The 57671-nt window shown below is 57.9% G+C and carries 53 protein-coding genes and 1 riboswitch (1 of these 54 running past the window's edge); of the genes, 14 read left to right on the top strand and 39 right to left on the bottom strand.

The genetic code is table 11. From position 1 onward, the window contains the following. The 5 genes from efeB to AUC60_RS24220 all read right to left on the bottom strand — a co-directional run. On the bottom strand, nt 1–524 hold the 5' portion of the coding sequence (efeB, locus tag AUC60_RS24240) for an iron uptake transporter deferrochelatase/peroxidase subunit (RefSeq protein ID WP_087273656.1). Its footprint begins 793 nt before the window's first position; the window shows 524 of its 1317 coding nt (coding positions 1–524); the start codon lies at nt 522–524; the stop codon falls past the left edge of the window. Between the two features lie 178 nt (nt 525–702). Next, entirely contained in the window at nt 703–1911 is a 1209-nt protein-coding gene (efeO, locus tag AUC60_RS24235) for an iron uptake system protein EfeO (RefSeq protein WP_087273654.1), read from the bottom strand. A gap of 8 nt (nt 1912–1919) precedes the next feature. Beyond that, a complete protein-coding gene (gene efeU / locus AUC60_RS24230; RefSeq protein ID WP_087273652.1) occupies nt 1920–2783 on the bottom strand; it encodes an iron uptake transporter permease EfeU in 864 nt (287 codons plus the stop codon). Nucleotides 2784–3046: 263 nt separating this feature from the next. Next, the gene (gene ampC, locus AUC60_RS24225; protein ID WP_087273651.1) at nt 3047–4195 is read right to left on the bottom strand and encodes a class C beta-lactamase; all 1149 of its coding nucleotides are present in this window, start codon (nt 4193–4195) and stop codon (nt 3047–3049) included. Nucleotides 4196–4349: 154 nt separating this feature from the next. After that, on the bottom strand, nt 4350–5795 hold the full coding sequence (locus tag AUC60_RS24220; protein ID WP_087273649.1) for a SulP family inorganic anion transporter: 1446 nt from the start codon (nt 5793–5795) through the stop codon (nt 4350–4352). Nucleotides 5796–6069: 274 nt separating this feature from the next. Here AUC60_RS24220 and zapE point away from each other — a divergent pair, with 274 nt between their 5' ends. Next, a complete protein-coding gene (zapE, locus tag AUC60_RS24215) occupies nt 6070–7185 on the top strand; it encodes a cell division protein ZapE (RefSeq protein ID WP_087273647.1) in 1116 nt (371 codons plus the stop codon). Here zapE and rarD read toward each other — a convergent pair whose 3' ends face one another. Continuing rightward, a complete protein-coding gene (gene rarD, locus AUC60_RS24210; RefSeq protein WP_087273645.1) occupies nt 7186–8061 on the bottom strand; it encodes an EamA family transporter RarD in 876 nt (291 codons plus the stop codon). 288 nt (nt 8062–8349) lie between these two features. On the opposite strand from rarD, the gene AUC60_RS24205 reads away from it, so the two are divergent. After that, nucleotides 8350–9501, top strand: coding sequence for an MFS transporter (locus AUC60_RS24205; protein WP_087273643.1), 1152 nt, complete (start codon nt 8350–8352; stop codon nt 9499–9501). A 1-nt stretch (nt 9502) separates the two neighbouring features. Here AUC60_RS24205 and AUC60_RS24200 read toward each other — a convergent pair whose 3' ends face one another. The 9 genes from AUC60_RS24200 to AUC60_RS24160 form a co-directional block, all read right to left on the bottom strand. Continuing rightward, nucleotides 9503–10351 (bottom strand): PhzF family phenazine biosynthesis protein, encoded by an 849-nt coding sequence (locus tag AUC60_RS24200; protein ID WP_087273641.1) that lies wholly within the window; start codon nt 10349–10351, stop codon nt 9503–9505. Between the two features lie 275 nt (nt 10352–10626). Then, nucleotides 10627–11064: a carboxymuconolactone decarboxylase family protein gene (locus AUC60_RS24195; protein WP_087273639.1), complete on the bottom strand. Its 438-nt coding sequence runs from the start codon at nt 11062–11064 to the stop codon at nt 10627–10629. A 113-nt stretch (nt 11065–11177) separates the two neighbouring features. Beyond that, nucleotides 11178–12332, bottom strand: a complete 1155-nt coding sequence (locus AUC60_RS24190) for a M20 family metallopeptidase (protein ID WP_087273637.1) — start codon at nt 12330–12332, stop codon at nt 11178–11180. After that, nucleotides 12329–13753 carry a M20 family metallopeptidase gene (locus AUC60_RS24185; RefSeq protein ID WP_087273634.1) on the bottom strand — a complete coding sequence of 475 codons (1425 nt, stop codon included), beginning with the start codon at nt 13751–13753 and terminating at the stop codon, nt 12329–12331. Before AUC60_RS24185 ends, AUC60_RS24190 begins: the two co-directional genes overlap by 4 nt. After that, nucleotides 13750–14739, bottom strand: a complete 990-nt coding sequence (locus AUC60_RS24180; protein ID WP_087273633.1) for an ABC transporter ATP-binding protein — start codon at nt 14737–14739, stop codon at nt 13750–13752. Before AUC60_RS24180 ends, AUC60_RS24185 begins: the two co-directional genes overlap by 4 nt. Beyond that, entirely contained in the window at nt 14736–15767 is a 1032-nt protein-coding gene (locus AUC60_RS24175; protein ID WP_087273631.1) for an ABC transporter ATP-binding protein, read from the bottom strand. The genes AUC60_RS24180 and AUC60_RS24175 overlap by 4 nt, the downstream gene beginning before the upstream one ends. 16 nt (nt 15768–15783) lie before the next feature. After that, on the bottom strand, nt 15784–16689 hold the full coding sequence (locus AUC60_RS24170) for an ABC transporter permease (protein WP_087273629.1): 906 nt from the start codon (nt 16687–16689) through the stop codon (nt 15784–15786). 186 nt (nt 16690–16875) lie between these two features. Beyond that, a complete protein-coding gene (locus AUC60_RS24165; protein WP_087273627.1) occupies nt 16876–17793 on the bottom strand; it encodes an ABC transporter permease in 918 nt (305 codons plus the stop codon). 87 nt (nt 17794–17880) lie between these two features. Beyond that, complete coding sequence (locus tag AUC60_RS24160) at nt 17881–19401, bottom strand: ABC transporter substrate-binding protein (protein WP_087273626.1); 1521 nt, start codon at nt 19399–19401, stop codon at nt 17881–17883. A gap of 183 nt (nt 19402–19584) precedes the next feature. Here AUC60_RS24160 and AUC60_RS24155 point away from each other — a divergent pair, with 183 nt between their 5' ends. Then, a complete protein-coding gene (locus AUC60_RS24155; RefSeq protein WP_087273624.1) occupies nt 19585–20502 on the top strand; it encodes a LysR substrate-binding domain-containing protein in 918 nt (305 codons plus the stop codon). On the opposite strand, the gene AUC60_RS24150 is transcribed toward AUC60_RS24155, so the two are convergent. After that, entirely contained in the window at nt 20456–20926 is a 471-nt protein-coding gene (locus AUC60_RS24150; protein WP_238599635.1) for a multidrug/biocide efflux PACE transporter, read from the bottom strand. The two genes, AUC60_RS24155 and AUC60_RS24150, sit on opposite strands and share 47 nt — an antisense overlap. Before the next feature lie 207 nt (nt 20927–21133). Between AUC60_RS24150 and AUC60_RS24145 the strand changes: the two genes are divergently transcribed. Next, entirely contained in the window at nt 21134–22018 is an 885-nt protein-coding gene (locus tag AUC60_RS24145; RefSeq protein ID WP_087273620.1) for a LysR family transcriptional regulator, read from the top strand. 70 nt (nt 22019–22088) lie between these two features. On the opposite strand, the gene AUC60_RS24140 is transcribed toward AUC60_RS24145, so the two are convergent. Then, nucleotides 22089–23048, bottom strand: coding sequence for a LysR family transcriptional regulator (locus AUC60_RS24140; protein WP_087273618.1), 960 nt, complete (start codon nt 23046–23048; stop codon nt 22089–22091). A 335-nt stretch (nt 23049–23383) separates the two neighbouring features. On the opposite strand from AUC60_RS24140, the gene AUC60_RS24135 reads away from it, so the two are divergent. The 4 genes from AUC60_RS24135 to AUC60_RS24120 all read left to right on the top strand — a co-directional run bounded on the left by AUC60_RS24135 (nt 23384) and on the right by AUC60_RS24120 (nt 27250). Next, nucleotides 23384–24619 (top strand): OprD family porin, encoded by a 1236-nt coding sequence (locus AUC60_RS24135; protein WP_087273617.1) that lies wholly within the window; start codon nt 23384–23386, stop codon nt 24617–24619. A 264-nt stretch (nt 24620–24883) separates the two neighbouring features. After that, complete coding sequence (locus AUC60_RS24130; RefSeq protein ID WP_087273615.1) at nt 24884–25615, top strand: DUF969 domain-containing protein; 732 nt, start codon at nt 24884–24886, stop codon at nt 25613–25615. Beyond that, complete coding sequence (locus AUC60_RS24125) at nt 25615–26565, top strand: DUF979 domain-containing protein (protein WP_087273613.1); 951 nt, start codon at nt 25615–25617, stop codon at nt 26563–26565. Before AUC60_RS24130 ends, AUC60_RS24125 begins: the two co-directional genes overlap by 1 nt. 184 nt (nt 26566–26749) lie before the next feature. Continuing rightward, a complete protein-coding gene (locus AUC60_RS24120; RefSeq protein WP_087273611.1) occupies nt 26750–27250 on the top strand; it encodes a GNAT family N-acetyltransferase in 501 nt (166 codons plus the stop codon). Between the two features lie 20 nt (nt 27251–27270). On the opposite strand, the gene AUC60_RS24115 is transcribed toward AUC60_RS24120, so the two are convergent. From AUC60_RS24115 to AUC60_RS24105, 3 genes are read right to left on the bottom strand one after another with little or no spacing between them, the layout of a single operon-like run. Continuing rightward, a complete protein-coding gene (locus AUC60_RS24115) occupies nt 27271–28068 on the bottom strand; it encodes an ABC transporter ATP-binding protein (RefSeq protein ID WP_087273609.1) in 798 nt (265 codons plus the stop codon). Next, nucleotides 28065–29108: a FecCD family ABC transporter permease gene (locus AUC60_RS24110; protein WP_087273607.1), complete on the bottom strand. Its 1044-nt coding sequence runs from the start codon at nt 29106–29108 to the stop codon at nt 28065–28067. Before AUC60_RS24110 ends, AUC60_RS24115 begins: the two co-directional genes overlap by 4 nt. Further along, nucleotides 29105–30136: an ABC transporter substrate-binding protein gene (locus AUC60_RS24105; protein ID WP_087273606.1), complete on the bottom strand. Its 1032-nt coding sequence runs from the start codon at nt 30134–30136 to the stop codon at nt 29105–29107. The genes AUC60_RS24110 and AUC60_RS24105 overlap by 4 nt, the downstream gene beginning before the upstream one ends. Before the next feature lie 206 nt (nt 30137–30342). Then, nucleotides 30343–30537, bottom strand: a riboswitch (cobalamin riboswitch). Between AUC60_RS24105 and AUC60_RS28300 the strand changes: the two genes are divergently transcribed. The 4 genes from AUC60_RS28300 to AUC60_RS24090 all read left to right on the top strand — a co-directional run bounded on the left by AUC60_RS28300 (nt 30536) and on the right by AUC60_RS24090 (nt 32673). After that, entirely contained in the window at nt 30536–30667 is a 132-nt protein-coding gene (locus AUC60_RS28300; RefSeq protein ID WP_274521404.1) for a hypothetical protein, read from the top strand. It overlaps the preceding riboswitch by 2 nt. 81 nt (nt 30668–30748) lie before the next feature. Continuing rightward, complete coding sequence (pcsA, locus tag AUC60_RS24100) at nt 30749–31468, top strand: phosphatidylcholine synthase (RefSeq protein WP_087273604.1); 720 nt, start codon at nt 30749–30751, stop codon at nt 31466–31468. A gap of 187 nt (nt 31469–31655) precedes the next feature. After that, on the top strand, nt 31656–31931 hold the full coding sequence (locus AUC60_RS24095; protein WP_087273602.1) for a hypothetical protein: 276 nt from the start codon (nt 31656–31658) through the stop codon (nt 31929–31931). A 136-nt stretch (nt 31932–32067) separates the two neighbouring features. After that, nucleotides 32068–32673, top strand: coding sequence for a LysE family translocator (locus AUC60_RS24090; protein ID WP_087273601.1), 606 nt, complete (start codon nt 32068–32070; stop codon nt 32671–32673). A gap of 172 nt (nt 32674–32845) precedes the next feature. On the opposite strand, the gene ssuE is transcribed toward AUC60_RS24090, so the two are convergent. The 17 genes from ssuE to AUC60_RS24005 form a co-directional block, all read right to left on the bottom strand. Beyond that, the gene (gene ssuE, locus AUC60_RS24085) at nt 32846–33427 is read right to left on the bottom strand and encodes an NADPH-dependent FMN reductase (RefSeq protein ID WP_087273599.1); all 582 of its coding nucleotides are present in this window, start codon (nt 33425–33427) and stop codon (nt 32846–32848) included. Between the two features lie 241 nt (nt 33428–33668). Further along, the gene (locus tag AUC60_RS24080) at nt 33669–34757 is read right to left on the bottom strand and encodes a polysaccharide biosynthesis/export family protein (RefSeq protein WP_087273598.1); all 1089 of its coding nucleotides are present in this window, start codon (nt 34755–34757) and stop codon (nt 33669–33671) included. Nucleotides 34758–34919: 162 nt separating this feature from the next. Further along, entirely contained in the window at nt 34920–36332 is a 1413-nt protein-coding gene (locus tag AUC60_RS24075; RefSeq protein ID WP_087273596.1) for an undecaprenyl-phosphate glucose phosphotransferase, read from the bottom strand. 13 nt (nt 36333–36345) lie between these two features. Then, nucleotides 36346–37563, bottom strand: a complete 1218-nt coding sequence (locus AUC60_RS24070; RefSeq protein WP_087273594.1) for a glycosyltransferase family 4 protein — start codon at nt 37561–37563, stop codon at nt 36346–36348. A 32-nt stretch (nt 37564–37595) separates the two neighbouring features. Then, a complete protein-coding gene (locus AUC60_RS24065) occupies nt 37596–38636 on the bottom strand; it encodes an acyltransferase family protein (protein ID WP_158099153.1) in 1041 nt (346 codons plus the stop codon). Nucleotide 38637: 1 nt separating this feature from the next. Next, nucleotides 38638–39750, bottom strand: a complete 1113-nt coding sequence (locus AUC60_RS24060; RefSeq protein ID WP_087273589.1) for a glycosyltransferase family 4 protein — start codon at nt 39748–39750, stop codon at nt 38638–38640. A gap of 216 nt (nt 39751–39966) precedes the next feature. Beyond that, complete coding sequence (locus AUC60_RS24055) at nt 39967–41244, bottom strand: hypothetical protein (protein ID WP_238599634.1); 1278 nt, start codon at nt 41242–41244, stop codon at nt 39967–39969. Nucleotides 41245–41383: 139 nt separating this feature from the next. Then, nucleotides 41384–42628, bottom strand: coding sequence for a glycosyltransferase family 4 protein (locus AUC60_RS24050; RefSeq protein ID WP_087273585.1), 1245 nt, complete (start codon nt 42626–42628; stop codon nt 41384–41386). After that, nucleotides 42625–43626 carry a glycosyltransferase gene (locus tag AUC60_RS24045; RefSeq protein WP_087273583.1) on the bottom strand — a complete coding sequence of 334 codons (1002 nt, stop codon included), beginning with the start codon at nt 43624–43626 and terminating at the stop codon, nt 42625–42627. The genes AUC60_RS24050 and AUC60_RS24045 overlap by 4 nt, the downstream gene beginning before the upstream one ends. A gap of 41 nt (nt 43627–43667) precedes the next feature. Then, nucleotides 43668–44180 (bottom strand): transcription/translation regulatory transformer protein RfaH, encoded by a 513-nt coding sequence (gene rfaH / locus AUC60_RS24040; RefSeq protein ID WP_087273581.1) that lies wholly within the window; start codon nt 44178–44180, stop codon nt 43668–43670. A gap of 5 nt (nt 44181–44185) precedes the next feature. Then, complete coding sequence (locus AUC60_RS24035) at nt 44186–44986, bottom strand: WbqC family protein (protein ID WP_087273579.1); 801 nt, start codon at nt 44984–44986, stop codon at nt 44186–44188. Between the two features lie 38 nt (nt 44987–45024). Beyond that, the gene (locus AUC60_RS24030; protein ID WP_087273577.1) at nt 45025–47235 is read right to left on the bottom strand and encodes a polysaccharide biosynthesis tyrosine autokinase; all 2211 of its coding nucleotides are present in this window, start codon (nt 47233–47235) and stop codon (nt 45025–45027) included. Further along, nucleotides 47236–47685 (bottom strand): low molecular weight protein-tyrosine-phosphatase, encoded by a 450-nt coding sequence (locus AUC60_RS24025; RefSeq protein ID WP_087273575.1) that lies wholly within the window; start codon nt 47683–47685, stop codon nt 47236–47238. It abuts the gene before it with no gap. Further along, nucleotides 47675–48601 (bottom strand): glycosyltransferase family 2 protein, encoded by a 927-nt coding sequence (locus tag AUC60_RS24020; RefSeq protein ID WP_087273573.1) that lies wholly within the window; start codon nt 48599–48601, stop codon nt 47675–47677. The genes AUC60_RS24025 and AUC60_RS24020 overlap by 11 nt, the downstream gene beginning before the upstream one ends. A 3-nt stretch (nt 48602–48604) precedes the next feature. Continuing rightward, complete coding sequence (locus AUC60_RS24015) at nt 48605–50119, bottom strand: lipopolysaccharide biosynthesis protein (protein WP_087273571.1); 1515 nt, start codon at nt 50117–50119, stop codon at nt 48605–48607. Nucleotides 50120–50124: 5 nt separating this feature from the next. After that, nucleotides 50125–51246 carry a DegT/DnrJ/EryC1/StrS family aminotransferase gene (locus tag AUC60_RS24010; RefSeq protein WP_087273569.1) on the bottom strand — a complete coding sequence of 374 codons (1122 nt, stop codon included), beginning with the start codon at nt 51244–51246 and terminating at the stop codon, nt 50125–50127. A gap of 33 nt (nt 51247–51279) precedes the next feature. Next, complete coding sequence (locus AUC60_RS24005; protein WP_087273567.1) at nt 51280–52074, bottom strand: hypothetical protein; 795 nt, start codon at nt 52072–52074, stop codon at nt 51280–51282. A 979-nt stretch (nt 52075–53053) separates the two neighbouring features. Between AUC60_RS24005 and AUC60_RS24000 the strand changes: the two genes are divergently transcribed. Together AUC60_RS24000 and AUC60_RS23995 are read left to right on the top strand one after the other, a co-directional pair. Further along, nucleotides 53054–54232 carry a cysteine desulfurase family protein gene (locus tag AUC60_RS24000; RefSeq protein WP_087273565.1) on the top strand — a complete coding sequence of 393 codons (1179 nt, stop codon included), beginning with the start codon at nt 53054–53056 and terminating at the stop codon, nt 54230–54232. A 58-nt stretch (nt 54233–54290) separates the two neighbouring features. After that, nucleotides 54291–56099, top strand: a complete 1809-nt coding sequence (locus AUC60_RS23995) for an aminopeptidase P family protein (protein WP_087273563.1) — start codon at nt 54291–54293, stop codon at nt 56097–56099. 56 nt (nt 56100–56155) lie between these two features. Here the strand turns inward: AUC60_RS23995 and AUC60_RS23990 are convergent, their stop codons facing one another. Then, nucleotides 56156–56452, bottom strand: a complete 297-nt coding sequence (locus AUC60_RS23990) for a hypothetical protein (protein ID WP_087273560.1) — start codon at nt 56450–56452, stop codon at nt 56156–56158. A gap of 176 nt (nt 56453–56628) precedes the next feature. After that, nucleotides 56629–57516, bottom strand: a complete 888-nt coding sequence (rhtA, locus tag AUC60_RS23985) for a threonine/homoserine exporter RhtA (RefSeq protein ID WP_087273558.1) — start codon at nt 57514–57516, stop codon at nt 56629–56631. Nucleotides 57517–57671 lie beyond the last annotated feature (155 nt).

Below are 57671 nucleotides of genomic sequence, written 5' to 3'. Positions count from 1 at the left end.
TCCGCTTCCAGCGCGTCATTGGGGAAACCGACCATGCGGCTCAGACGCTTGGGTTTGACGCTTTCCAGACCGAAGCGCTCGTCGAACAGCGAGTCACCCACAGAAACGGTGATGGTCAGGTTATCCGGCGTGACGACCGGGCCGAGGATGCCGGAGTCTACAGGCGGCAACTTGGGATCGACCTGTGGCACGGTTCCGCCGGTCATCAGGAACGTGATGCGCTCGTTCAGTGTACGAAACAGACGTTCCAGATCATCCCGGTCGGCGGCCAGCACATCGAACGCGACCAGCATGCCCGACGCCGGACGCGGGTTGACGATCCCGGTCTGGTGGATGCCGTGGAATTCGTTGTGGTCAGCGGTCTTTTCGCTGTTCGGCGCTTCGGTGACCTGTGCCGGAGCGGCTGCCAATACGTTGCCGCTCAGGCTGCTGCCTGCCAAAGCCGCACCCGCCGCACCGAGGCCGAGCAGCACTCGACGGCGTTGAACTGATTGCGGGGCGTTGCTGTTGTCTGAGTCGTTCATGGCTAATCGTCTTTCTCGAAATCAGTTGTTTGACACCACGCTTTCGCGCGGTAAACACCAATCCTGTAGGAGCTCACGAGTATCGCGAGGTAGCGATAGCGATTCATCTGACACACCGCAATCGCTGCCTCGCGGTGCTCGTGAGCTCCTACAGGGGGATGCATTCCAGTTCAGGCAATCAAAGACCCGAAAGCCCCAGCGCCTGGTCTACCCCGTCCAGCGCGTCCGCCAACGCCTTGGCCTTGTCGGCAATCAACTTGCGTTGCGGGGCGTCCACCTGGTCGTAGGGGCGCATGCCGCTGTCAGTGCTCAGGCCGTTCAATTCGGTGTCCAGCGCAGCGGCGGCCGCATCGATCTGCTCCAGCAGCGGCTTGGCGCTTTTCGCCAGCATCGGGCGCAGCAGGTCGATGACTTTGCGAGTGCCTTCAAGGTTGGCAACGAAACCGTTCAGATCGCTGTGGCTGTAGCGTTCCTCTTCGCCGTTGCTGCGGATGTCGGCGAGGCTGCGCATATTGCGGGCGATGACGCTGGCCAGTTGCTCAGGAGCCATGTTCTGCGCCAACAACTGCTGCTTGAGCGTGGTGACGTCGGTTTGCAGGCGCTGAGCTACCGGGAGCAGGCCTTCAACGCTGTGCTGGTCGAAGAGTCCATATTCAAGGCGATGGAAGCCGCTGAAGCCTGAGTCCTGCTCACGTTTCTCGTAATAGTCGGCGCGGGCGTTGATCGCGTTATCCAGCTCAGCCAGACGCTGCGCGGCCGGTGCAATACGTTGATAAGCCGCGCGCGCTGGAAGGTAGGCCGCCTGGGCTGCGCTCAGATCACCCGCCGCAATGGCGTCCTGCAAGGCATTCACCGCCTTGATCAGCGCCGAACCCTGCATGCTCAGGTAAACCCGGTACTCCGACAGTGGGCCGATGAAGGCGACCATCGAAGGGCGCGCCTTGGCATTGGCTTCCGACTCGGCGGTCGGCGTCACGTGCAGGGTGCCACGCGGATTGCTCAACAGTCCGCAGGTAATCGCGTAGTCGCCCGGTTGCAGGTTGGCGTTGATCACCTGACTCAGGCCCGGGGCAATGTTTTCCCGTTCTTCAATCACCAGGACGCCATCGAGAATTTCCCATTCAACGGCCCGTTCGGAGCGGTTGACGATACGGAAGGCGTTCTTGCCTGCAGGCACGGTGAGTGCGTTCGGCTCGCACGCACGGGCATGAATAGTGACCACGGTCTCGGCGCTGTTGTTGGCGGCGCGCTTTTTGGTAGCGCTTTGCGAGGCGTAATAAAACAGGCCACCGGCGGCGATCATGAGCACCACTGAACCCGCGACAGCCAATTTCAAGGCGCGAGGCGGCTTGGCTTTCTCTGAAAGCCCTGTAGGACGATTCGACATGAGTTGCCTTATTCGTTTGTAGCGGAAGAGGGATGCGGGTGCGCCGGTCGGGTAGGCAGACTCACTACCCGAGCGTGCGGCATGAAGAACAACGCCAGAGCGAAGACCAGATAAATCAAGTAAGCGCTGAGGGTGCTGATGGTCGGCGCATCCTGATAACCGAACATGCCCGCCAGTACCGAGCCGGTTGGGCCATCCATCGGCAACGTTGCGCTGAGGTCGAAGACCACGGTTTGCAGATGGTTCCAGAGTCCGGCTTCATGCAGCGCCTGCACCGAATTGGCGAGAATCCCGGCGGCCACCACGAGGATGAACAGTCCGGTCCAGCGGAAGAACAGGCTCAGGTTCAAACGCATGCTGCCGCTGTAAATGGCGAACCCGACGGCGACGGCAAGGATCAGGCCGAGCAGGGCGCCCAGTGGTGCGCCGGCCCCCTCACTTTGTTGGAACACCGCGAGCAGAAAGAACACGGTTTCCAGCCCTTCGCGGGCCACGGCAAAGAACACCATGGCAATCAACGCGTAGGTCTGGTTTTTCGAACCGGCGAGGGCGGCGTCGAGAGATTCATGCAAAGCGTGTTTGATCGAACGCGCCACTTTGCGCATCCAGAACACCATCGAACTGAGGATCACCACAGCCACGAGACCGACGACGCCTTCGAACAATTCCTGCTGCTTTTGCGGGAATTCAGCGCTGACCAGTTCCAGACCGCCGCCAACGAACAGTGCAACAGCGACGGCCAGAAACACGCCGATCCACACGGCGGGCATCCACTCACCACGGCCGGTCTGCTTCAGGTAACTGGCGATGATGCCAACAATAAGCGCGGCTTCAATCCCTTCGCGCAGCATGATCAAAAAAGGAACGAGCATGTTTCACCAGGGTTAATGCGTTAGGCTGACCTGCTTCAGAGCGGTAAAAAACACACGCCTGAAACAATGCGTAACATAATGATACTCATTATTGAATGCGTATAGTTGTTTTTTTGTGCTGGTTCGTATTTGGATTTTTTGTTCAGGTGGGGTTCAGGCGGTGCAGACGGGGAGGGACGACCGTAGGAGCTGCCGAGGCTGCGAATCGGTGTGTCAGTTGAAATCAATCGCAGCCTTCGGCAGCTCCTACAGGCATCGAGTGGTTAATTCAGTCCCTGCAAAATCTCATACGCCAACTTCACCCGCGCTTCATTCGGGTAGTTTTTATTCGCCAGGATCACTACGCCAATCCTCTTCTCCGGAACGAACGCCACATAACCACCAAAACCATTGGTGGAGCCGGTCTTGTTGATCCAGACGCTTTGTTGCGACTGCAAGGGCGGGCTGATCGAGCTGGCAGGCTGAGTCTCGTAGGCCATTTTGTTCGAGTTACCTTCCTGCAGCGTTTCGAGACTGGCCGGGTAGGGGTACTGCTCCCAGATCAGGTCCTGAGTCATTTCTCCCACGTTGAAATAACCCACATGGGTATCAGTAATTGCCTTGGCTAGCGTACTTTCTGCTTTGCCAGCGTTGATGTTCAGCTCAACGAAACGCAGTAAATCCTTGCTGCTGGATTTCATCCCATAGGCTTCATTACCAAGAACACCGCCCTGCAAACGGACCGGCGCGTCCTGCTTGTTATAGCCTTGCGCGTAAGACTTCATCTTGTCGGCAGGCACATTCAAATAGCTGTTGGTCAGCCCGAGTTTTGGAAACAGTTGCTGCTCCATTGCCCGCTCGAACGGGGTGTTCATCGCCTTGGCAGTGATCATCCCCAGCATGCCGATGCTCGGGTTGGCGTAGGTGCGTTTGCTGCCCGCCGGGTATTGCGGCTGCCAAGCCTGCAAATACGCCATCAGTTGCTCGTTGTTCTGCACCTCGTCGGGCACCTGCAGGGGAAAGCCGCCCGCTGTATGAGTGGCCAGATTGATCAGGCTCACGTTGTCAAAAGCACTGCCTTTGAGTTGCGGCAGGTATTTGCCCGGATGATCGCCAAGGGATAACTGGCCGTTGGCCTGGGCGTACGTCGCCAGAGTCGCCGTGAACGTTTTACTGATCGAGCCGAGCTCGAACAGCGTGTCACTGCTGACAGCTTGGGCTGTTTCTCTTGAAGCAACGCCGTAGTTGTAGAAATGCTGTTGCCCATTGAACGTTACGGCGATGCTCAGGCCGGGAATGTTGTATTGCTGCATGACCTGCCTGGCAGCGTCGCGCACTTTGGCATCAAATTCCGGCTCAGCCTGGGCAGCCCCGGCCAGGTGAGTGAACGAGAGGCTGAGGGCGAGCGCCAGCGAAGTGGAGAATACACGCATTAGAGTTTCCTTGGATTCCATTCAGAAGCGGGCAATGAACAGTTGGAGAATCGGCCTCCAATAAACGCTCTGTCGCAAGGTATTTCCCAATAGCTCGACTATGCGCCCCGGTTGCTCTTATAGATGCATCGTCAGGCTCTGGTCCGGTGTAGCCTCACCCATGCTGCACATCAGTCCGCTTGAGCAACTGCTTACACCGATTCGACAGATGCACCACCCGCAGGTGCTTGCCCGCCTTGGTGTAGCGCTCGCGCAACGTCTGCAACGCCGAAACCGCCGAGTAGTCGACAAAGCTCAGGTGGCGGCAATCCAGGGTCACTTGAGCAGGGTCTTCAGCCGGATTGAACTGGTTGAGAAAGCGCGTCGTGGAGGCAAAAAACAGCGTGCCGTGCAGGGTGTAGACCTTGCTGCCGTCAGCCTCCAGATGCGTATCCGCGTACAACTCCCGCGCCTGCTGCCAGGCGAAGTTCAGCGCCGCGATGACGATGCCGAACATCACCGCCGTGGCCAGATCGGTCAATACCGTCACCACGGTCACGGCGATGATCGCCAGCACGTCGTTGACCGGAACCTTGTGCAGCACGCGCAACGACGCCCAGGCAAAAGTTTGTTGAGCCACCACGAACATCACACCCACCAGCGCGGCCAGCGGGATTTCTTCGATCAGCGGCGACAGAAACAGCACGAACATCAGGATCATCAGCCCCGCGACCACGCCGGACAGACGACCACGACCACCGGAGCTGAGGTTGATCACAGTCTGGCCGATCATCGCGCAACCGCCCATGCCTCCGCACACGCCCGAGGCCATGTTGGCCACGCCCAGCGCCACGCATTCACGGTCAGGAAAACCTCGGCTTTCGGTGATTTCATCGGTCAGGTTGAGGGTCAGCAGGGTTTCCAGCAGACCCACCAGCGCCATTAGAATCGCGTAAGGCGCGATGATGCGCAGGGTTTCCAGATCCCACGGCACTTCCGGCAAGGCCAGGCTCGGCAAACCACCGGCAATGTGCGCCATATCGCCCAGGGTATGGGTCGGAAGATCAAGCAGGTAGACCAGCAGACCAACGGCCAGAATCGCGATCAGCGCAGGCGGTATCGCTTTGGTCAGGCGTGGCAGCAGGTAGACAATCGCCATGGTCAGCGCCACCAGGCCAATCATCAGGTACAACGGTTTTCCAGTCAGCCAGGCGTCACCGACCTTGAAGTGTTCGAGCTGAGCCATGGCGATCACAATCGCCAGGCCGTTGACGAAGCCGAGCATCACCGAATACGGCACCATCCGTACCAGCTTGCCCAGCCGCAGCACGCCAAACAGGATCATGATCAATCCGCCCAGCAGCACCGTCGCCAGCAAATACTGCACGCCGTGCTGCACCACCAGCGCGACAATCACAACCGCCATCGAACCTGCCGCGCCGGAAATCATCCCCGGCCGACCGCCGAACAGTGCGGTCAGCGTACAGATGATGAATGCGCCATAAAGACCCATCAGCGGATTGAGGTGAGCGACCAAGGCAAAGGCGATGCACTCGGGCACCAGAGCGAAGGATGTGGTGAGTCCGGCCAGGACATCGGCGCGTATACGGGCTGGTTTCATGAGTTACCTGAAGGGGAAATGCCGGGAAAGCAAAAAGGGGGGATGTTACTGAATGTGGCTGGTGGGTGCTACACGTAGGACCGGCTTTGCATAGATTCTGTGGGAGCAGAGCTTGCTCGCGATAAGGCTGTATGCGATCTAAAGTGAACCGCGTCCAGCCTTATCGCGAGCAAGCTCTGCTCCCACAAGATTTCATGTCAGCCAACAGATCGCAATCAGTTCACTTGCTCATATATGCTTGCACCCCCTCACTCAACCGAGCGATGCACTGCCCATGAATGTCGTGTCCCCTTTGCAGGCCTATGAACGGGCCGTCGAGCAGTTGGGTTTCCAGCCGGACGCTGCGCAATTGCACGCAGTTCAGCAGTTGCAGGCCTGTTTTCAGGCACTGAACGACAATCCGAAATCGGCTCAGGGCGTGTACCTCTGGGGGCCGGTGGGGCGGGGCAAAACCTGGTTGATGGATCGGTTTTTCGAGAGTCTTGACGTTCCGGCACGGCGTCAGCATTTCCATCACTTCATGCGTTGGATCCACAAGCGCATGTTCGAGCTGATCGGCACCTCCAACCCGCTCAAGGTCGTAGCCCAGGAGCTGGGGCGCGATGTGCGGGTGATGTGTTTCGATGAATTGTTTGTCACTGACATCGGCGACGCGGTAATCCTCGGCGGTTTGCTGCAAGCGATGTTCGAAGCAGGCGTGGTGCTGGTCTGCACTTCCAACCAGCCACCCGAACAGTTGTACAGCCATGGTCACAACCGCGAGCGATTCCTGCCCGCTATCGCAGCGATTCAGCGTTACATGCAAGTCGTCACGGTCGATGGCGGCGAAGATCACCGCTTGCATCCGGGCCTGCTGCATCAGCGGTATTTCGTTACCACGCCGGGGCAGAGCTGTGCGCTGGCACTTGTATTCGAGACGCTCAAGGGTAATGAAACCGTGTCCGGTGGCGCAGTGCCCGTGGGCCATCGCAGTATCACCAGCGTCAAACACAGCGAGTCCGTGTTGTGGTGCCGCTACGTCGATTTGTGCGAACAGCCGCTGGCGGCCATGGACTTCATCGAGCTTTGCGACCGTTTCTCGACGATATTGCTCAGCGAAGTTCCGGCCCTCAGTGCGCCACAGCGCGAAGCGAAAATTGCCCGTGGCACTGAGGACGCAGTCGAGCAAGTGGTGGCCGGGGATCGGGAACTGCCGCAGCTGTCGCCCCACGATGACGGGGTTCGACGTTTCATCGCGTTGGTGGACGAATGCTACGACCGTCGCGTGCCTTTATATGTCGAGGCGGCGGTGCCCATGCACGAGCTCTACACCCAGGGCTATCTGTCGTTCGCGTTCCGTCGCACCCTGAGCCGTTTGCAGGAAATGCAACTGGAGCGCTTCATCCAGTAATCAGGTCTGACGCTGCGCGATTACGTGTTTGCAGCCTTCGAAAATCAGCACCAACACCGCCAGCCAGATCGGAATGTAGGTCATCCATTCGTCGCGGCCGATGCTCTCGCCCAACAGTAATGCAACGCCGACCAGCAGTACCGGCTCGACATAACTGAGCAGCCCGAACAGGCTGAATGGCAACAGGCGGCTGGCGACAATATAGCTGACCAGTGCCGAGGCGCTGATCAGACCGAGCACTGGGATGAGCAGATACAGCAACGGGAATTGCTCAACCACCGAGGCATCGCCGTTGACGATGAACCAGACGCTGATGGGCAGCATGAAGGCCATGTCGAACCACAAACCGCCGAGGTTATCGGTGGCCAGTTTGCGGCGCAGCACGAAGTACAGTGGATAGCCGACTGCTACCAGCAAGGTTTCCCAGGCGAAACTGCCATGATTGAGCAACTCGTTGGCGACACCGACCATGGCGCAGAAGGCGGCGATTTTCTGTAGCCGGGACAGGCGCTCGCCATAGACGATGCGCCCGGTGACGACCATTGTCAGCGGCAGCAGGAAATAACCCATGGACACCTGCAGGCTGCGGCCATGCAGCGGCGCCCACATGAACACCAGCAGCTGCGCGCCCAACAACAGTGAGCACAAAGCGATGCCGACCAGCAGTGCCGGTTGCTGGCGGATACGTCCGGCAATCTTTTTGACCAGATGCCAGTCGCCGCTGAACAGCAGAAAGACCGTCACACACGGCACCGTCAGCAGCATCCGCCAGCCGAAGATCTCTTCCCCGCCAAGCGGTTTGAGCAGCGACGTGTAGAAATACATCACCCCAAACAGCACCGAAGCCAGGACCGACAGCACCACACCTTTATACACAGCAGCCTCTTCACGTCGTGGGCAGTTGCAGGGCGGCCCGGTTCAAAATGGTGCGTAGTTTAGCTGCTTTGCGAATTTATGAGTTGCCCCAAATTCTGTAGGCGCTCACCGAGGTCACGAGGCCAGCAATAGCGATCTGTCTGAAACACCGCTATCGCGGCCTCGCGGTGCTCGTGCGCTCCTACAGGTCCCATGTTCGCTGTGCGATCTCCTGCAAAAAACCTGACAGCATCTGCTAGGCTGCGCCGGTTACCGGACCTTTTGGTCCGCCGTTTTCAAGGAGCCTGCATGACTTCCATCAGCACCCCGGCGCCAGTTGTGCCGGGTCGACTGGAGCAATTTTCCACCCGTGTGGCCTTTTTCATTGCCGGTTTTGCCATTGCTGCCTGGGCACCGTTGGTGCCGTACGCCAAGGCCCGGGTCGGGCTGGATGAGGGCACATTAGGCTTGTTACTGCTGTGTCTGGGTGTTGGTTCGATAGTTGCGATGCCCCTGGCTGGTGCGCTGGCTGCGCGAATTGGTTGCCGACGGGTGTTACTGATTTCTTCGGCGATCATTTGCCTTTGCTTGCCGCTGTTGGCCACCGTTTCGCATCTGCCCTCATTGGTTGCCGTGCTGTTTATCTTCGGCGCCGCCATGGGGGCGCTGGATTGTGCGGTGAATATCCAGGCGATCATCGTCGAGCGTGCCAGTGGCAAAACCATGATGTCCGGTTTTCACGGCCTGTTCAGTCTGGGTGGTATCGCCGGGGCAGCGGGAGTCGCCGGTTTGTTGAGCGTGGGCGCGTCGCCTCTGGTATCGATGTTTGCCGTTGTCGCCGTTTTACTGATCGCGTTGCTCAAGGCCGCACCACATTTTCTGCCTTACGGCAGCGAAACCGATGGCCCGCCATTCGCTATCCCACGGGGCGTGGTGCTGTTTCTCGGTCTGCTGTGTTTCACGGTGTTCCTGTCCGAAGGCGCGATGCTGGACTGGAGCGCGGTGTTCCTCAGCGAGTTGCGCGGTGTTGAAACGTCCTATGCCGGGCTTGGGTACGCGGTATTTGCTTTCACCATGACCCTGGGCCGATTGTTCGGCGATGCTGTGGTGCGGCGTGTCGGACCACGACATATCGTCATTCTGGGTGGCCTGTGTGCGGCGGCGGGGCTGGCGTTGGCGACCCTCGTACCGTCATGGCAAGCCGCACTGCTCGGTTACGCGTTGGTGGGCGCTGGCTGTTCGAACATCGTGCCGGTTTGCTACAGCGCGCTGGGCCGACAAAAGAGCATGCCCGAGAATGTCGCAGTCCCGGCGTTGACTACCCTGGGTTATGCCGGGATTCTCATCGGCCCGGCCGCCATTGGCTTCATCGCCCACGCCAGCAGCCTGGAAGTGGCGTTCATGGTCGTTGCCGTGATGCTGGTGGGCGTGGCCATTGGCGGTTCACGGCTCAAGGTCTGACTTACAGCTTGCGAGCCATGCCGGACACCCGGATCGAACTGCCTTTCTGGTCAGGGCTGCTTTGTTCCGGGATCTGCGCGCGAATTCGCGAGCGACTGCCCATGTCCTCGCCCTGCACGATGTCGATATGCCCGCCGTGAGGCCATTCAAGATCGCGCAAATAACCGCCGAACGCTGCCGTTGCAGCGCCAGTGGCGGGGTCTTCATAAACGCCGCCCCAGGCAAACGCATTGCGGGTGTGGAACAGCTGCAGGTTCTCTGCATAGGCCAATAACACCGTGACCCATCCGGCACGAGTCATCAGCTCGTGACCGGCTTGCTGGTCATAGGTCATGGCCCGTAGTTTTTCCCGACTGTTCAACACCAGTACCAAATGTTGCGCGCCGCCGTTGATCACTGCCGGAGGGATGCGCGCATCGAGATCGTGTTGCGCATAGCCGAACAACGCCAGTGCTTCTTGCAGCAAGGCATCATCAACAGGGCCGCTGTGAGTCGGTGGTGATTGCAGAGCGGCTGAAATCAAATCGCCCTGGGCGTGACCTTCGACGCTGATCTGCGCCTGATTCAGCGTCAGGTTAAACACCCCATCGCCATGCTGCCCGGCCAGCGCCGCACCGAGGGCAATCGTCGCGTGACCGCAAAAAGGCACCTCGGCTTCAGGTGAGAAATACCGTACCCGGAAACCCTCGGCGATGGGCGCAGCAAACGCGGTCTCGGAAAACCCCACCTCGGCAGCAATGCGCTGCATCGTCGCCTCATCCGGCAAAAAATCCCCAAGCCACACACCGGCGGGATTGCCGCCTTGGTCGCCGTCGCTGAAGGCAGCCAGTTTTAGAACGTTGTTGGTCATGTTGGTAAGAGCCTGTAATTAGAGTGCCGGCGAGTTTCCTCATAGCCGGGGCTGTACTCCAACCAATAGTACTTATGTGAGGCATCTGCAAATTTGATCGATAGATGAACAGCGCACAATTCCTGCAGAAGCCGAAGGCAATCTCGGTTTGCTGTGGGAGCCGGGCTTGCCCGTGATAAGGGCGATTCGATTTCACTGATACTGCGAGGTGTCTGCATCGCGGGCAAGCCCGGCTCCCACAGAGAAGCAGCATTCCACTTGAAGATTTTTGAGCGTTACGCTGGCACCATCGCAAACCCGACGCCAAAGCGGTTCCAGGCGTTGATCGTCGCAATCGCGAGGGTGAGGTTGACCACTTCGCTGTCGCTGAAGTGTTCCTGCAATGCCAGGTACTGTTCTTGCGAGGCTTGCTGATTGGGCAACAGGGTCATGGCTTCGACCCACGCCAGCGCCGCTTTTTCCCGAGGCGTGAAGAACGCGGTTTCGCGCCAGACGCTGACGGTTTGCAGGCGGGATTCTTTTTCACCGGCGCGGCGGGCGTCGTTGGCGTGCTTGTTGATGCAGAAGGCACAGCCGTTGATTTGCGAGGCGCGCAATCGGACCAGTTCCAGCAGCGAGCTTTCCAGTCCGGATTTGACGACGGCCCCTTCAAGGGCCGCCATGGCGCGGTAGGCTTCGGGGGCGACGGTGGCCCATTGGATGCGTTCGTTCATGTTGGCGTTCTCTCGTAGGTTGAAATGCCCAATCGGGCGATGGCGCCAACCTTAACGTCGGGGGTGGACGGTGTGGATAGCCAATCCCCGGCGTTTCGAAGAGACCAATTACCTCAGTAGGCTTCACCCACCGCCAGAATGGTCGCCACCAATGCCTGGGCGCGAGGCACGAGGGTGTCCAGTTCCAGGTATTCGCGGTCGGTGTGCACCTTGCCGCCCACCGGACCAAGGCCGCAGAGAGTCGGAATGCCGAGGCTGGCGGTGAAGCCGGAATCAGCACAACCGCCGGTGAATTCGCCTTCGACACTGAAGCCCAATGTCTGCGCCTGCTGCTGGTACAGCGCTAGCAAGCGAGTGCTGTGTTGCGCCTCCATGGGCAGGAAGGTCGTGGCTTCTTTGAGCACAGCGCTGGTGCCGGGCAATTCTTCTTCGGCGACGATCCTCTGAATCGCTTCGAATATTTGATCCCAGTGCTTGAGCTCGATGAAGCGCACGTCCAGCTTGGCCGTGGCGCTGGGCGCGACAGTGTTGCTGGAGGTACCGCCGGACATCAGCCCGACGTTGGTGGTGATGCCCGCCGGGTAATCGGTCAGGGCATGCAGTTTGACGATCTTGCGCGCCAGGGCTTCGATGGCGCTGGCGCCATCGGCATGGTTGACCCCTGAATGCGCGGCGCGGCCGGTGACTTCGATGATCAAGGTCGCACCGCCTTTGCGGGCGCTGACCACGTTGCCGCTGGCTCTGCCGGGTTCAGTGTTGAGCACGGCGCGGGCCGCACGTGCCGCGGTTTCGATATGGCTGCGAGCACTGCCGGAGCCGATTTCTTCATCGCCGGTGTACAGCACCTGAACCGGGTAGGGCAGTTGACCGGCGCGCTTCAGCGCTTTGAGGGCAAAGCAGTTGAGGACCAGACCGCCTTTCATGTCCGCCACGCCCGGGCCGTAAGCGAGGGTGGCGTCTCGGCTGTAGCCCCGAGTCGTGGTGGTGCCTTTGGGGAAAACCGTGTCGCGATGGCCCAGCAGCAATACCGGCTTGCCCGCAGCGCCGGAAACTTCCGCGAGCATGACATCGCCAAAGCCTTCGACGGGCATGCGTTCGAGCAGGATGCCGTCGGCTTGCAGTTCCGCCGCCAGCAGCGCACCCACCGCATCGACGCCGGCTTTGTCGTAGCTGTTGGAATCGGTGTCGACGATACGTTGCAGCAGGGACTCCATCGCCTCGCCCTGGCTCGCGAGCCAGTCCAGCGCCTGTTGTCGAGGGTCGCTCATTTGGCTAGCTCCCGCTGTTGATGTTCTTGCGTCAATCGAGCTGCATCGTCACCCAGGTCCCAGAACAACCCGGCCATGATTTGCAGGCTTTCCTTCACCACGGGGGCGAGCAAATGTTCATTGGGCGCATGTTGTGAGCAGGCCGGGTACGAATGTGGCACCCAAAGCGTTGGCAAGCCGAGCACATCAGCGAAGACGTCGTTAGGCAGCGAGCCGCCGAGATTGGGCAGCAGGGCCGGTTTTTTGCCGGTAGTTTCGGCGAGGGAGTTCAACGCCCAGCCGACCCACGGGCTTGTCGGGTCAAGACGGGTGGCGTTCATCATGTCGATGCGCCCCTGTTTGACTTCTACCTGAGTGAAACCGTGGGCATCCAGGTGGGCGCGCACCGCCGGGATGAAAGTGTTGTAGTCGCTGTCCACTACAAAGCGGATGTGGCAGTGGGCGTTGGCCTTGCCGGGGATCGCATGCACTGGCGCGTCGGGGTTGCCGGTCTTGAAGGCGATGACATCGAGGGTGTTCCAGCCGAAGACTTTCTCGCTCAGGGTCAGCTCGGGATTGCCCCAGTTCGGGTCGATTTCCGGGTCGCCGGGGCCGCCACCGACTTCAATATCCGCCAGCGCCAGCCGCACGGCTTCGGGGACTTCCTTGGGCATCAACGCGGGGATTTTTACCCGGCCCTGTTGATCGACCATGCTGGCAATGGCGTTGGCCAGAATGATCCCCGGGTTGGACAGCAGCCCGCCCCAGTTGCCGGAATGGTGCGCGCCTTCACGCAGGTTGACGCTGAGTTCAAAGTTGAACACGCCTCGCGAACCGAGAAAGATCGTCGGGCGCGAAGCGGCCAGGCGCGGGCCGTCGGAAGCGATGAACACGTCAGCCTTGAGTTCTTCAGGATGCGCTTCGCAGAACGCACGCAAACCCGGCGAGCCATCTTCTTCGCCCATTTCCAGCAACAGTTTGACGTTGAAACCCAGCTTGCCATCGCGAGCCTTGAGGGTTTGTTCAAGTGCCGTCAGGTTGATCAGGTGCTGGCCCTTGTTGTCCGCGGTACCGCGACCGTACCAGCGCTCGCCATCGACTTTCACTTCCCAGGGTGACAAACCCTCACGCCATTGCGCGTCGTAGCCGTTGACCACATCGCCATGGCCGTAACTGAGCACCGTTGGCAATGCCGGGTCTTCAATACGTGTGGCGATCAACAGCGGGCCGCGCTTGGGCAGCGGGTTGTCGTAGACCTGCACGCTAAAGCCCAGCGCTTCGACGTGGGGCGTTATGAATTCCTTGAGGTAGCGGTAGAGCTCCGGCAGTTGGTCCGGAATCTGGCTTTCGGTGTGCAGGGCGACGCTGCGTTCGAGCAGGGACAGAAAGGCGCCGTTGTCGAACTGCTCGGTAGTGTTGTGGATGGCCTGTGAGCGACTCATGAGTGGACGAGCTCCAAAGTTTGGGCAGGACTGTCGTGGAGGTGGCAACGCACGTTGCCGCCGATAATCGGGTCATTGGCCGGGTAGGCCGTCTTGCAGGGCGCGAAACAGCTGGGGCAGCGCGGGTGAAACGCGCAACCGGATGGCGGCGACATCGGGTTTGGAAACGTGCCATGCAGGCCGATATCGGGAATGCCCAGGCGCGGATCGGGGGTAAGCACCGAATCCAGCAGGGCGCGGGTATACGGGTGGCCGGGCGCGGCGAACAAGGATTCGCGGGTGCGCTCTTCAACGATCCGCCCCAGATACATCACCGCCACCCGGTCAGCCAGATGTTCGATGACTGCCAGGTTGTGGCTGATCAGCAGGTAAGTCAGGCCGAATTCACGTTTGAGGTCCTGGAGCAGGTTGAGGATCTGTGCCTGCACCGAAACGTCCAGCGCCGACGTCGGCTCGTCGCAGATCAGCACGTCCGGGCGCATGATCAAGGCGCGGGCAATGGCCACGCGCTGGCGTTGGCCTCCGGACAATTGGCTCGGATAGCTGTCGATCACTCGCTTGGGCAGACCGACCACATCGAGCATTTCTTCGGTCTTCTTGCGGCGCTCGGCAGTGGTGCCGATGTCGTGGACGATCAGCGGCAGGGTGACGATTTCCCGCAGCGTCTTGCGCGGGTTCAGCGACGAATACGGGTCCTGAAAAATCGGCTGGATGCGCCGGGACATTTCCTTGCGATCGGTGGCCGCCAGGTGTTTGCCATTGACCAGCACATCGCCGCTGGTGGGCGGTAGCAGGCCGAGCAGCATTTTCGCCAGTGTGCTTTTGCCGCAACCGGATTCGCCCACCAGCCCGAGGGTTTCGCCGCGCATCAGGCGCAGCGACACGCCGTCCACAGCCTTGAGGGTGGCGGGGGCTTTGAAGAAGCCTTTGTTCATGCGGAACTCGCGACGGATGTCGCACAGTTCCAGAGCAATGTCCTTTTTCATGCGCGGGCACTCCCTTGCTGGAGCTGAGCCTGTTGGCGGGTCGGTTCCGGACCCGGTGCGGCAAACAGGCAGCGAGCCATGTGGCCGTCTCGCATTATTTCGGGAATGTTCTGCGCGCAGGCATCAACGGCCTGACCGCAACGGTTGCGGAATGCGCAGCCTTGTTGCTCACCGACCAAGCTGGGCACCAAACCAGGGATCGAACCCAGCGCTTCGCCGGGTTTAGTTTTGCCAGGAATCGGGATACTTGCCAGCAAGCCCTTGGTGTAAGGGTGCTGCGGGTTTTCGAAGAGTTGCAGGGCGGGGGCGGTTTCGACGATTTCCCCCGCGTACATCACCGCGACACGGTCGGCGATACGCGCCACCAGACCCAGGTCATGGGTGATGAAAATCACCGCCAGACCGAATTCTTTCTGAATGTCGCGAATGAGCCGCAGGATCTGCGCCTGAATCGTCACGTCCAGAGCCGTCGTGGGTTCGTCGGCGATGATCAGGTCCGGCTCGCACATCAAGGCCATGGCGATGATCACCCGCTGGCGCAAACCACCGGACAGCTGATGCGGGTACTGGCCAAGCCGTTCAGTAGCGTTGCTGATCCCGACTTTCTCCAGCATCTGCGCGGCGCGGGCCATGGCGTCTTTTCGAGAGACCTTGCGATGCTGGGTCAGCACTTCGCTCAACTGATCACCGATGCTGTAAGCCGGGTTCAGCGAAGTCATGGGCTCCTGAAAGATCATTGCCAGACGGTTGCCGCGCAGGTCGCACATGCGTCGTTCACTCTGAGTGAGCATGTCGATGCCGTCCAGTGTGAGACGGGTTGCGGTGCGTTTGGCCTTGCGTGGCAACAGGTCCATCAGCGCCAGCGAGGTTAGGGATTTGCCGCAGCCGGACTCGCCGACAATGCACAGCATTTCGCCGCGCTCGACTTCAAAGTCCAGGCCGCGTACGGCGTGCAGCATGTCATCCGGCGTCGGGCTGTTACCCATGGGGATGTCGACGCGCAGGTTTTCAACGTGGAGTAGTGCCATGTTCGTGGCTCCTCTATCAGTTGCGGCCGTCGGGCAGGATCAGGTCGCGCAGACCGTCGCCGACCAGGTTGATGCCCAGCACCAGAATCATCAGGGCAACGCCGGGAATGGCGATGACCCACGGGGAAAAGAACATGTAGGGTTTGCCTTCGGCGATCATCAGGCCCCAGGACGGAGTTGGCGGCTGTACGCCCACGCCGAGGAATGACAGCGCTGACTCCAGCAAAATCGCGTGGGCCATTTCCAGGGTGGCGACGACGATCAGCGCGCCGACCAGATTGGGCAGGATTTCACTGGCGAGAATGCGCAGGGTCGAGCAGCCCAGGGCTTGGGCCGAGGCGACGTATTCGGCATCGCGAATCTGCTGCACCGACGCCCGAACCACCACCGCAAAGCGATCCCACAACAGGCAGCCGAGCAGCACGATCACGACTTTCAGCGAACCGCCCATCAACGAGGCCGAAGCCAGCGCAACCATTACCACCGGCATCGCCAGGCGAGTCGTAATCAGGTAACTGATGAAGGCATCGACCTTGCCGCCGAAGTAACCGGCGAGCAGGCCCATGACTGTGCCGATAAAGCCGGAGATCAGCGCGGCGGCGACACCGATGAACAGCGAGATACGTGCGCCGTAGAGCAACCGCGACAGGTAATCACGGCCCAGTTTGTCGGTGCCCAGCGGGTATTCCCAAGTGCCGTTGGCCATCCACACCGGCGGTTTCATGCGCAGCATCACGTCTTGGGCGTAAGGGTCGTAAGGCGCGAGCCACGGCGCGAACAGCGCACCGATGAAGATGATCATCAGCAGCACCATGCCAATGGCAAAACCGCGATGGCGAAAGCTTTTGCCCAACACCCGGCTGAGGCTGCTGGGCGGTGGCAGGTAATCGTTGATGGCGAGAGGGGCGGCGGGTGTGCTCATGGGAGCCTCCGGTCAGCGCGGAAAAGCATTTGAATTCGAGATTTTCTGTAGGAGTGAGCTTGCTCGCGATGCGATGTGTCAGTTGAACAGTCATTGGCTGACCTGACGCTATCGCGAGCAAGCTCACTCCTACAGATCCAGTTGCGCTTGATGGAGCTGCGAGAATTCATCGACACGGCGGACTCCTCAGCGCACACGAATGCGCGGGTCGAGCAGTGCGTTGAGCACGTCTGCCAGCAAGGTGAGGATGATGTAGATCACGGCGATCAGCAGGACTACGGCTTGCACCACGGGGAAGTCGTCGCGGGCGATGGCGTCCCAGGCGAGCTGCCCGACGCCTTGCAGGGAGAACACGGTTTCAATCACCACCGAACCGCCGAGCATGAAGCCGAACTCCACCGCGGCCAGCGCCACTACCGGGATCAACGCATTGCGCAATGCGTGTTTGAACAGCACCCGCGCCGGACGTAAACCCTTGGCCCGCGCGGTGCGGATGTAATCGGAATTGAGCACATCAAGCATGCCTGCGCGGGTCAGGCGCATGATCGCCGGGGTCGCGTAATAACCCAACGCGATTGCGGGCATCACGAAGTGCAGGAACGTCGAGTTACCCGATACCGGCAGCCATTTCAGAGTGACGGCGAACACCACGATCAGCATCAGCGCAAACCAGAAACTCGGCATGGCCTGACCCAGTACGGCGATGCTCAATGCCAGGCGGTCGATCCAGGTGTCACGTTTCACGGCGGCCAATACACCCAGCGGGATGGCCACCATGAGTGCGATGCCCAGCGCCATTGCGCCCAGACTCAAAGTGATCGGCAGGCGGCTGGCGATCAGGTTATAGACCGATTCCTGAAAGAAAAAAGAGTCGCCCAGATCGAGTCGCAGCAAGTCGCCCAGCCAATTGAAGTATTGAGTTGGCAAAGGTTTGTCCAGACCGTACTGCACACGGATCTGTTCGATTTGTTCGCTGCTGGCTTCCGGCCCGCCAATGGCTGTGGCCAGGTCTCCGGACAGGTGTAAAAGAGAAAAGCTGATGATCGACACGGTAATCGCAACGCACACAGCGATACCCAGACGACGCAGAAGGAACCCAAGCATGGCAAGTTTCCTCGTATCCATTGGCTGAAAAAAGTGGGGGTATGCCGTGGCGCGATTACGCAGCACCACGGCAGCGGTGGTTGTGGCTTATTTCCAGCTGGAAAGTACGAAGCGCGGCAACTCATCCGGGTAAGGCGTGAACTCAAGTTCCGAGGTGTAGGCGTAGTTCATCGAGTAGTTGAACAGCGGCGCCCAGTAGGCCTGCTCGCTGATGCGCTGCAAGGCCTTGCGGTAGTTGTCCTTGCGCACTTGCGGGTCGAGGGCGTTGTCGGCGGTTTGCAGCCAGCCCTGGACTTGCGGGTCCTTGATGTTGTCGTCCGGGTTGCCCTTGAACCAGGTGCCCGCCGAAGCCGAGGTGTCGAGGATCGAGAACGAGCCCCAGGCCTGGAACGACATCGGTACTTTGCCGCCACGTTGCTGATCGCGCAGGGCAGCGTATTTCAGGTAGCGCAGTTTGGCGTTGATGCCCACTGCGCGCAGGTTGCCGATGATCGCTTCAACGTAATCACGATCGCGGTAGGCGAAGATTTCCGTCTCGAAACCGTTCGGGTAACCGGCTTCAGCGAGCAGCGCTTTGGCCTTGGCCGGGTCATAGTTGTAGACCGTGGCGGCGGTGGTGTCGCAACCGAATTGCCCCGGATAGCAAGCGACCTGCAATGGCTTGGCTTCACCGCCCACCAGTTGCGAGGCCAAGCCGTCACGGTTGATGGCGTGGTTGATCGCCTGACGCACCTTGAGGTTTTTCATCGGCGAGTTTTCAGTAGAGGTGCCGCGAGCATCGAGAATCAGGAAGCCGATACGCATGGTCTCGCCGCTGGTCACGGTCAGGTTCGGCATGCCTTTGAGGTTCTCCGACTGATCCGGTGCAACGCGCCATACCCAGTCGACACCGCCGGTCATCAATTCGGCGAGGCGGGTCTCGGCGTCGGGGATGACGCGGAATTTGATGTGGCCAATGTGTGGCAGACCTTGCGGGCTGTCTTTGAAGTAGTCCTTGTTAATGTCCATGGTCACACCTTCACCCGCCACCACCGACACGGCCTTGTAAGGGCCGGTGCCAATCGGTTTGCGACTGAATTCAGCCATGCCGACTTTCTCGAAATAGTTTTTCGGGAACATCGGCACGGCGTTGGACAGGTATTCGAGGGCGGGCGGGAAAGGTTTTTTCAGGTGGAGGCGGACACTGTAATCGCCGGTTTTTTCGGCGCTTTTGATCCAGTCGACGTTTTGCACAGTAACGACTTTGGCTTCGGGCGACACGACGTAGTTGAGGGTGAACACCACGTCGTCCGCGGTGAACGCGTCACCGTTGTGAAATTTGACGCCTTTGCGCAGTTCGAAATCGATAGTGGTGTCGTCGACCTGTTTCCAGCTGGTGGCCAGCATGGGTTTGTATTCGCCGCTTTTGGGATCGCGGTACACCAGGTTGTCCCAGATCAGCCGGCCGAGAATCACGCCTTCGCGCAGGTCATTGTGATAAGGGCTGATGTTTTCGGGTTCGCTGTCGGAAGCGTAAACCAGTGTGTCGTTGGCTTTACCGGCGTAGGCCGGGAAGCTGCTGATGGAGCCCAGCAGCGCAATACTGAAAGCGAAACCTTTGATGCCCATGCCGTCGTCTCCGTTGGCGAGAGTGTTTGAATCAAAGGGCAGCTGTTCGCAAATGCGAGAGAGGGAAGTACTGGTCAGGTGTTTTTTTTGGTCTGGACAAGAATGTAGGCGATGGTTTACCAATGCCACAAGCACAATCTTTCGATACTAGCTTTGCCGAAAAGGCAATCCTCAGAGGTTCAGATGCAGTTATACGGCGTGCAGTCCACGGCCCTTCGCTATTTCCTTGAAGTGGCGCGTTGCGGTTCCATCAGCGAGGCGTCCATGCGCCTGAATGTCGCAGCCTCTGCGGTGAGTCGGCAAATCACCAAACTGGAACTGGCACTGGACGCCACGCTGTTCGAACGCCGTGCACGAGGCATGGTGCTTAGTGAAGCCGGCACGCGGCTGGCAGCCTATGCCCGCAAGTCACAGCTGGAAGCCGAGCAGGTAGTGCTGGAGATTACCGAGTTGCACGGCCTGCAACGCGGCCATGTACACATCGCCTGCTCGGAAGGCTTTGCGCTGGATTACATGCCTCATAGCATCGCCGCATTCCGTCGGGAGTATCAGGGGATTCACTTCACGCTGGAGGTGTGCGCGCCCGCCGAAGCCACGGAGAAAGTCCGCTCCGGCGAGGCCGATCTGGCGCTGACCTTCAGCCTGACGCCGCAAAAGGAAATCTGCGTCGAGCACGTCATGAGCGGGGCGATCTTTGCTGTGGTTGCCAATTCCCATCCGTTGGCCGGACGCGACGCGGTCAGCCTTGCCGAATTGCAGCCGTACCCGATCGCACTGCCAAAGCCTGAAACGACGTTGCGCCAACTGTTCGATATCTGCTGCGGTGTGCAGGGCCTGATGTTCGAGCCGGTGCTGACCAGTAATTACATCGGTGCGCTGTACAGCTTTGTGCGTGAGGAGGGCGGCATCAGCCTCTCGAGTGAAATGACCCTGCACAAACAGGTCGTCGGCAAAGAACTGCGCTGTCTGCCGATTCTCGACGAAGGCATGCAGGCTCGACGCATCGAGATGCAAAGCATGGCCGGTCGAAATCTACCGGCCGCCGTGTCTGCATTCAGGGATTTTCTGATCGCGGAGCTGGCGAAAACCCGTGGCGATTAGCCAGGCGGCGCTGGATTACCCGTTCCCGGACAGCGTCGTATGCCCAGTTGAAGACCAGGGTATATGGCAGGAACAGCAACAGCAGGCCGATATCCAGCAGAAACGCTTCCAGCAGGCTGATCGACAGCCACCACGCTGCCAATGGCACGATCACCAGAATCAGTCCGCTCTCGAAACCCAATGCATGCAGTACCCGTGTACCCAGTGATAGCCGGAAGTCCCATTTGCGCCGCAGGCCATCGAACATTGCGTTGAACAACATGTTCCAGAGCATGGCTACAGTGGAAATCATGACGGTCATCGCGCCCATTTTGGCTAGCGAATGACCCATGGCCCAGGCGAGCAACGGTGCAAACAGCAGTACGCCGATGATTTCGAAAAGAAACGCGTGGAAGGCACGTTCCTTGATGGATTTGGTTGGCATGAGTTGACCTTTGGAATGCATTCCTGTGGGAGCAGAGCTTGCTCGCGATAAGGCTGGACGCGGTAGGCCCGATACCTGCGGCAGCCTTATCGCGAGCAAGCTCTGCTCCCACAGGGGATAGGCGTTTGCTTCGATGACGTGCATTGTCATCGGCCCCTGCGTTAAAGTGAAAATCGTTTCCATCGGTAAAACCGATACGAGGTTCACATGAGTTATTCCCCGGAAGCCCTCGAAGCGTTTGCCCAGACCGTTGCGCTTGGATCGTTCAGCGCGGCGGCGCGGCGTTTGGGAAAGAGTCAGTCGACCATCAGCGAAGCGATTGCTCGTCTGGAAATCGATCTGGGTCTTGAGCTGTTTGATCGTTCCTCAAAGCACCCGGTCCTGACCGAAGCGGGCAGGGCCATGCTCGGGCGTATCGAGGACGTGTTGGCCGCCTCGGACAAGCTGCGCCGTGCAGCCGGGCGGCTGGCTGAAGGGGTGGAGCCACGTCTGACTCTGGTGCTGTCTGACGCCAACCAGTTCGCTGATTTTGAAATCCGCATGGCTGAACTCGACCAGCGTTTCCCCGAGCTGGAACTGGAATGCGTGTTTGCCGAGCATGGCGACGCCATCAACCTGATTCAATCCGGTCGTGCGTCACTTGGGCTGCTTTCAGCGCAGGCCAGTTATCCACCCGAAGTTGGTTATTCCACCATTGCCGAACGTGCCGATTTCGGCCTGTTCGTGGCGCACAAACATCCGCTGGCTCAGCAGGAAAAGGTCGATTACCAGCATCTCGCGCAGCACCGTGCGCTGCGTTTGAACACCCTGGTGGACCAAAGCGTACCCACTGATGATTTGCCCATCAGTGGTCATCGCCCGTGGTCGGCTCCCAACTATTTGTTGCTGATGGACATGGCTGCGTTTGGTTTTGGCTGGGCTGCGTTACCGCGCTGGCTGGTGTCGGGCTATGCCAGTGGCAAGCTCAAGGAACTCGACGTACCGGGCTGGCCGCGCAGCTCGGCGGTGGACGTGATCTGGTCACGGCAGCGCAGCCTCGGTCCGGCAGGTGCGTGGCTACTGGAAACCTTCACTCGGCATCGCGGTGAATAATCGGATCGTGAAGGTGCCGACCATTTTGTTGTGAGCCTTAACGGGGCGCTTCTATATAGAAGTGCGCGGTTCAGGGGCGGTTTTCACGGCTGGATGAATCTGCCTGTGTCGTCGGTACCTGGGCCATAAAGCTCTTGGGTAACTCCGCATCAAATTCCGCCACCACGTCCCGGGTCAGGCTGACGATGTCTTCCACCAGCTCCATACCCGCGCCGGTGCGCCAACTGGCGACGATGTCCATTATCGACGGCAGCGGTATGCCGTTGACCAGTGTGAGTACGCCTTGGGCCAGCTCGCCGCGTACTAGCGCTGCGGGCATGGCACCAATGCCGAAACCGTCGCGCACCAGACGGGTGATGGCTGACGCAGAGTTCACGCAGTTGATTCTTGGCGAGACGATATTGGCGCTGTGCAGCATGTTGAGGATGTCCTGATGCGGTCGTGAGTTGCGCGAAAACGTCACGATTCGCTCCTGGGATAAATCCTCCAGGCAAGCATATGGCCGGTCATAAACCGAGCCGACCGGCACCACCCAATGCATCGGATAGCGGGTCAGAATGGCATTGCGCACGCTGTCGAAGCGCAACTCGTCGGTCTGGAAAATGATGTCCTGATAACCCTTTTCCAGTTGCGCGCAGAGGTTGCTCGCGGTGTCGGCAGTCAGCTCGATTTCCAGGTTCGGGTAACACTTCATCAGCCGTGTTACCAATGGGCTGAGCCAGGTGTGTATGACCGTATCCATTGCGCCGATGCGAATCCGGCCGCGCACCTGCCGTGGGTCCTTGATCGCAGCCTTCATGCTTTGCATGGTGTCCATGATGTGTTCGGCGTATTCGAGCACACGCAAACCTTCGGATGTCAGTGACACTCCTTTGGAGTCTCGAACGAACAGGCGAACCCCCATTTCGTCCTCCAGCGCCGCGATACGGCTGGAGATAGAGGCCTGGGTGCTGAACAGCTTTTCGGCGGTGAGCCGGAAGCTTTTCAGGCGAGCTACCCAGACGAAGGTTTCCAGAAATTTGAGGTTCACCGGGTTGATTCCTTGAAGCGCGTAAGGACTGACAGGTGCTGCACGGTTGCTGAAAGCGATGTGCAGGGCGTCACGAAAGTCCCCTGAAAGTGCAGGTTATATGCCAGCGACGATAAAGAAATTCTTATGGGGCATAGCGGTTTTTTCCCGTTGGACGTGGGCGGTCGGGCTACCGAAAGATTGCCGCGGAACGAGAAAGGTCACCAGCGTGGTTCTCATCACCAGGCTGTGTCAAACCTTCATTGCAGTGGACTCCGGCCACTGCAACCCACCAATAACTGCGCTCTGCCAACAGTCGGTCAAATACCACTGCGCGCTCATGGAGATTGTTTTCAATGAGCTACAACAACCAAAAATATGTATGCGCACTCTTGTTAGGCAGCACGACCCTGGGTTTCGGGGCCGGGGCTAACGCTGATTTTTTTGCTGACAGCAAAGGGGAGCTGGAGGCACGTAACTTCTACTTCAATCGCGATTTCCGTCAGGCAAACGCCAGGGACAAGGCAGAAGAGTGGGCGCAGGGTTTCATTGTGCGTTTGCAGTCGGGCTACACCGCGGGCACCGTGGGCTTCGGCCTGGATGCGCTGGGCATGGTCGGCTACAAACTGGATTCCGGTGACGGCACGGCGGGCAGTGGTTTGCTGCCTGCGGATCAGTCATCAGGTGGTTCTCAGGATGAATATGCCAAGCTGGGCCTGACCGCCAAGGCGAAAATCTCCAGGACTGAACTGAAGGCTGGCACGCTGTTTTTCCGCAGCCCCATGGTGTCCTCCAACGACAGCCGTTTGCTGCCGCAGACCTTCCGGGGCGCGATGGTGACGTCGCAGGACTTGGATAACTTCAAGTTCACCGGCGGCCACCTCGACCGCATCAAGGCCAACAACTCTACAGACTTCACTGAAATGACTGCCAACCGTATCGGCGGGGTCAGCAATGATTTCAACTTTGGTGGCGGCGAGTATCAAGTCACGCCGCAATTAGCGATCAGTGCGCACTACGGTCAGCTTGAAAACATCTACAAGCAGTATTACGGCGGCCTGGTGCATGTCTTGCCGTTAGGCGAGGGGCAGAGCTTCAAGACTGACCTGCGCTACTCAAAAAGCAGCGAAGACGGTAGCTTTCGCGACATCGACAACCGCGCGCTGGGCTCGATGTTCACCTACAAACTCAAAGCTCACGCGTTCGGTATCGGCTACCAGCGCATGAGTGGCGACGATCCGTTTCCCTACATCTCTGGCAGCGACCCGTTTCTGGTCAACTTCATTCAGGTCGGCGATTTTGCCAACATCGATGAACGTTCGTGGCAGGCCCGCTATGACTTCGACTTCGCAAGCGTCGGCTTCCCTGGCCTGACGTTCATGACGCGTTACGTGTCGGGTGACAACGTCGAGCGTGCGGCAGGTGGCGAGGGAAAGGAGTGGGAGCGCAACACCGACGTGGGTTACGTGTTCCAGAGTGGTACCTTGAAAAATCTGGGCGTCAAATGGCGTAACGCAACCGTTCGTTCCAACTTCGGTAATGACCTGGATGAGAACCGTCTGATCGTCAGCTATACCCTGCCGCTTTGGTAGGGCTGAAGTTGGCTTGATTGCTGCGTTGAGAAGCAGCCTGAACAAATGGATGAACCCATTTCTGAAGGAGCTCGCGAGGTTACGAGGCCAGCGATGGCAGTTTGTCTGACACTTCGCTATCGCTGGCCTCGTAACCTCGGTGAGCTCCTACAGGTCCAATGTTGCCGCGAGACAGCGCGGTGCCATGGACGCCGGGCAGTTCAGAGTTGCCGCGTTCAACGTAACAAGTCCTTTTTACATCATCACAATAACGAGACTTCAATCATGCAAACCGCTATCAATCTCTGGCCGCTATTGGGCGTGCTGGTCATCATCATTGGCTTTGTGCTGCGCTTCAATCCGATGCTGGTTGTCGCCCTGGCGGCTATCGCTACCGGTTTTGCCGCCAGCATGTCGCTGGAAACCATTCTGGCAACCATCGGTACCGGGTTCATCAAGACCCGTACTTTGCCGCTGATCATTCTGCTGCCATTGGCGGTGATTGGTCTGCTGGAGCGTCATGGCTTGCGTCTGCACTCGCAGAACTTCATCGCGCGCTTCAAGAGCGCCACGGTGGGTCGGCTGTTGATTGGCTATCTGTTCATTCGTGAAACCGCTGCGGCGGTTGGCTTGACCAGCCTTGGCGGGCACCCGCAAATGGTCCGTCCGCTGCTGGCCCCGATGGCTGAAGGCGCCGCAGAGGTACGCTTCGGCAAGCTGCCTGAGCCGTTGCGGACCAAGCTGCTGGCGCTGTGCGCGGCGACCGACAACGTCGGTTTGTTTTTCGGTGAGGATATCTTTGTGGCCTTCGGTGCCATCGCCCTCATGCACACGTTCCTGCTCGGTTCCGGGGTCGATGTGGAACCCATCCATATCGCGTTGTGGGGCATTCCCACGGCGATTTGTGCGTTCATCATTCACTCGATCCACTTGAGCCGTTTTGATCGTCGTCTGAATCGTGAGTTGCAACCTGTGGCGCAGTCCACCCCGGCTGCTACGGCCCAGGAGAGCGTGTAATGATCATTTCCATTCAATACCTGTATTGGCTGGCCGGGATCATCCTGGCGGTGACCTCGGTACTGACCCTGACCGATCGCACCAACCCCAAGCGCTGGAGCACGGGGCTGTTCTGGGGGCTGTTCGCCATCGCATTTCTGGTGGGTGAGCGCCTGCCGCCGGTGCTGGTCGGTATCGGCGTGCTGGTCATGGCGGCTATCGCCGGTTTTGGCGGTGTGGGTTTCGGCAAGCACGGCGAATTGCCGGACAAGGAGCGTCGTGCCAGTGCCGGGCGTCTGGGCAGCAAGCTGTTTATTCCTGCGCTGGCGATTCCGCTGGTGACGGTGATTGGCGCGCTATTCCTCAAAAATATCAAGATTGGCGGCGTGCCTCTGCTTGATCCGGCCAACAGCACCTTCGTGTCCCTCGGGCTAGGCTGCCTGATCGCTCTGGCACTGGCGTGCTGGCTGACGCGTGACACGCCGGTGCAGGCCATGCGCGAATCCCGACGGCTGACCGAGGCTCTCGGCTGGGCACTGGTGCTGCCGCAAATGCTGGCCATGCTGGGGCTGCTGTTCAACGACGCGGGCGTCGGCAAGGCGGTGGCGCATCTGGCAACCAACTACATCAACCTCGACTTCAAGCTGGTCGCCGTCTCGGTTTACGTATTGGGCATGGCCTTGTTCACCATCGTCATGGGCAACGGTTTCGCGGCGTTCCCGGTGATGACTGGTGGCATCGGTGTTCCGGTGTTGATCGGCATGTACGGCGGTAACCCGGCTGTCATCGCCGCCATCGGCATGTTTTCTGGTTATTGCGGGACCTTAATGACGCCCATGGCGGCAAACTTCAATATCGTTCCGGCAGCATTGCTTGAGTTGCCGGACAAGTACGCAGTGATCAAAGCGCAGATTCCAACGGCCTTGCCGTTGCTGGTGGTCAACATCCTGTTGCTGTACTTCTTGATGTGATCAGAGCATTGAGGTAATTCGAGATTGGCTTGCAGGAGCTGCCGAAGGCTGCGATAGCGTCCCGTCAGGGTAAATGCTTCGCAGCCTTCGGCCGCTCCCACAGGATTTGGGTCAACTCAGAAAGCTGCATTGTGTTTGCGGGCTGCATTAGGATGGTTGTCTATTCGGTGACCGAGCGCTGTAAATGCCTGCTGTAGACATTGTTTCTGTACAACCTGAAGACGTTCCCTTTGTAATCGATTTCGTTCTGCGTGCCCGGGCGGAAATTTTCCCGATGCTTGACCCTACCGTAATGCCCGCGGACCTTGCGCAGTTTGCCAGGGTGTACAGCGAGGAGGGCGGCGGCCGTTTTCTGATCGCTCGTCGCGACGGGGAAATCGTTGCCGCGATCGGCTACTTACCTTACGACGGACGATTTGCTCAGCTGGACTACGGGCAAAGCAAGGTCGTGGAAATCGTGCGTCTGTTCGTCCTTTCCGAATTTCGTCGGTCGGGGTTGGCGAGCCAGATTTATCTGGCTCTTGAGGCGTGTGCCCGGGAGCAGGGCATCGACGTGCTTTACCTGCACACCCATCCGTTTCTACCGGGAGCGATTGGCTTCTGGGAGCGGCAGGGTTTCCGGATTGTCGACGTGGAAAGCGATCCCGTGTGGCAGACCACGCATATGGAGCGCAGGGTTCAGTAGGACACGGGTGATCTGTGTGCTCAGGATCTGAAACGCAAAATCCGTGTCCCGTCGTACGGGTCCGTCAGGTAGTGCGCTTCGACGCCAAAGGTTTCGCGCAACAGTTCGCAGGTCAGCACGTCGGACGGTTCACCAATGGCGATCAACGCGCCTTTATCCATCACTGCCAGCCGGTCGCAAGCCAGTGCTTGATTAAGATCGTGCAAGGCGATCAGGGTGGTTACCGATAACGATCTCACCAGCCCCAGAATACTTAGCTGATGCTGAATATCCAGGTGGTTGGTGGGCTCATCCAGCAACAGGATCTGCGGGCGCTGAGCCAGCGCACGGGCGATGTGCACGCGTTGGCGTTCGCCCCCCGACAAACTGTGCCAGGCGCGTTTGGGTTTATCTGCCATGTCCACGTCGGACAATGCTTGCTGAACGATCCTGTCGTCTGCGGCTGACCAAGGCTCCAAGGCGGAAAGCCACGGTGTGCGTCCCAGCTCTACGGCATCCAGGACGGTGATTGCATCAGAAGTTTCAGCCTGCTGCTCGACGACCGCAATCATCTGCGCCACATCACGGCGTTTCATGTCGGCGAGGGCAGCCCCATTCAGGTGAATCTCGCCACTGGCCGGAGTTCGAATGCCTGAAAGCAGCTTCAGCAGGCTGGACTTGCCCGAACCGTTGGGGCCGATCAAACCCAGGGTTTCACCGCGTCGTAGCTGCAGCGCGACATCCCGGACAATGGGTACGCCTTTGATCGACCAGTTCAGGCCAGAGCACGACAACACATCGCGGTCGATATCGGTCGCTGGCTGTTTCAGAGTGCTCATCGACCCCCCTTGGCTTTGATCAGGATCACGGCGAATACCGGTGCGCCGATCAGTGCGGTAATCACCCCCACTGGCAAGACCTGGCCCTTGATCGCGGTGCGAGACAGTACGTCAGCGGCAATCAGGAATACGGCTCCGGCCAATGCGCTGACGGGAATCAATCGACCGTGACGCACGCCGACCAGCAAGCGCGCCGCGTGGGGTACAACCAGACCGACAAAACCGATAGAGCCCACCAGCGAGACCATCACTGCCGTGACCAGCGCCACGGTGGCGATCAATACCACCTGAACCCGACGCACCGGAATACCCAGGGCAGCGGCAGAATCACTGCCAAACATAAACGCATCCAGCGAGCGCCGATGCCACAGGCACACCGCCAGACCGATCACAACCACCGGCACCGCCAGCGTGACTGATTGCCAGCGCACGCCGCTGAGGTTGCCGAGCAGCCAGAACATAATGCCGCGCGCTTGTTCGGAATTTGCCGACTTGGTAATCAGAAAGGAGGTCAGGGCGTTGAACAGTTGTGAACCGGCGATGCCCGCGAGAATGATCTGCCCGCTGCCACTGACTGCGCCGGTACTGCGAGCGAGCAGAGCGACCAACACAAAAGCGGCCATGGCCCCGGCAAAGGCTCCGGCTGACAACGAGATGGCACCCGCGCCAACGCCGATGATCGCCACCAGCACCGCGCCGGTCGAGGCCCCGGCGGAAATGCCCAGCAGGTAAGGATCGGCCAGCGGGTTGCGCAACAGCGATTGCAGGACCACGCCTGAAATGGCCAGACCCGCACCGCAGGCAGCCGCGACCAGGGCGCGAGTCAGGCGGTAATTCCAGACGATGCCTTCATCAATAGGGTCCAGTACGAAACCGGCGCCCCAGAGCTTGTTGGCCAGCACCTGAAACACCAGTGACAGGCTTATGGGCGTTTCACCAATCGCAATGCCCGCGACAATCGCCACCAGCAACACGGCCAGCACCCAGGCCCCGTGCAGGCAAATCTTGCGCAACAAGCGACCGGCGAACTGCGCTGTCATGGGTGCAAGTCGAACTTGTCGATGGCGCCAGCCAGTTCGTCAATGCCATCGAAGGTGCGAATCGTCGCCTCCATGGCCTGAGCATCAAGGATCACGATGCGGTTGTGTTTCACTGCATCCATGTTTTTGGTCACCGGGTCGGTCTTGAGGAATTCCAGTTTTTTCTGGAAGTCATCGGCCGGAAAGCGGCGACGGTCCATCCGTGCGAGTACCAGAATCGTCGGGTTGGCCTTGGCGATGGTTTCCCAGCCCACGGTGGGCCACTCTTCATCGGACTCTACGATATTGCGGATGCCCAGGGTGTCCATCATGAACGCCGGGATGCCTTTGCGTCCGGCTACATAAGGGTCGACATTGAGGTCTGCGCTGGAAAACCAGAACACTGCCGAAGCGTCCTTCAAGTGTTTGTCTTTGACGCTGGCCTGAGCCTTGGCAAGGCGCGCTTGCAGGTCTGCGTTCAACTCATTGCCACGGGCCTGGACGTCGAAGATCTGCGCCAGTTGATCGACGGTTTTGTACAGGCTGTCGATGGAGAAGGGCCGCAGGCGCGTACCGTCTGCCCCCACCAGATTGTCTTTGCCTTCGCAGTCAGATGGCATGAGGTAGGTGGGGATTTTCATTTCGCTGAACTGCTGACGGGTGCCGACCACGCCTTGCGGGCCAACCATCCATTCGAATTGCACCGCCACCAGTTCAGGGCGCTTGTTGATCACCGCTTCGAAGCTCGGATCGTTATCGGCCAGACGCGGGATTTTGTCGTTGAGGTCCTTGAACTGCGGCAACACGTTGTTGAACCACAGTGAAGTCCCGGCCACTTTGTCGGCCAGCCCAAGGGAATAGAGGATTTCAGTCGCTGACTGGCCAATGGTCACGGCTTTGCCGGGGGCCTTGGCGAAGGTCAGCGGTACCCCGCAGTTATCGAGGGTCAGCGGGTACTTTGTTGCAAGGGCAGGGGTCGGACTGGCAGCCAGCGTCAGTGCGCAGAAACCCAGGCCAGCGAGCAATACAGCAAAACGAGGCAAAGACATGAAAAACGATCTCCATTCGAACGGTTATCCGTACGATGGTGTTCTGGCTGGATACACATCACGACTGCTGCTGGCGAAGGCTCGGCAGGGTCAATCAATCACGGCTGCGCCGCCGTGCTGACGGATGTACTCCCCGGACACCCCGCCGGTGGGTCAATTGCCAGAAAGCATGCGACCGCTTCACGGGGTTGCGCCCGCAGCGATGGTGTAGCTTCCTGATGTCGGCAGGTCTCCTGACTGACGCATCATCGCCATGCTCGGGCCTTCCCGGTTTTATCCAGTGGCATCTATGGAGCAGGGCTCAGCGCCTACAGTTGCGGGGGCAGTTCCGGTTGACGACCCTTGGGCCATCACGGATTCCCTATTAATCCCGTTTGGAAACCGACGGGCGGCATGGTAATGGATAAGCTCAAAAGAGTGGTGATTTTTCCTGTTTTAGCCGGCACCCGTTATTTTTTTATCGTGCGTTTCGCTCGCTCGGCGCATGATGCAAGCCGTAACTGGACGGGTGTTAACCGCTCCCGGTGGTGAACCTTCTCGACCGATGGCCGGTCGATAGTGCATCCAACCAGGCTTACACTGGTCCGCTTCACCTTTTGGAGACATTTTCCTGTGATATCGACTCAACGAGTGGCCTGGCTGAAAGCCTGGGGTGCCCACGGTTTTACCGCCACCGGCGTGGTCATTGCATTCCTGGCGACCATTGCCCTGTTCGATGACCAGGCCAAGGCGTGCCTGCTGTGGCTGGGCCTGGCGCTGGCGGTGGATGGCGTTGATGGATCGCTGGCGCGCAAATTCAATGTGCAGTCGGTATTGCCGGGCTTTGACGGTTCGGTTCTGGATCTGGTGATTGATTACCTGACCTATGTGTTTATTCCGGCGTTGTTCATTTATAGCTACATCCCTCTGCCGCCTTATACGTTGTTGCTGAGCACGGCGATCATTCTGGTGTCGTCGCTGTTTTGTTTCTGCAATCTGGAAATGAAGAGCAAGGATAATTATTTCCAGGGCTTCCCCGCAGCCTGGAACGTGGTGGCACTGTGTCTGTACATCATTCAGCCGTCGCCTTGGGTGACGTTCCTGACGATTATTGGCCTGGCATTGCTGACGTTGACCCGGATGAAGTTTCTCCATCCGTTCCGGGTACGCCGTTTCATGCCGCTCAATATTGTGGTGACGACCATCTGGTTGATCAGCAGCGCCTTGCTGATCATTAACCATCCGCATAACGGTTCAGTAGTCATGGGCGTGTGGTTCACCATGTCGGCGTACTTTATCGGTATCTGCCTGTGGCGTACTTCGCTGGAGTATTGGGGTAAGTGGCGGGCTTGAGTACTGCTTGAAGGATCTGTAGGTGCTCGTGCGCTCCTACAGGTCCAATGTTTGCCGCACGACAGCGATTGCATTCTGACAATTTCCCTCCCAGCAATACCGACTATCAAGAGCAGTGATTTCTGCGTAAACGGCCCCGGGCGTAACCTTTGTTCATTCCCGAAATGAACCCGATCCGGAGGCTCTCATGAACCGCATTTACGCTTTTGCCCTGTTGTTGACCGTTGCTGTTGTCTCTGGTTGCTCCACCCACCACGCCGTTGAACTGCGCCCTTACACTGCTCAGGAAACTCACCAGTTGGCGATGGAAGATCTGAATCGCCGTGGGCTGTCTTTTGATGAGTATCAAATCGCCAAGGCCAAACTGCTGGCTGAGCCGCAGATGCAAGCGGTTCGCGAATTCGACAGCCGTGGCGAGATCAGCGCTGATAACGCTGAGGTCGGCCAGGATCTTCAGGGTTAATCCGCTAGATACAGTTCTGAATAAAACGGTATCTACCCGGAACTGTACCGGCTGAATCTTCACCTGACTGTTCGTGTGTTTTTGGTTGTCGGTTCGATAGAGTGAAGGCCTGCCCTTTTGAAGTCTGGACCGCTCCATGTCGCTTTCCCTCGATCTACTGCTTGCCTTCGCCCTGTTTGCATTCGTCACGTCGGTGACGCCCGGACCCAACAATATGATGCTGCTGGCCTCGGGTGTGAACTTCGGGTTCAACCGGACGGTGCCGCACATGCTGGGTATTTGTTGCGGGTTTTTCAGTCTGGTGCTGGCAGTGGGACTGGGCTTGGGTGCCGCCTTTCAGGCGTATCCTCTGCTGTACACCGTCCTGCGCTATGTCGGCGCGGCCTATTTGCTGTATCTGGCGTGGAAAATCGCCACGTCTGGTCCGGCGTCTGACGCCACGGGCCAGGAGGGCAAGCCGCAGACATTTATCCAGGCCGCACTGTTTCAGTGGGTCAACCCCAAGGCTTGGGTAATGGCCGTCGGTGCGATCAGCACTTACACGCCGCTGCAGGGGTACTTCACCAATGTGGTGATCATCTCGGCGGTGTTTGCGTTGATCAACCTGCCAACGGTCAGTATCTGGACGGCTTTCGGTAGTCTGCTGCGCAACGCACTGCGCGATCCGTTCTGGCTGCGGGTGTTTAACTGGGGGATGGCGGTGCTGTTGGTGGTTTCGCTGTATCCGATGTTGAAGGGGTGATGGCCTGAAGTCTGCTATTCGATTGTGGGAGCCGAGCTTGCTCGCGATACAGGCGCTGCAATTTCGGCGTTGAACCGCAGCGCTCTTATCGCGAGCAAGCTCGGCTCCCACAAGACACCTTGATGAAGTGGGATTGGCAGGCAAGCATGGAATCTCCCACAGGTTTACCCGTTCACAACGCCAATCGCAAATGCCCTCCGGCCTGTTTCTGCCGCGCTTGAACGCGATGCTGCAGACCCAGGTAGAAATGCTCCAGGCCTTCCTGCAAACGCTCCTGAAGAATGTCGTCCAGATCGCCGCCTTGTTCGTTATCGGCGTAGCTGATCTGGCTGTCGATCGCGAAAATTCCGTGCAGGACTTCCTGGCATTTAAGCGCCGATAACACTGGCTTCAGCGCGTAATCCACCGCCAACATATGTGCGATGCTGCCACCGGTGGCCAATGGCAAAACCACCTTGCCGTGCAGAGACCGCTCAGGAAGCAGGTCCAGCAGGGTTTTCAGTGCACCTGAAAAAGAGGCCTTGTACACCGGCGTACCAATCAGCAACCCGTCGGCCTGTTTGACGGCTTCGATGAAGTCCAGCACTTGCGGGCTGTCGAAGTGGGCGAAGATCAGATCTTCAGCGTTGAAATCGCGGATTCGCAGGGTAGTGACGTCTACACCTTTGGCGCGCAGCCAACGGCCCGCGTGTTCCAGTACCACGCCTGAGCGGGATTTAAGGGCGGGGCTACCTGACAGTGAAACTACTAACATGCTGAATTCCTTGAAAAAGCGTAGGCAAGTCAAAGCAGCATGCATGCCAGCGCGGATTAATTATTCAAGTTATTGAAATTAAACATAAATATCTGTGCATCCCGGTCATGACAACATCGCGGGATGCTCAATGCCACCCTCAACTGTTGATTCGCTGTTGCTGTGGCAACACTTGCTGCCAAATCGCAGGCAAAAAAAATCCCCGCAATCGGCAGATGCGGGGACGTTTTTGTGACGGATGTCAGTTTCTGAAAGCAGCGCCTGTCTGGATGACGTTGGCTGAGCCGAGCAGTTGGCTGACGAAGCGGCTCCAGCGGGTGATGTCCGCCGGGCCGACAAATATGACGTCCTGGGCCTGGAGTTCAAACTCCTTGGCCAGCAGGTAGGCAGTCGGTTTTTTTGCCAGGAGGTGATAGACCGTTGAACGGGCGTTGGTCTGGTTTTCGGCACCGCGGATCACATACACCGCGTCACCGTCAGCGCTGTCCGGGCTCAGGCCGCCGGAGTTACCCAGTGCTTCGAGCAGTGTCACGCTGGTGGTCCCGAAGGAGATGACCTGCGGCCGCTGGACTTCGCCCAGCACGTAGATCTTGTTCTTGGAGTTACTGTTCAAGTGCAGATAGTCGCCATTTTTCAGGAAGACCTTACTCAGTTGCGAATCCTTGCGGTTCAGCGAGTCGACGTCGATCACGTAATCCTTGCCATCGCGGCGCAGGGTCAGCCCTGCGAGGTTGGCGTCAGTCAGATCGAGGCCTGCGGTGCTGATTGCCTGCACCAGACTCAATGGAATATTGGTGATCGGCTGCGGACCGGGACTTTTGAACGAACCCGAAAGCAGGATGCGCTGGCTGTTGTAGCGCAGTACTTTGACGTCAACCTTGACCTCAGTGTATTGCGGCGACAAGCCCATGCGCAGTTGTTCGCGGATTTGCCCGACGGTCTTGCCACCGGCCTGGATTCTGCCCACATAAGGGAAATAGAGCGTGCCGTCGCTCAATACTTCCCTGCTGTTGGCGTCGAGTTGGTCCTGTGAGCCAGGCGCGGTCAACTCAGGGTGCTCGAAGACAATCACCAGCAAGGTGTCACCGGGACCGACGACATATTCAGGGGTTTTGTAATTGAGCAGTTCGGCTGGCAGCGGTTTAGCGCTGGCGGCCGCTTGTTGCTTTTGCTGTTTAAGGGTTTGTGGGGTGATCTGTATCAGCTGAACATCCGGACCGTCCGGATCTTTTGCTTGAATGTCTCCTGGGGTCATGTGCTGCCCGGGTGCAAATGCACAGCCTTGCAAAATCAGACTGGAGAGCAGCACAACAGCTAGGGTTAGCTTCATATATTGTTCCTTCCTAAAGGTGCGTTGGCACCACAGTGATTTCATTGCTTCCCTTACCAACACCGAGTCTTTCGTGGTCTTTTTTGATGCCTGCACGCACCTCCTCCAGTGCCGGTCGGCCTGGGGTTTCATGGTTGAAGAGGGGTTTCTGAAGGGGATGGCTTAAAAGGCGTTCTTGTGCAGAAAGCCTTTGAACAGGGTCAGGAGAATGATTTTCAGGTCCAGCCACAGTGACCAGTGTTCGATGTATTCCAGGTCGTATTCGACGCGCTTTTGCATTTTGTCCAGGGTGTCCGTTTCGCCACGCCAGCCATTGATCTGCGCCCAGCCGGTAATGCCCGGCTTGACCTTGTGACGCAACATGTAGCCGCTGACCTGTTTGCGGTATTGCTCGTTGTGCGCCACGGCATGAGGGCGCGGGCCGACGATGGACATATCGCCACGCAGGACATTGAAGAACTGCGGCAGTTCGTCGAGCGAAGTGCGCCGCAGGAATGCACCTAACGGAGTGACGCGAGCGTCGTTGCGGGTGGCCTGGTTCACCACCTCACCGTTTTCCTGAACGCTCATGCTGCGAAATTTCCAGACCATGATCGGTCGACCGTCCAGGCCATAACGACGCTGGCGGAACAGGACCGGCCCAGGAGAGGTGAGCTTGATCGCGACCGCAATCAGTAGCAGGGGCAGGGCGATCATGCTCAGGATCACGCTGGACAACACAATGTCCTCGACACGTTTCACCAGGCTCCAGGCGCCATCCATGGGGGAGTCGAAAATACTGATGCTGGCCAGCCCATTGATGCTCTCGCTACGCGCATGCAGCAGCTCGAACATGAATACATCCGGGATCAGGTACACCGAGGCGGTGGTGTCGCTGAGTCCTTTGACCAGCTCCTGAACATGGGGCTGAGCGGTAAGCGCCAGGGTGATGTAAACCTTATCGATGCGGCCTTCCCTGGCGTCGTCGATCAACTGTTCAAGATCACCAAGTATTGCGATACCGGAAGCCGGGTGAGGGTTTTCCATCAGCGGTTTTGGCAGGTCGTAAAAGCCCAGTACCCGCAGGCCCATCCAGGGTGCACTAGAGATGGACTGGGCAAGTCGCACGCCGACCTGTCCGGTACCGACAATGGCGACCCGTCGAGTATTGAAGCCTCGCCGACGCAGGCCGTGCAGCGCGCTGCGGATCAACAGACGATAGCCGCAGAGCACCGCCAATACCGATGCAAACCAGGTCATCTGGGCGTTGTCCGGCATGTTGGCGTGGTTGAGCAGCAGGTAATCAACGGACAACAGCACGACGAAGGTCAGCGCCCAGTAATTGAATACCTTGACCAGTTCACGCAGGATTCGCTCGCCGCGCCATGAGCCGTACATCTGGTGGTATTCGCTGAGCCAGTGAAACACCAGCACTGCCAACAGGATCTGAATCCAGGCTTCGGCGCTGGATACACCTGGGGCCAACTGGATCTGCCAGTAGCCGCCCAGCACGATGACCATCAGGTCGAGCAGGCGGTGGGCAACTGACAGCAAGGATTGATGCGCATGAAGAATGCCGCGAACGGGAGTACGCATGGACGATGCTCGCTCAGACGGATTTGATCGGAATGACCCGGGCGGTCTGTTCGTTGCTGACCAGAATGGGCAGTGCCTGAGGCATTTTGTATTGAGCTGGCTGACGCGCCAGGCGTGCTGCCGCGAGGCGACTCTCGACGAAGTTTCTCATCTCGTCCTCGAAGCGTTGTGCGCCAAACCGTTCAGCGTTGGCACGACAGGCCTGGGCGGTAAACCGGGCTTGAGCGGCCTCGAACTCGCCAACGGCAGCCACCAGTGCTGACACTGTCTGGTGCTCATAGAACACCCCGGTCGGTTGTGGATGATCCAGGCCGCAGACGGTCTCCAGCACGCCACCCTTGCCGAAGGCAATAACCGGCGTTCCGCAGGCCTGGGCCTCCACAGGGCTGATACCGAAATCTTCCTCGGCAGCAAATACAAAGGCTTTGGCATTGCGCATGTGTTCGAGTAAAACCGCGAACGGTTGAAAACCCAGCAAGGTGACATTGGGCGCATGGATCAATTTCGCCTTGGCCATTTCCGGGCCGTCGCCGATCACGATCAGGCGTTTGTCAGGCATCGCGGCAAAGGCTTCGATAATCATCGGCATGCGTTTGTAAGGCACCATGCGTGATGCGGTGAAGTAGTAATCCTGTTTGCTGTCTTGCGGGGTGAAGTTGACCGTGTCCACCGGGGGATAGATAACGGTGGATTCGCGACGGTAAGCTTTTGCGATGCGCCCACCAATGAAGTGCGAGTTGGCAATGAAGTCGTCGACGCCGGACGAGGTGCGCTGATCCCACATGCGGATGTAATGCAGAATCATCCGCGCGACTTTGCTCTTGAGTCCGGTGCTCATGCCTGACTCGTGCAAATACTGGTGTTGCAGGTCCCAGGCGTAACGAATCGGCGAGTGCACATAACTGACGTGCAACTGGTCCGGGCCGCTGAGCACACCTTTGGCCACCGCGTGGCTGCTGCTGATAATCAGGTCGTAACCCGACAGGTCAAGCTGCTCGATGGCCAGGGGCATCAGCGGCAGATAGCGCTGGTAGTGGGTTTTGGCTTTGGGTAAACGCTGGATGAAAGTCGTCTTGGCCACTTTACCCTGCAAGTGGGCGCGATCCTGCTCGCTGAGAAAGTCGATCACCGAAAACAGATCGGCCTGTGGCCAGATGTTGATCAGTGACGCCAATACTCGTTCAGCACCGGCGTACGTCACCAGCCAGTCGTGGACTATTGCAATTCTCATTGAGGTTCCCTTCTGTATGCACAGGCTCTACATCAGGCGCGGGCTGTCTGCGTCTTGGCGTGGCGATTATTGAGGCGTTTGCCCCACTGGATGAATGGCGTTTCGATGTAGCGGAAGGACAAGTCAGCGATGCCCAGAGTCAGTGCGGTCGCCAATACGGCGGCGTAGAGGGCAGGCAATTGCAGGCCACGCAACAGGTACTCGGCCAATAGCAGCATTGAGGGGTGCAGCAGGTACAACGAGTAACTGACGCTTCCGAGCCAGACCAGCATCGGGTGATCAAGACGGACACTACGGGTCAGTAACAGGAAGCTGACAATCGCCGCGGCGTAGGTAAACAGGTAACGCCCGCCAGCTTCCCCTTCGATCAGGTTTTCGCCATAAGCCAGCAGCAAGATGGGAGGCAACAACAGTGCATAGGCGCCCAGCACCAGCACCAGACTGCGGGTCAATTGACGGCTGCGCTCGGCCAGCAGCCATTGGCGCCAGATTGAGCCAAAGAACATCAATGACAGGCCCAGAGGCAAAGCCACCGGCACTTTGCGTTCGGTCAGTTCCCGGATGACCGCCAGCAGTAATCCCAGCGCAAGCATGCCAAGGGCGCAGCGGGTCCGCACCGCAAGGTCATACAGCTTGCCGCGGATAAACAGCAACAGGCACAGGCCGTAGAACACCAGTTCGATGAATAACGTCCAGTACAGACCAACCACGTCATCGAAGCCCAGTAGCGCCTGGATCATGCTGACGTTGGCGATGATTTGCGGCCAGGGCGGAAACAGTCCGCCAGACAACTGCAACATCGTCAGGTAAACCAGCAAAGACAGCCAGTAAGCAGGGTACAGCCGCATGAACCGTGAAATCACAAAGCGTCGAGCGCCATCGGGGCCGGGACGCAGACTGAACGGGATGACCACGCCGCTGATCATGAAGAACCAGAGCACGCCGAGCTTGCCGACATCCAGCAGTTCGCGAAGCACCCAGACATCGCCGAGCAGCGGGGCATAGAGGTGAGTGAATACCACCAGCAAAGCCGCTATACCGCGTAGGGCGTCAATGTAGGCCAGGCGCTTCATATCAGAGTTTGCCCGAGGTCGATTCTGCAGTTTGCGTTTGCGGGTCCGTGGGTGCATTGCTTTGAACCAGTGCGTCGATGCGCTGGGAAACGCGACGAGCAGAGTCTTCCCAGGAGAACCGCGCGACATTGCTCAGGCCCCGGCGACGTAGCGCCTGACGCAGGGGCAGGTCGGTCAGAATCCGTTCCATGGCCGAGGCCATATGCGACACGTCCAGCGGGTCGAAATACAGTGCACTGGCCTGCAACACTTCCGGAATGGAGGCCGCGTTGGCGGCCAGCACCGGGCAACCGCAGGCTTGTGCTTCCAGTGGCGGTATTCCGAAGCCTTCATAGAGCGATGGAAAGACAAACGCCGTCGCGCCCTGATATTGCTTGATCAACTCGGCATCGCTGAGCCGTCCGAGAAAACGGATGCGTGGGTCACGGCACGCCAGACGTTGCAGTTCCGGTGCGGCGAAAATTTCGCTGGCGGCACCCACGATGTGCAATTGCAGATCGTCATGGCCGCGCAGCGTCATGAACGCCTGAATCATGCGGTTGAAGTTTTTGTGCGCACTGGGTGAGGACACGGCCAGTAGATAGCGCGCGTTGTCTGTTAGCGCAACGCCTGGCCGGAACGCATCGCTGGTCGCGTTGGGAACGATGAAGATGCGTTTTTCGGGGTAGCCATAAAACCGGGCAATCTCACCTCGCGAAAAATTGCTGACGGTGATCAGGGATTTAAGGCGCCATAACAATATCGGTGTCACCGTGCGGTAAACCGTGCGGAACATCCGCGAGTAACTTTGCGGGTAGCGCACGTAATTGATGTCGTGGTGCGTGGCGATCTGATTGCGATAAAACATGGGTGCCGTGCTGGACAGCGACACCAGCAACGGCTGCCCGTTGCGCATCAGGTACAGCGGTAAGTCCAGTTGCTCCCAGAGGTGGCCGCTGTTATAGCCAATGCACTGCACATCCAGAGCTTTGGCGCTCTCGCTCATCTTGATCCCGTGAGGTGCGACGAAAATCAGGTCGTTACGCAGTTGTTTGAGCGCCAGACAGGTCTGCTCGGCAAACCGCTGGACCCCACGCAGTTCCTGGGTAAGAAAACGGGCATTGATCACAATCATGGGCGAAGGTCCCTGCGCAGGATGGGAGAGGAAGTTAGGTTCGCGGCACGCACTTGACACGTAGGACTGGCTTTAGCCGGGAGGGCGGTTTTTCTGGCGAAGGACATTTAGCGAATGTCCCGACGCCCTCCCGGCTAAAACCGGTCCTGCAAGGTCAAGGGCAGCTTGCAGGCCGACAGAGATTTCCCACGGGTATTGCACTTCAATTCAGATCTATCACTGAGCAAACAACGGCGGTTTGCTGCCCAGGCGGAAGATTTTCGGGAACTCGTAGATGGGCACCTGTGCTGAGCAACGACTGTCGTTGCAGTTCCAGGGAATGCCGGTATCCAGCTGGCCTTGTTCGGGCTGGCCACTGTCGATGATCAGGACATTGCCGGCCTGGACGCTGCTGGCGTCGACAGTTATCGCGCGTGACTGTCCGGTGGTCCACGCCACCAGAATCTGCTCCGAGCCCTTGGCGAAGCGCAGCAGGTAAGCGTTATCCAGTTCTCGACTTTTTTCTGCGTCGTAGCGGTAATCATGCAGAAACGGGCTGATGGCTTTCAGCGTCAGGTACGCCGGTTTGACTGTCAGGTCCGGATTGAGCAAGCCGAAATTCTGTTCCGGGTCGCTGGCATCCTGGCCATCGTCAAGCAAGTCGTACCACCACAGGCCCTTGATATCTGGCAGGGTCTGAGCCAGGAAGAAACTGCGCGCCAGATAGGCTGCCTGGGTCTGTTCGCTTACCCCGCATTTTCCGGTGTTGCTGGGCCAGCCCATCTCTGTCAGGTAAAGCGGCACGGGGCGGGCGACCAATGCCCTGAGATCAGCATCAAGCCAGCGCAGCCAGGCAATCCAGCGTTCAGGGGTATGCCGTTCTTCATGGCGGCAATGCACATAAGGATGTAATGACAGGCCATCCACATGATTGAGCAACCCGGCTGAGACCAGGCGGTCGGCGAACCCCAGATCCATGCCTTGACTGGTCACCGCGCCTGCCAGGATCGTCACTGGGTTTTTCTGGCGCCGCAGTTTGCTGGCGGTGTCTTCGATCAGGTTGCTGTAGTCCCGGGCGAACGCCTCATCAACCGGGTTTTCCTTGTCCCACTCGTTCCAGATTTCATAAAAATCTACGCTGTCCGCCAGTTCGCGGCCGACAAAGTTCACATAGTTGCCGAAGCCTTCCTTGATCGGTGGGTAGCGAGGCTTGGCATAGTTGCCGTAGTTCGGGTTGCCATAGCCCAGTACCAGCAAGGGCCTGAGTTTGTGTTCCCGTGCCTTGCTCAGATAGGCCTGCCAGGCAGGATCAATATGCAGCTGTCCGCGATGGGGTTCGGCTATAGACCAGTAAGCATCATCGCGGACCGAGTCGACTCCGGCGGCTTCAAGCATCTGTAGCGCCTTGGCCGAAGGGCCGTTCTTGTTCATTAAATGAGTCGCGACACCGATGATGAATCGTTCGTCTGCGGTTGCTGTGCAGCTTAATAACAGGCTCAAGAGAAACAACGTCATAGGCCGTCTTGACGGGGCGCGGGCTTGCTTGGACATGTTTTGTCTCAATGAAGAGGCACGGTCCGGAGCGCCAGAAGCTGGCTCGGTTAGTCACGGGCCGATGGATAACACTGCAGAGGTAAGCGCAATTTTAGGCCTGTCAGGCCGGGCGTGAGAGGCACGGCTGAGGGCGGCGAGCGGTGCCGTCCAGCAAGGTTTGGGCAAGGATGCTTTCATAGCTGTCGAGCATCAGTTCCAGATCCGTTAATGACGCGACACTGATGCGAGCCTGGGCGCTCAGCCGCGCCAGCAGTTCAGGTTGTTGGTGCAGCTTGAGCATCGCCATACCCAGTGAATCGGGATCGTCGGGGTTGCAGAGCAGTCCGTTGAGCTGATCCTGGATAATCTCTGGCAACCCGCCCATGCGACTGGCGATTACCGGTATGGACCAGGCACAGGCTTCGACGGCAACCATGCCGAACGGCTCATTCCAGATCGAGGGCACGATGGCGACATCTATCTGCTTGTAGAAATCTTCGGGGGACTGGTAGCCGACGAAGCTGATTCTGGGCGACTGTGCCAGCGCCTTGAAGCATTCCTCATCGTTAAGTTGACCGCGGCCGGCAATCTGTAAGGTGGCGTCGATGGGCAATTGCTGAAACTGCTCGATCAGCCAGCGCAACCCTTTGGGTTCCGACAGGGTGCCCATGTAGCCGAAGCGCAGCGGTGCATGTTTCGCGACTGGCTCCGCGCTTTTAAGCCTAATCGGCTGGGTGGGTTGAGGGCTGGCGTTATGCACAACATAGCCACGCGCATTTTTGAAATAACCCTGAGCCTGCAAAGTGTCGAGCATGAAGCGGCTGACGCCGACGACAGTGTTGACTTGCGCCGAACGAACATCGTGACCTTTGCGAAAGCGTTCGCAACGACCACATTGGCTCTGGCAGCTATGACCTTTGCTGAACATGGTGCTGCCGGGGCATAGCAGATACAGATCATGCAGCACTTGAACAATCGGCAAGCCGGCAGCAGTGATCTCGTCCCAGGCTGAAACCGACCAGCCGGTGAGGTTATGACAGACCACCACATCCGGTTTTTCCAGCGCGATTACCTGCTTCACATAGTCGCGCATGCCAGTGTTATACCGGTCACGCAGGTGCCAGCCCAGGCGCGCCAGTTTGCCGGGACGCTGGGCGCTGAAATGCCAGTAGAAGTTGCGCAGCCCGGCGCGGTAGACCTTCACCAGGTTGATGGTTTCTTCGGTAAGTCCCGCCTGAGGGCCAGTAGCGAGTACCGCGACTTCATGGCCGCGTCGCTGCAAGCCTTCGACGGTGCGCTGCAGGATGATTTCTGCGCCGCCACCAATGTCCGGGGCATACAGGCTGTTAATGAACAAGGCCTTCATAGCGGATACGACTTATGCAGGCCCAATACACCCGACTCACCGTCGGCGATGGCTTTTTCGATCAGGCTCAAGCGCTGTTCGGCACCTCGTCGTTTGGCAATCAGACGCAGCAGGCGGAAGAACACCCAGCGATTGAAGGCGTAAAGCAGCGCCGATGAGGCCCAGACATTTTTGTCGAACCATGCCTGATTGCGGGCCCCGTAATAAGCGCGAAGGTCCGAGCCACCGAGCAAAAAACTCTCATAGATATTGCTGGTACGCGCCTTGATGTTCCAGGAATCCTCCAGGTCATCGAGTAATGCTTCCGGGACCAGAAAAATACGTCCGCCTGTGGCGGTGATGCGCCAGGTGTATTCGCTGTCGTCGGCATAGAGCATCAGGGCATCCAGTGGCAGCCCGATGCGCTGATAAAGGCTGCGATGAGCGAGCAACCCGCCGTAAGTGGCAAACGGTAGCTGCACGGTTTCAATTTTTTTGTACTTGCCTTGCGGCTGGCCCCAAGGCAAACGCCGCCAGATTTTGTAAGGCAGTTGCGCGATATGAAAGCCGAAGAAACTTGAGCGCCGTTGAATGGCGAAGCGGCGCGGAACACCCGCTGCGATGTCAGCCTGATGGGTCGGACGAAAACCCAGTACGGCGGCTTTGTCATGACCATCGATGGCCTGACGCTGACGCAGACTCTGGTGCAAGGTCGCGATAGCATTGATCGTCGGCGCGTTGTCGTCATCCATTAGCCAGATGTATTCAGCCCCGGCATCCAGCGCGGCTTGAATGCCCACCGAATAGCCTTTGGCCGAACCCGTGTTGCTCTGCAGATAGATCACTTCGACCTGACCTGGCCAGGTGGTGCGCAGGTTTTCCAGCGGAGCGACCGAGGCGTTGCTGACGATGATCACCCGGTCAATCAGCGGGCTTTCCAGCGAACGGCTGACCAGCGTATGCAGGTAGTTGAAACGGTCACCATAGGTGAGCGTCACCAGCGTTGTAAGTTGAGTCATGGTGAGGTTCCGGTTTGTGAGTCGCGAGTTTTCAGCGCTGGTCAAACCCGCGCTTCCATCCGCAGCAAGCTGCTGATCGGCAACACTACTTTCTGCTCGCGTTGCAGCAGGTTGAGCAGGATCACGGCGCGCTCGGTGCCATCGCAAGCGAGGAAAATCGCTTCGATGTCGCACATCTCGCCCGCTTTGATCAGCACATGTTCGCCCCGCTTGAACTCGGCCTTGGGGGGCGGGCTGCTCAGGCGCTGGCGGATCTGTCCGATCAGTTCATCCTGAACCGGTACCGGATGCCCCCCGAACGTCACGATTCTGGCAACGCCCCGCGTCGAGCGGATCGGGTACCAGTTGTCGTTGATTTGATCCATGCGGATGAACAGATAGCCGGGGAACAGCTCTTCTTCGCTCGTCTGGCGAGCACCGCGCTTCTTTGCATCGCCTGGCTTGAGCGGGCGATAGCACTCGAAATGCTGACGTTGCAGGTGTTCCTCGGCGCGGGCTTCCTGGCGCGGTTTGGTCTGAATCAAATACCAGCGGGCGGGGTTATCCATAAGCATGGCAGTCACTCCGCAGCAACGTGGGCAGGCAGGTGGGCGCTGATATCGACCTGGCGGGTCAATTCGGCCAACAGCTGTGTTTCGGGAATCGGTAAACCCTCGCAGACGCTGTAGCAGGCGAGCATCGCCTGGATCTGCTCAACGCAGTTGAACATCAGCACATCGATGATCGAAAGGCTGGGTACGAATGGCTGGTTCAGTTGCCGATAGACGATGGGGTCCATTTTGAAAAAGCGCACTAACAGACCCTGCCGTGCGAAGTGATCGCGGTCGTACAGTTCGACGCCACCAATGGGGTTGAGAAAGGTGGTGGCAGCGAAGGTGCGGGAGATATTGATCACGCGGTCTTGCTTGTCCAGGCAAGACACCAGCTTGAGGTCTGAACCGCGCAGGATGGGCGTGACGATATGCAGGTAAGCGCACAGTTCGCGAATCGCATGCTCGGTATAGAGCGCGAGGTTTTGTTGCGGGAAGCGAATCAAACGCTCCAGCAATGGCATGACCTGAGCAAAATAGGGGGCTTTACGGTAGCTCTGGGTAATGAGGTTGATGAGCCGATCGGCTTCTTCGCCAAAGTTATCGCACAGCTGGCGCTTCATGATCGGCAGTTCAAAGTTGTCCCGCTTCAGCGGGAAGGTGATGAGCTTCGCCTCACCGTTCTGCAGGATACGGTTTCGATTGACCCACCCCGAGCGAATGTATTGCAGATCGTCGCCCAGGACGAACACGTCTGCTGCCGCAATCAGTTGAAAGTATCCCAGATAAGGGAAGAGATAAGGCTGCATCATTGCAATGGTCCGGGCCATACGTAACTCCTTTACGGTGGTGGTGGGGAATCGTCTGGTTACTTTCGTGCGGGGCTGTAGTTGTAGCCGTAGGCGGCGCAGTCATAGTCAGCGGTGGACGCCTTGCGCAGCACGCCATTGAAGATCGCGCCTTTGATGAGCACACCGTTTTGGCCAAGCCTGCGCTTGCAAGCTTCAATCTCTTTAACGGTGGTCAGGCCGAAACGGGTGACCAAAAGACAGGTGCCCGCCTGACGCCCGACCAGGGTGGCGTCAGTGACGGCAAGGATGGGCGGCGTGTCGACCAGAATCAGGTCATAGAGCGGGGAGAGCTCTGCCAGCATCTTGTTGAAGTTGTCATGCATCAACAGTTCTGACGGGTTTGGCGCCAAGAAGCCGCAGGACATCAGGTCCAGGTTGCGCACTTCAGTGTGGTTGATGACTTCCGTACTTTTAACCCGCGCAGCCAGGGTGTCGGATAACCCGTGCTTGGGGTTCAGGCCGAAGATCTTGTGCTGATAGCCCTTGCGCATGTCGGCATCGATCAACAGCACGCGCCTGCCAGCCTGGGCAATGATCACTGCCAGGTTACTGGAAACGAAAGACTTGCCTGCGCCGGGTGACGGGCTGGAAATCATCAGTACATTGTTGCGGGCTTCGAGCATCGCGAAGTGCAGGCTGGTACGCAGGCTGCGCAAGGACTCGATGGCCAGCTCGGTCGGTGCCGAAACGCTCAGCAGCTTCGACTCCTTGCTGCGTCCCTGACTGTTCTTTTCCAGCCGATCCTGCTGGCGGGAGTAGGGCAGCGATGCGTACACCGGCATGCCAATGTTTTCGATGATTTCAGGGTTTTCCACGCCGCGATAGAACGCCTGACGTACGAACACGGCGCCCACCGCCACTACAGTCCCGAGCAATGCCGCCAGTAGCACGATGAGTTTTTTCATCGGTTTGACCGGCTGTTCGACGTTGGCGTCGGCGTTATCGATAATTCTTACGTTACCGATGCTGCCTGCACGCAGAATGTCCTGTTCCTGACTCTTGTTCAGCATCAGGGTGTAGGTCTGGCTGGTGACCTGCATGTCGCGGGTCAGGCGCAGCAGCTCCTGTTGCGTCACGGGCAAGGCTTCGATTTTCTTCAGCAAGCCTTGTTTCTGAGCTTCCAGCTGGCCCATCTGGTTCATCAGGCCGCGATAGGTCGGGTGTTCGCGGGTGTACAGACGTTCAATCTCGACGCGTTTGAGCTTGAGCTCGGAGAGCATCGAATCCAGCTTGACCACCTGATCGAGTACGCCCTTGGTTTCGATGCTCAGGTCCACGGACTTGGCGCTGGTCTGAAAGTCGTTCAGGGCCATTTCCGAGTCTTCCAGTTGCTTGCGCACGGCAGGCAGTTGCGAGCGCAGGAACTCCAGACGTTGCGCGGCTTCGGCCGAGCTGCGCTCAACGTTCTGGCGCACATACAGGCGGCTGACTTCGTTGAGAATGTGGTTGGCTTTGTCCGGGTCAGGGTCCTGAATAGACAGGTAGATGATGCCCGAGTCTTTGCCAGCCTCGGTGATCTTCAGGCGATCCTGATAAATCAGCGCGGCGGTCAGGGTGCGCAGTTTGGCAACAATGAACTCTGTACCTGGTCGGGCGGAGAGCGCAGCGACCTGAATTTTTGCGCCCTTGCCTTCGACGGTCTGGTTGATGGCACCGCTGAGGATCAGCTTGCGATCTTCGTCATACAGGGAGAAGAAACCCGGTTTGCCCGCGACCAGAATCAGGTTTTCACCCAACAGAGCTTCCGGCACGTCGAGCTGGAATACATCGATTTTTTCTCCACCCCACGCATAGGCTGCCTGGCCAAACAGCGGCTCGGCCAATGCACTGCCGGTGTCCGGTGTGAAGGTACGATTGAGGTAGGGGCCAATCACCGGAAACAGCTTCGGGCGTTGCACGATATTGAGCTTGAGGTCTTCCACTACTTTGCCCAGAACCGCACGGGACTTGATCAGTTCGATTTCTGTGGTGGCCTGGGACACTGACATGGGTTTACCGGATACCTCGGGGGTGCCCTCGATGCCGATTTTTTTCGGTTCGATCTGGATCATCGCGTTGGCCTGGTAGATGGGCGTTGAGAGCAACGCATAGGCCACACCCGCGAGACTGAAGAGGGCGACGATCAGGATGATCAGGCCCTTATGGTCAAATAGTGTGCGCAAGATAGTTGCCAAATCGATCCGGGAGTCCTGGTAGTAATCCAGGGAAGAGCGGTTCATAGCGGTCATTTATCTTGTTTCTCCTGACTGAAGAAAAGGTAGCCAGTCGTCGACGCATCTCGAGAGCTGCTCGTAGGTCTGTTCAAAGGCTAATTTGGGTTGCCGATAGGGGTCGGCGATTTCCAGCTGTTGTTGCCATTTGCCAATCAGAAACGTTTTGCCGCGCACTTCCGGGGCCAGCCTCAACACGCTGCTTTGCTGAGAGGTTTCCATCAGCAGAATCAGGTCGGCCTTGTGCAACATTCCCCTGTCTATCTGGCGGGCCTGATGCCGGGGTACTGAAACCTGATGCATCTGCAAGACCGCTTCGGCGAGGGGATCCATGGGCGAACCGAGCATGGCGTGAGTCCCGGCCGAGGCCACTTGCAGGTGCGGCGCGACGCGTTGCAACAGCAGTGCCTGAGCCATGGGGCTGCGACAGATGTTGCCGACGCATATCACCAGAACGTTACTGAACATGGCCTTTGCTGACCGAGGGCACCAACCTCTTGCCGAGGTTGATGCTCATGTTGCGAACAGCCATCAGCAGCGCGCGCAGCTTGTGCATAGGGCCAAGTGCCGACAGGGAAAGGCAGAAGACCTGCATCAGGAAGTATTCGTACAACTCCTGATTGCCGCAGCGCTGGTAATAGTTGGCCAGACTGCTGCTGGTCTGCAGGCTCATGTGCAGTTTGCGTTTGTTGCTGCGCATGGAAAAAATCCCGCCCGGATGCACCCGATAGGCTGCCGGTTTGATCTCGGCGAGGAATTTACCTTTGCCGAATGCGCCCAGTAGCGACCACCAGCACATGTCATTGAGCGGTGCGACGGGCATCAGCAGTTCGGGAGGCATATGGCTGAGCATGTTGCGAAAGCACACGGTCAGGGTCGATATTGGTCGCGCTTTTTGCAGCTCCAGAGCACTGGCATCAGCGCGCAGCCTGCCTTGTAGCTGAATGCCGCGCAGACCGTTTTCATCGAAGGCCATGGCATCGTGATAGGTCATCACGTAGTCCGGGTTCGCCTCCAGAAAATCCACCTGGATCTGCAGTTTGCGCGGGTCGGTCCAGTAATCGTCGGCTTCGCAGTAGGCAATGTAGCGACCGCGTGCTTTGGCAAACAGACCGGGCACGCAAGGTCGACCATGCTGGTACTGGTTCACCTGCTCATAGAACGGTCGAATAATGTGCGGATAACGTTGGGTGTACTCGGCGATGATCCGTGCGGTGCCATCAGTCGAGGCATCATCGTTGATCAGGATTTCGAAGTTGAAGGTCGTCTGTTGTGCCAGAAAGCTGTCCAGTGTCTGAGCGATGAAAGCTTCCTGGTTATACGCCGGGCACACAATACTCAGTAACGGTGGCGCGCTCGGTGCGGCTTTTGTTAGGTCATCCATGGCTCACGTACTCGGTTTGCTGAACAAGATGAAAATTTTCGCTGCCAGGGGTTTGTAGCTGGCGGCCACGACAAACAGGGTGATCAGGCCGCTGACCGCCAGGCCCAGAAAAATACTGAGGCGATCTTCGCCAGCGATCATTCGCAACAGCGGTTCGCTGAGTGCCAATCCGACGGCGGTCATCACGCTGATGCGCAGAATGTCGCGCAGCCACTGGCCATGGATGCCCGGCGCTAACCGGTGGTGGACGATCATCGGCCAGATCGCAAACGACACGGCTCGCAGAAGGAACCAGGCTATTGCTGCGCCATACGCGCCCTGATAACGAATGGCGTAAAACATCACCGGCAGAGTGACGATGGCTGAAATCACGCTGTACCAGATGTGCAGGCGAAGTTGCCCATAGGCGTATTGCAGATAGAACTGGAAGGCGCTGATGGCCATGATCGCGCTGCCCAGTGAGTACCAGCAGAGAATCTGCTGGCTCCATTGCGCCGCAACCCAGTCGCCGGTCCAGGCGTAGATCAGGTAGTTGCCGTGCAGGCCGATCAACGCCGCCAGTGGAAACAAAAAAGTGCAGGCGAATCGGTTGGCGGCCAGAAGCAGGGCGTGCATTTCGTTTTGCCGCCCCTCGGCCACCAAAACGGTCATGCGCGGCAACAAGGCCTGCACCAGTGGGTTGGTGAGCATCATGATGCCGGTGGTGATCAGTGCCACCAGTGAGAAGTAACCGTATTGATCCAGTGGCAGCAGATCGGACAGCAACACCTTGTCCATCTGGGTCAGCACAATCCACAGCACCGAGGTCAGGGTCATGCTTGCGGCAAACGGAATGATCGGTTTGACCAAAGCCCGGTTGAAGCCGGTAAGCAGATGCGGAGTCGGCATCTGCTGGTATGCCCTTGCGGCAAAAATCAGAGTTTCGATCAGGCCGACCGCGGCCTGAAATTCAAAGAAGTCCTCGGGATCCTGAGAGTAGGTACTAACCAGCAGCAGGCCGCCGAAATAGCGCAATGTCGCGATGATGATGTTGGCGATATTCAGCCAGGCATGTTGCTCCAGGCCCTGAATACCACTTTTGTACAGGGTCGCGTAAAGGCGAAGCGCGACTACTAGTCCCATCAGGCTGATGCAGTGAATCAGCGTTTCGGGCTGCAGCTCTTTTGCGTTGAGCCACTGCAGGGCAATCCACGGGCTGCTCAGGTAAATCCCGATGCAACAAAGCAGCGCCATGGGCAGAAAAATGATTTCGAACGAGCGCAGCAACTGCCCGGAGCTACGGTCACGGGCAAGCGTACCCTGCTGATGGGCGACGGCACGCACCAGGGCCGGTGACAAACCCGCATCGAGCAGCAGCAACCAGGCCTGCATCACGGCGAAAAAACCGATCAAACCATACGCCTCGGCACCCAGATGACCGAGGTAGAACGGCATGATCAAGATCCCCACCAGCAGAACGTAGGCCTGACCGGCATAGTTCAACGCGGTGTTACGGATGACCGAGCGACTCTTCGCCATGGCGCTTATATAGCCTGAGCGATGAGTGAACTGCGGTAGTGCACGTTGCTGACACTGCACTCTTCGATCAAGGTATTGATGACTTTTTCCTGATCACTTTTTTGCAGGCCGGGATAAATCGGCAGGCACAGCACGCGCTCGCTCAACGCACGGGATTCGTGCTGAGGAACCTGTGGTTGCAGGTATTCAAGTGTGTCCAGCGACGGGTAGAAGTAGCGGCGCGGATTGATGTCGCGATGATTAAGGGCGGTGCGCACGCGCAGCAGTTGTTGTTCATCGCGAAACGCCACCGGGTAGTAGCTGTTATTGAGCTGGCTATCGGCCTGGACTTGTTGCAGATCCAGATAGTTTTCCAGCCGGGCGGTGTATCGGTGAGCAATCTCGGCGCGTTCTTCGAGAATGTTCTCGATGTCATCAAGGATGCACAGACCCATGGCCGCAGAAAATTCGTTGAGCTTGGCGTTGATGCCAATACCATCGATCTTGTCGACGTCTGCAATACCGAAGTTGCAAAGCAGGTAGGCGCGTTTCGCAACCTCGTCATCGTTAGTGATGATCGCGCCGCCTTCAATAGTGTGGAACAGCTTGGTGGCGTGGAAACTCAAGGTGCTGACGTCGCCCCAGTTAAGTACCGACTGACCCGCATGGCGTACGGCAAAAGCATGGGCACCGTCGTAGACCACTTTGAGCTTGTGTTTGAGGGCGATTTGTTCGATCTGCTCGACGGCACAAGGATTGCCGAATACGTGCGTGCCGACGATTGCCGTTGTATCGGACTGAATGCGGCTTTCGATGTGAGCCGGGGAGATGTTCCAGGTACCGGGATCAATGTCGGCAAATAGCGGGCTTATACCCTCCCATTGCAGGGAGCTGCTGGTAGCGACAAAACTGAACGGTGTAGTAACCGCGCTGCCACTCAGGTTAAGTGCCCGATAGGCAACTTGTAATGCGAGCGTGCCGTTGTTGGTCAGGATGATATGTTTGACGCCCAGATAATCCTTCAGACGTTCTTCCAGCTCGCTCACCAGAGGCCCGTGGTTAGTCAGCCAGCCTCGAGCATAAATCCCTTCGACATAGCTTTTGAACTTGTCGATATCGCCCAGATAAGTTTTCGTTACGTTGATCATCGAAGCCTCCATGTTTGACGTTTAACGCAGGTGTCAGAGCGATTTGCCAGGTGTAACTTCTGATGAGCCAGTGCCAGCTTTGCGGCTGGCGCGCCGGGCACGACGTTGATTGATTTGCAGGATCAGCCGGGTGGTCAGACTGCCCGCATGCGGGTCGCCAAAATGGAAGATGGCTGTCGCTCTGGTGACCTCCGGGCCGCAAGGCTTGTTGGCATGCAGCGACCTGTAGCCCCAGAACACATAGATATCGCCAGGCTTGAGCGTCAGCGTTTCAGGTTTCACCCAACCTCGCTCAATAGCCATTACCAGCAACTTGCGGCTAAAGGCGTTCTGGATCAGTGCCTTTTCGATGGCGTTGAATACGGCGTTGCGCCGTATTTTGCGCAAATTGGGGAACAGCATCAGATCACCGCGCTCATCCCCTTCAGTCGGGATGAATACGGGTACCAGCACCGTGACCAGGCTGGCGTCAAAGTGGAAGCTGTTGGATTCGCGGCGTCCCTGGTTACCCTGGACACAACGCAGCACCGGGAAAATCTGCGAGCTGGCAGCGTCTACGCCAGTGGCGCAGCGATAAAGATTGGCGAGCATTTGCTGGAAGTCCGCAGACTCCCATAGCGAAGACAGCGGGCTTTGTGAAAGCAGCTTTTCACCGTGATGAGCAAAGTATTCACCCCGGTGTAATTTCGCCTGGGCCTCGGTGTAGGCACGCAGCAGTTGCAGCTCGTTGGCATCAAGCGCACCGCTGATCTGGCTGAAACCCTGGGCATTGATTTGCTCGCTGACTTGCTTGATCCGTAACGGATCCATAGCGAATGAAGATCGCATCAATTCCAATCCCTGAAGTTGAAGATGAACCCGTTAAGTCAGACGTTTTGTCTGGCACTTTTTGATTTATTTGCACGCTCGCCCACGCTACCGCCCGAATCGCTTGATCCAGTGCGCAGGAAACTTCAACTTGGTACTGCGAATACCTTAATTAGCTGCCTGACCCCGCCACACAAACTGCGGGCCAAGCTACCGCCCCCTCGACTACATTCTGCAGTTGAGCGATTTTCCGTTAATCAAAGGACGGCCACCGGCGCTAAAAACGCGCCGTGCAGATAACTAACATGAGGCAAATCAAGAAGTGTGTTGGCTGAACATTTCCTGCGCGTTGCTCTTTGGCAACGCTGCACGGGCTAGGAAATGTCTGACACGCATATATATCGTTGTCCTCAAGCTTTCTGTCAAATTATTTCGTCAACATTCTGTTAAATTTTTGATAAGTGGTTTGTAATATTACTTAAGTTGTTGAATTTAAAGGAGTCAAAAAAACATCGCTCGCACTGCTTCGGTGCAATGACGGTTTTTGGGCACTCAGCACGTCGTTGTTCATAGGCGTTGTGTAAACGCAGTAGTCGTTTTTTTAGCGCCAGAAGTTAGTCGTTAGTGATACTTGATAAATAAGTGGCCCAGATACCTGTCTTGTTATCAATGGGTGTTGTTACTCACCATTCAAACGAGTTAAACGTTTCCGCAAGAACTCTTATTGTCAGGAGCATGGCGCGATAGGTGAACGAAAGCCTGGTGTGCTGCCCATCAGCGTGTGAAGCCTGTTTTGGGCATGGATCGTGCGTGGGTCTCTGAGGACCCAATTGGGCATATATTCTTTTATGGAATATATAAATAATAATTAATAATTTTTTGATCTATGAAGATTCGTGCATGATGTTCTACAAGATCCGCTTTCGAATGTCGCAGGAATCGCGACTCGTATTACGCAAACAGTCCGGCCTTCCGGGCTGTGCATTTCAAGGTGATTTTCATGAAAAATCTTGCGCTGTATTTTGACTACGCTGCTACCACACCCGTTGATGAGCGTGTCATTGAGGTCATGGTGCAATGCCTGGGTCGGTCCGGGACTTTTGGCAATCCGGCGTCCAGCTCACATGCTTATGGACGTGACGCACGATCAGCCGTAGATGTCGCACGCCAACAGGTGGCTGATCTGGTAGGCGCGCGCCCGGAGCAGATCATCTGGACTTCAGGCGCAACCGAGTCGAACAATCTGGCGTTGAAGGGCGTTGCCCAAAGCTACGCCGAGCGCAGTGGCCGCACGGCGGGGCACATTATTACCAGTCAGATCGAACACAAGGCGATCCTCGACACTGCGCAACAGTTGCAGCTGGCAGGCGTTGAGGTGACCTATCTGGCACCGGATGCCAATGGTTTGATCTCTGCGCAAGCGGTAGTCGAGGCTTTGCGCGAGGACACTTTTCTGGTGTCGTTGATGCTGGTCAACAACGAGCTGGGCACGCTTAACGATATCGCCCAAATCGGTAAGCATGTGCGCGAGCATGGCGCCTTGTTTCATGTCGATGCCGCTCAGGGCGCAGGCAAGGTCAGGATTGATCTGTCCGAACTGGCGGTTGATCTGATGTCCTTCTCGGCCCACAAGATCTATGGCCCCAAAGGTATCGGTGCCCTGTATGTCGGGCCGCGGGCCGAACAGCGCGTACAGGCGCAGATCCACGGTGGCGGACACGAAAGCGGTTTGCGTTCAGGCACGCTGGCCACCCATCAGATTGCAGGCATGGGGGCGGCGTTTGCGCTGGCCCAGACGTTGTTCGACGAGGAGGCGGCTCACATCCAGCAGTTGAATCAGCTTTTATGTACACGGCTGGCCGATGTTTCCGGTTTGCGTATCAACGGGGATTCGGTACAGCGAATTGCTCATACGTTGAGTCTGACTTTTGGCAACAACGATCTGGACATTGCCGCTCTGGGGAATGGATTGGCTTTTTCCTCGACCTCCGCCTGCAACTCGGCAAAAAACACGCCCTCGCATGTGCTGCTGGCGCTCGGTCATGACGCCAAGGCCGCCAGTCAGACTATTCGCTTGAGCCTCGGGCGCTTCACCAGCGCAGAGGAAATCGAGCAGGCAGCCTCGCTGATCAAGTCCTCACGACTGCAACCTGCGTTCTGGGCGGTTGCTCACTCCTGACAGGTGCTCCATTATCTGCCCGCAAGAGATTAATTTTTTCGGGTCAGCAGGAGAATCAATGAGTACGCAATCGAAACCCGGCGCAGCCGTCGTACAACGCTTGGCGCAGACACGGGCCTTGATGAGCCGCGAGCGTATTGATGCTTATCTGGTGCCTTCAGCCGACCCGCATCTTTCCGAATACCTGCCGGGCTACTGGCAGGGGCGCCAATGGTTGTCGGGTTTCCATGGTTCTGTGGGAACGCTGATTGTGACTCAGGACTTTGCCGGGCTTTGGGCGGATAGTCGCTATTGGGAGCAGGCAGCTAAAGAATTGGCGGGCAGTGGCATCGAACTGGTCAAGCTGCAGCCAGGGCAACAGGGGCCTCTGGAGTGGCTGGCCGATCAGGCCAAGGCTGAAACTGTCGTGGCGGTTGATGGGGCAGTATTGGCGGTTGCGTCCTCACGAACTCTCGCGAGCAAGCTCTACGAGCGAGGCGCGAGGCTACGTACAGATCTGGATTTGCTCACCGAGCTGTGGGCCGATCGGCCAGCGTTGCCGGTCAGTCCGGTTTTTGAGCACTTGCCGCCTCAGGCATCGGTAAGGCGTGTCGAAAAGCTGGCCCGTCTGCGTCAGGTCATCGCTGAGCGTGGGGCAGATTGGCACTTCATTGCCACCCTGGATGACATTGCCTGGTTGTTCAATCTGCGTGGCTCTGATGTGTCTTACAACCCGGTGTTCATTTCCTTCGCTTTGATTGGGCCGAATGGCGTCAGTCTTTTCGTCGACTCAAGCAAGTTGAGCGCGGGGGTGCGTCTCAGTCTTGAGCAGGACGGCATCACGTTGCTCGAGTACACCCAGATTGGTGCAGCCCTGCGCGAAGTGCCTAAAGACGCGCGTCTGTTGATTGACCCGGCCAGGGTCACGTGCGGCTTGCTGGACTACTTGGATGCTGAAGTTACGCTGGTCGAGGGTCTGAACCCGACGACGTTGTTCAAATCACAAAAAAGCGAAGCCGATACCGCGCATATTCGTCAGGCCATGGAGCAGGACGGGGCGGCGCTGTGCGAGTTCTTTTGCTGGCTGGATTCGGCGTTGGGCCATGATGCTGTCAGCGAATTGACCATCGACGAAAAGCTTGGGCAGGCTCGTCAACGTCGTCCAGGCTACATTTCACCCAGCTTCGCGACCATCGCGGGTTTCAATGGCAATGGGGCTATGCCGCATTACCGTGCGACGCCAGATGAGTACGCGCAGATCGAGGGAGACGGTTTGCTGCTGATCGACTCCGGGGGGCAGTATCTGGGGGGGACTACCGACATCACGCGTATGGTGCCTGTCGGTAATCCGAGTGCAGAGCAGAAGCGCGACTGCACGAGGGTCTTGAAAGGCTTGATCGCTCTATCTCGCACTCATTTCCCCAAAGGCATTTTGTCGCCGCTTCTGGATGCGATCGCTCGGGCACCAATCTGGTCTGAGGGAGTGAATTACGGGCACGGTACCGGACACGGTGTCGGGTATTTCCTGAATGTTCACGAGGGGCCACAGGTTATCGCCTATCAAGCACCGGCTACGCCGCAAACCGCGATGCTTCCGGGCATGATTACCTCTATTGAGCCGGGTACTTATCGTCCGGGACGCTGGGGAGTACGGATAGAGAATCTGGTGATCAACCGCGAGGCGCAGACGACCGAGTTTGGCGAGTTCCTGCGGTTCGAAACCCTGACGTTGTGTCCGATCGACACCCGTTGTCTGGAGGTGGAGTTGCTGAGCCTTGAGGAGAGGACATGGTTGAATGATTACCACGCCCAGGTGTGTCAGCGCTTGAGCCCCCTGTTGCAGGGCGCTGCGCTTGAATGGCTACGTCTGCGTACGGTGGCGGTTTGATGGAAGCGGTGTAGTGTCAGGTAAGTGGCGGGCGGTAACACAACCGCCACTTTTCCTCATTCGGTCTTCGCGGGCTTCTTGCAGATGATGATCATGCTGCGACTGGTATAGCCCGCCGGATTCAGGCCGAAAGGGTAGTCGCCGGGGTCTTCTACACCGTCGCCGGATTTGGCGATGACTCTGTAGTTTTTCGAAACGCAGGAGTCGGCTGCCATGGCGTAACACTTCTGCCAGGAAGACGACAGACCTGAGCAGTTGATGTGAATCCCTCGCTTTGTCTGTTTTACAGGGGCTGAGGTGGCGGCGCAGCCTGTGATTATTAGTGTTGTCAGCGCTATAAAAATGTACTTCATTGCCTTCCTTACTCTGGCTTTCATTGAAGGCCAGTGCCCAGCCTGAATACGATTACTCGGTAAGATGATCTGGCTTCTGCCAATAGCCTGAGCGGTCAGGGCGTAGCCATGTCCTAAACATGGCTCAACAGCGTTACAAATGCTAGTGACATCTCATCTTTGGGGGAAAGATATCTTCAGTCTGCCGGGACTAATTGTGCTGTTTCGCGCCGTGCTGTAAGGGTGGCGCCTGCTGAGGCCATGATAATCGCACCAATGGCCAGCCATTGCGTAATGGTCAGGTGTTCGTGAAGGAAGAGCATCCCCGACAAGGCACCGAATGCTGGCTCCATACTGGCCAGGGTTCCAAATGTTCGGGCGGGCATCCGGGTCAGTGCGACCATCTCCAGGCTATAGGGGAGGGCAGTGGACAGGATTGCGACACCAATGGCGGTAGGAATCAATCCAATGTCAAATATTGCCCAGCCTGCATGCACCGCTCCGATCGGGGCGATGAATATGGCCGCAATCAGAACGCCCAGCGCTGCTGTTTGAATGCCGTTATCTTCGCCGGCTTTTTGCCCGAACAGGATGTAGCCGGCCCAGCAGACTCCTGCACCTAAAGCGTAAGCCACGCCGGTTATGTCAAGGCTCGCGCTTTCTTCTCCTGTCGGGATCAGCAACAGCAGGCCTGTTACGGCGAGTGCGATCCATACGAAGTCGAGCGCTTTGCGCGAGGCAAACAGAGCAACCGCCAGCGGCCCCGTGAATTCGAGCGCCACGGCTATTCCCAAAGGGACGCTACGCAGCGACATATAGAAGAGGAAATTCATCCCTCCCAGAGCGATTCCATAGAACACGACCGTGCGCAACGACCTTGCAGTAAGTCTGGCGCGCCAGGGTCTTAGAACCAGAAGCAGAATAATGCTGGCAAAGATCAGCCTTAACGAAGTCGTGCCCTGCGCGCCGACTACGGGGAATAACGTCTTGGCCATTGAGGCCCCGGTCTGGATAGAGGCCATGGCAATCAACAATAAGCCAATAGGGAACAGTGTCTGTGAAAGAGGACGAAGATGGGTGCTCATCGGGAAGGGTGTTCCAGTTAGAGGGCAGTGGCGCAAAGGCTATATGATGCTTAAGAAGCTGGATTTGCGCAATATAATGCTCAGCCTGGATTGTTCTTCTTATATAGGTAATCCATTTGCAGCATTTTTGATAAAAGTCTGAATTAAGGGTTGAC

Source organism: Pseudomonas caspiana (genome assembly GCF_002158995.1).
GTDB classification, from domain to species: domain Bacteria; phylum Pseudomonadota; class Gammaproteobacteria; order Pseudomonadales; family Pseudomonadaceae; genus Aquipseudomonas; species Aquipseudomonas caspiana.
The sequence above is the reverse complement of the archived record's forward strand: the minus strand, read 5'-3'. Positions and strand labels throughout refer to the sequence as shown.

Bases quoted from the DNA above. Each gene is read 5' to 3' on its own strand.
- efeO (WP_087273654.1), bottom strand. From the start codon at position 1,911: ATGTCGAATCGTCCTACAGGGCTTTCAGAGAAAGCCAAGCCGCCTCGC.
- efeU (WP_087273652.1), bottom strand. From the start codon at position 2,783: ATGCTCGTTCCTTTTTTGATCATGCTGCGCGAAGGGATTGAAGCCGCG.
- ampC (WP_087273651.1), bottom strand. From the start codon at position 4,195: ATGCGTGTATTCTCCACTTCGCTGGCGCTCGCCCTCAGCCTCTCGTTC.
- AUC60_RS24220 (WP_087273649.1), bottom strand. From the start codon at position 5,795: ATGAAACCAGCCCGTATACGCGCCGATGTCCTGGCCGGACTCACCACA.
- zapE (WP_087273647.1), top strand. From the start codon at position 6,070: ATGAATGTCGTGTCCCCTTTGCAGGCCTATGAACGGGCCGTCGAGCAG.
- AUC60_RS24205 (WP_087273643.1), top strand. From the start codon at position 8,350: ATGACTTCCATCAGCACCCCGGCGCCAGTTGTGCCGGGTCGACTGGAG.
- AUC60_RS24200 (WP_087273641.1), bottom strand. From the start codon at position 10,351: ATGACCAACAACGTTCTAAAACTGGCTGCCTTCAGCGACGGCGACCAA.
- AUC60_RS24195 (WP_087273639.1), bottom strand. From the start codon at position 11,064: ATGAACGAACGCATCCAATGGGCCACCGTCGCCCCCGAAGCCTACCGC.
- AUC60_RS24190 (WP_087273637.1), bottom strand. From the start codon at position 12,332: ATGAGCGACCCTCGACAACAGGCGCTGGACTGGCTCGCGAGCCAGGGC.
- AUC60_RS24185 (WP_087273634.1), bottom strand. From the start codon at position 13,753: ATGAGTCGCTCACAGGCCATCCACAACACTACCGAGCAGTTCGACAAC.
- AUC60_RS24180 (WP_087273633.1), bottom strand. From the start codon at position 14,739: ATGAAAAAGGACATTGCTCTGGAACTGTGCGACATCCGTCGCGAGTTC.
- AUC60_RS24175 (WP_087273631.1), bottom strand. From the start codon at position 15,767: ATGGCACTACTCCACGTTGAAAACCTGCGCGTCGACATCCCCATGGGT.
- AUC60_RS24170 (WP_087273629.1), bottom strand. From the start codon at position 16,689: ATGAGCACACCCGCCGCCCCTCTCGCCATCAACGATTACCTGCCACCG.
- AUC60_RS24165 (WP_087273627.1), bottom strand. From the start codon at position 17,793: ATGCTTGGGTTCCTTCTGCGTCGTCTGGGTATCGCTGTGTGCGTTGCG.
- AUC60_RS24160 (WP_087273626.1), bottom strand. From the start codon at position 19,401: ATGGGCATCAAAGGTTTCGCTTTCAGTATTGCGCTGCTGGGCTCCATC.
- AUC60_RS24155 (WP_087273624.1), top strand. From the start codon at position 19,585: ATGCAGTTATACGGCGTGCAGTCCACGGCCCTTCGCTATTTCCTTGAA.
- AUC60_RS24150 (WP_238599635.1), bottom strand. From the start codon at position 20,926: ATGCCAACCAAATCCATCAAGGAACGTGCCTTCCACGCGTTTCTTTTC.
- AUC60_RS24145 (WP_087273620.1), top strand. From the start codon at position 21,134: ATGAGTTATTCCCCGGAAGCCCTCGAAGCGTTTGCCCAGACCGTTGCG.
- AUC60_RS24135 (WP_087273617.1), top strand. From the start codon at position 23,384: ATGAGCTACAACAACCAAAAATATGTATGCGCACTCTTGTTAGGCAGC.
- AUC60_RS24130 (WP_087273615.1), top strand. From the start codon at position 24,884: ATGCAAACCGCTATCAATCTCTGGCCGCTATTGGGCGTGCTGGTCATC.
- AUC60_RS24125 (WP_087273613.1), top strand. From the start codon at position 25,615: ATGATCATTTCCATTCAATACCTGTATTGGCTGGCCGGGATCATCCTG.
- AUC60_RS24120 (WP_087273611.1), top strand. From the start codon at position 26,750: ATGCCTGCTGTAGACATTGTTTCTGTACAACCTGAAGACGTTCCCTTT.
- AUC60_RS24115 (WP_087273609.1), bottom strand. From the start codon at position 28,068: ATGAGCACTCTGAAACAGCCAGCGACCGATATCGACCGCGATGTGTTG.
- AUC60_RS24110 (WP_087273607.1), bottom strand. From the start codon at position 29,108: ATGACAGCGCAGTTCGCCGGTCGCTTGTTGCGCAAGATTTGCCTGCAC.
- AUC60_RS24105 (WP_087273606.1), bottom strand. From the start codon at position 30,136: ATGTCTTTGCCTCGTTTTGCTGTATTGCTCGCTGGCCTGGGTTTCTGC.
- AUC60_RS28300 (WP_274521404.1), top strand. From the start codon at position 30,536: ATGGATAAGCTCAAAAGAGTGGTGATTTTTCCTGTTTTAGCCGGCACC.
- AUC60_RS24095 (WP_087273602.1), top strand. From the start codon at position 31,656: ATGAACCGCATTTACGCTTTTGCCCTGTTGTTGACCGTTGCTGTTGTC.
- AUC60_RS24090 (WP_087273601.1), top strand. From the start codon at position 32,068: ATGTCGCTTTCCCTCGATCTACTGCTTGCCTTCGCCCTGTTTGCATTC.
- ssuE (WP_087273599.1), bottom strand. From the start codon at position 33,427: ATGTTAGTAGTTTCACTGTCAGGTAGCCCCGCCCTTAAATCCCGCTCA.
- AUC60_RS24080 (WP_087273598.1), bottom strand. From the start codon at position 34,757: ATGAAGCTAACCCTAGCTGTTGTGCTGCTCTCCAGTCTGATTTTGCAA.
- AUC60_RS24075 (WP_087273596.1), bottom strand. From the start codon at position 36,332: ATGCGTACTCCCGTTCGCGGCATTCTTCATGCGCATCAATCCTTGCTG.
- AUC60_RS24070 (WP_087273594.1), bottom strand. From the start codon at position 37,563: ATGAGAATTGCAATAGTCCACGACTGGCTGGTGACGTACGCCGGTGCT.
- AUC60_RS24065 (WP_158099153.1), bottom strand. From the start codon at position 38,636: ATGAAGCGCCTGGCCTACATTGACGCCCTACGCGGTATAGCGGCTTTG.
- AUC60_RS24060 (WP_087273589.1), bottom strand. From the start codon at position 39,750: ATGATTGTGATCAATGCCCGTTTTCTTACCCAGGAACTGCGTGGGGTC.
- AUC60_RS24055 (WP_238599634.1), bottom strand. From the start codon at position 41,244: ATGACGTTGTTTCTCTTGAGCCTGTTATTAAGCTGCACAGCAACCGCA.
- AUC60_RS24050 (WP_087273585.1), bottom strand. From the start codon at position 42,628: ATGAAGGCCTTGTTCATTAACAGCCTGTATGCCCCGGACATTGGTGGC.
- AUC60_RS24045 (WP_087273583.1), bottom strand. From the start codon at position 43,626: ATGACTCAACTTACAACGCTGGTGACGCTCACCTATGGTGACCGTTTC.
- rfaH (WP_087273581.1), bottom strand. From the start codon at position 44,180: ATGCTTATGGATAACCCCGCCCGCTGGTATTTGATTCAGACCAAACCG.
- AUC60_RS24035 (WP_087273579.1), bottom strand. From the start codon at position 44,986: ATGGCCCGGACCATTGCAATGATGCAGCCTTATCTCTTCCCTTATCTG.
- AUC60_RS24030 (WP_087273577.1), bottom strand. From the start codon at position 47,235: ATGACCGCTATGAACCGCTCTTCCCTGGATTACTACCAGGACTCCCGG.
- AUC60_RS24025 (WP_087273575.1), bottom strand. From the start codon at position 47,685: ATGTTCAGTAACGTTCTGGTGATATGCGTCGGCAACATCTGTCGCAGC.
- AUC60_RS24020 (WP_087273573.1), bottom strand. From the start codon at position 48,601: ATGGATGACCTAACAAAAGCCGCACCGAGCGCGCCACCGTTACTGAGT.
- AUC60_RS24015 (WP_087273571.1), bottom strand. From the start codon at position 50,119: ATGGCGAAGAGTCGCTCGGTCATCCGTAACACCGCGTTGAACTATGCC.
- AUC60_RS24010 (WP_087273569.1), bottom strand. From the start codon at position 51,246: ATGATCAACGTAACGAAAACTTATCTGGGCGATATCGACAAGTTCAAA.
- AUC60_RS24005 (WP_087273567.1), bottom strand. From the start codon at position 52,074: ATGCGATCTTCATTCGCTATGGATCCGTTACGGATCAAGCAAGTCAGC.
- AUC60_RS24000 (WP_087273565.1), top strand. From the start codon at position 53,054: ATGAAAAATCTTGCGCTGTATTTTGACTACGCTGCTACCACACCCGTT.
- AUC60_RS23995 (WP_087273563.1), top strand. From the start codon at position 54,291: ATGAGTACGCAATCGAAACCCGGCGCAGCCGTCGTACAACGCTTGGCG.
- AUC60_RS23990 (WP_087273560.1), bottom strand. From the start codon at position 56,452: ATGAAGTACATTTTTATAGCGCTGACAACACTAATAATCACAGGCTGC.
- rhtA (WP_087273558.1), bottom strand. From the start codon at position 57,516: ATGAGCACCCATCTTCGTCCTCTTTCACAGACACTGTTCCCTATTGGC.